This window comes from Psychrobacter sp. AOP22-C1-C5 (assembly GCF_052378885.1).
Lineage (GTDB): Bacteria > Pseudomonadota > Gammaproteobacteria > Pseudomonadales > Moraxellaceae > Psychrobacter.
The window spans coordinates 1-57,671 of record NZ_JBQSYC010000008.1 but is presented as its reverse complement, the minus strand read 5'-3'; the positions used below and the strand labels follow the sequence as shown (position 1 = coordinate 57,671).

48 protein-coding genes, 1 tRNA gene and 1 pseudogene (1 of these 50 running past the window's edge) are annotated in these 57,671 nt (G+C 43.5%); 21 read left to right on the top strand and 29 right to left on the bottom strand.

From position 1 onward, the window contains the following. The 3 genes from ACT3TH_RS10860 to ACT3TH_RS10850 form a co-directional block, all read left to right on the top strand. Window positions 1-786: the 3' portion of a TIGR01777 family oxidoreductase gene (locus tag ACT3TH_RS10860; protein ID WP_444755845.1), read on the top strand. The gene continues 195 nt to the left of window position 1, outside the view; the window shows 786 of its 981 coding nt (coding positions 196-981); its start codon lies off the left edge, out of view; it ends in the stop codon at window positions 784-786. A gap of 27 nt (window positions 787-813) precedes the next feature. Beyond that, entirely contained in the window at window positions 814-1,491 is a 678-nt protein-coding gene (locus ACT3TH_RS10855) for an NMCC_0638 family (lipo)protein (RefSeq protein WP_444755844.1), read from the top strand. Window positions 1,492-1,693: 202 nt separating this feature from the next. Next, the gene (locus ACT3TH_RS10850; protein ID WP_444755843.1) at window positions 1,694-2,839 is read left to right on the top strand and encodes a metallophosphoesterase; all 1,146 of its coding nucleotides are present in this window, start codon (window positions 1,694-1,696) and stop codon (window positions 2,837-2,839) included. Between the two features lie 18 nt (window positions 2,840-2,857). On the opposite strand, the gene ACT3TH_RS10845 is transcribed toward ACT3TH_RS10850, so the two are convergent. Next, entirely contained in the window at window positions 2,858-4,177 is a 1,320-nt protein-coding gene (locus ACT3TH_RS10845; protein WP_444755842.1) for an alpha/beta hydrolase, read from the bottom strand. A 460-nt stretch (window positions 4,178-4,637) separates the two neighbouring features. On the opposite strand from ACT3TH_RS10845, the gene grpE reads away from it, so the two are divergent. Further along, entirely contained in the window at window positions 4,638-5,237 is a 600-nt protein-coding gene (gene grpE, locus ACT3TH_RS10840; RefSeq protein WP_444755841.1) for a nucleotide exchange factor GrpE, read from the top strand. A gap of 180 nt (window positions 5,238-5,417) precedes the next feature. After that, window positions 5,418-7,361, top strand: coding sequence for a molecular chaperone DnaK (gene dnaK, locus ACT3TH_RS10835; protein WP_444755840.1), 1,944 nt, complete (start codon window positions 5,418-5,420; stop codon window positions 7,359-7,361). A 58-nt stretch (window positions 7,362-7,419) separates the two neighbouring features. Here dnaK and ACT3TH_RS10830 read toward each other — a convergent pair whose 3' ends face one another. Then, entirely contained in the window at window positions 7,420-8,241 is an 822-nt protein-coding gene (locus ACT3TH_RS10830; RefSeq protein ID WP_444755839.1) for a methyltransferase domain-containing protein, read from the bottom strand. A gap of 65 nt (window positions 8,242-8,306) precedes the next feature. Beyond that, window positions 8,307-9,536 carry an 8-amino-7-oxononanoate synthase gene (locus tag ACT3TH_RS10825; protein ID WP_444755838.1) on the bottom strand — a complete coding sequence of 410 codons (1,230 nt, stop codon included), beginning with the start codon at window positions 9,534-9,536 and terminating at the stop codon, window positions 8,307-8,309. A gap of 287 nt (window positions 9,537-9,823) precedes the next feature. Between ACT3TH_RS10825 and ACT3TH_RS10820 the strand changes: the two genes are divergently transcribed. From ACT3TH_RS10820 to ACT3TH_RS10800, 5 genes and pseudogenes are all read left to right on the top strand, one after another. Continuing rightward, window positions 9,824-10,366, top strand: a complete 543-nt coding sequence (locus ACT3TH_RS10820; protein WP_444755837.1) for a porin family protein — start codon at window positions 9,824-9,826, stop codon at window positions 10,364-10,366. A 199-nt stretch (window positions 10,367-10,565) separates the two neighbouring features. Continuing rightward, window positions 10,566-11,141 (top strand): porin family protein, encoded by a 576-nt coding sequence (locus tag ACT3TH_RS10815; RefSeq protein ID WP_444755836.1) that lies wholly within the window; start codon window positions 10,566-10,568, stop codon window positions 11,139-11,141. A 191-nt stretch (window positions 11,142-11,332) separates the two neighbouring features. Then, a pseudogene (locus ACT3TH_RS10810) lies at window positions 11,333-11,788 on the top strand (NfeD family protein); the annotation flags it as partial. Between the two features lie 368 nt (window positions 11,789-12,156). Next, window positions 12,157-13,017, top strand: coding sequence for an SPFH domain-containing protein (locus ACT3TH_RS10805; RefSeq protein WP_444755904.1), 861 nt, complete (start codon window positions 12,157-12,159; stop codon window positions 13,015-13,017). Window positions 13,018-13,218: 201 nt separating this feature from the next. Continuing rightward, window positions 13,219-14,595 carry an esterase-like activity of phytase family protein gene (locus ACT3TH_RS10800; RefSeq protein WP_444755835.1) on the top strand — a complete coding sequence of 459 codons (1,377 nt, stop codon included), beginning with the start codon at window positions 13,219-13,221 and terminating at the stop codon, window positions 14,593-14,595. A gap of 247 nt (window positions 14,596-14,842) precedes the next feature. Here ACT3TH_RS10800 and hemN read toward each other — a convergent pair whose 3' ends face one another. Both hemN and ACT3TH_RS10790 read right to left on the bottom strand, forming a co-directional pair. Beyond that, window positions 14,843-16,321 (bottom strand): oxygen-independent coproporphyrinogen III oxidase, encoded by a 1,479-nt coding sequence (gene hemN / locus ACT3TH_RS10795; RefSeq protein ID WP_444755903.1) that lies wholly within the window; start codon window positions 16,319-16,321, stop codon window positions 14,843-14,845. A 278-nt stretch (window positions 16,322-16,599) separates the two neighbouring features. Next, the gene (locus tag ACT3TH_RS10790; protein WP_444755834.1) at window positions 16,600-19,050 is read right to left on the bottom strand and encodes a penicillin acylase family protein; all 2,451 of its coding nucleotides are present in this window, start codon (window positions 19,048-19,050) and stop codon (window positions 16,600-16,602) included. A 216-nt stretch (window positions 19,051-19,266) separates the two neighbouring features. Between ACT3TH_RS10790 and ACT3TH_RS10785 the strand changes: the two genes are divergently transcribed. Both ACT3TH_RS10785 and ACT3TH_RS10780 read left to right on the top strand, forming a co-directional pair. After that, window positions 19,267-20,826 (top strand): YifB family Mg chelatase-like AAA ATPase, encoded by a 1,560-nt coding sequence (locus ACT3TH_RS10785; protein ID WP_444755833.1) that lies wholly within the window; start codon window positions 19,267-19,269, stop codon window positions 20,824-20,826. Window positions 20,827-21,024: 198 nt separating this feature from the next. Continuing rightward, entirely contained in the window at window positions 21,025-21,504 is a 480-nt protein-coding gene (locus tag ACT3TH_RS10780) for a hypothetical protein (protein ID WP_444755832.1), read from the top strand. A 207-nt stretch (window positions 21,505-21,711) separates the two neighbouring features. Here the strand turns inward: ACT3TH_RS10780 and ACT3TH_RS10775 are convergent, their stop codons facing one another. Both ACT3TH_RS10775 and ACT3TH_RS10770 read right to left on the bottom strand, forming a co-directional pair. Next, a complete protein-coding gene (locus tag ACT3TH_RS10775) occupies window positions 21,712-22,392 on the bottom strand; it encodes a phosphoglycolate phosphatase (RefSeq protein ID WP_444755831.1) in 681 nt (226 codons plus the stop codon). Between the two features lie 47 nt (window positions 22,393-22,439). Continuing rightward, complete coding sequence (locus ACT3TH_RS10770; RefSeq protein ID WP_444755830.1) at window positions 22,440-22,940, bottom strand: DUF4385 domain-containing protein; 501 nt, start codon at window positions 22,938-22,940, stop codon at window positions 22,440-22,442. Window positions 22,941-23,282: 342 nt separating this feature from the next. Between ACT3TH_RS10770 and ACT3TH_RS10765 the strand changes: the two genes are divergently transcribed. Then, a complete protein-coding gene (locus ACT3TH_RS10765) occupies window positions 23,283-23,567 on the top strand; it encodes a hypothetical protein (protein ID WP_444755829.1) in 285 nt (94 codons plus the stop codon). Between the two features lie 80 nt (window positions 23,568-23,647). Here ACT3TH_RS10765 and ACT3TH_RS10760 read toward each other — a convergent pair. Both ACT3TH_RS10760 and ACT3TH_RS10755 read right to left on the bottom strand, forming a co-directional pair. Continuing rightward, window positions 23,648-23,723 (bottom strand) — tRNA-Phe (locus ACT3TH_RS10760). A 123-nt stretch (window positions 23,724-23,846) separates the two neighbouring features. Continuing rightward, window positions 23,847-24,269 carry a hypothetical protein gene (locus tag ACT3TH_RS10755; RefSeq protein WP_444755828.1) on the bottom strand — a complete coding sequence of 141 codons (423 nt, stop codon included), beginning with the start codon at window positions 24,267-24,269 and terminating at the stop codon, window positions 23,847-23,849. 346 nt (window positions 24,270-24,615) lie between these two features. Between ACT3TH_RS10755 and hisB the strand changes: the two genes are divergently transcribed. From hisB to ACT3TH_RS10730, 5 genes are all read left to right on the top strand, one after another. Next, window positions 24,616-25,278, top strand: a complete 663-nt coding sequence (gene hisB, locus ACT3TH_RS10750; RefSeq protein WP_444755827.1) for an imidazoleglycerol-phosphate dehydratase HisB — start codon at window positions 24,616-24,618, stop codon at window positions 25,276-25,278. 47 nt (window positions 25,279-25,325) lie between these two features. Beyond that, window positions 25,326-25,892 carry a cysteine hydrolase family protein gene (locus ACT3TH_RS10745; RefSeq protein ID WP_444755902.1) on the top strand — a complete coding sequence of 189 codons (567 nt, stop codon included), beginning with the start codon at window positions 25,326-25,328 and terminating at the stop codon, window positions 25,890-25,892. 87 nt (window positions 25,893-25,979) lie between these two features. Continuing rightward, entirely contained in the window at window positions 25,980-26,615 is a 636-nt protein-coding gene (gene hisH, locus ACT3TH_RS10740; RefSeq protein WP_444755901.1) for an imidazole glycerol phosphate synthase subunit HisH, read from the top strand. Window positions 26,616-26,783: 168 nt separating this feature from the next. Continuing rightward, complete coding sequence (locus ACT3TH_RS10735) at window positions 26,784-27,173, top strand: hypothetical protein (RefSeq protein WP_444755826.1); 390 nt, start codon at window positions 26,784-26,786, stop codon at window positions 27,171-27,173. A gap of 211 nt (window positions 27,174-27,384) precedes the next feature. Beyond that, window positions 27,385-28,311 (top strand): DJ-1/PfpI family protein, encoded by a 927-nt coding sequence (locus ACT3TH_RS10730; protein ID WP_444755825.1) that lies wholly within the window; start codon window positions 27,385-27,387, stop codon window positions 28,309-28,311. Window positions 28,312-28,389: 78 nt separating this feature from the next. Here ACT3TH_RS10730 and ACT3TH_RS10725 read toward each other — a convergent pair whose 3' ends face one another. From ACT3TH_RS10725 to ACT3TH_RS10650, 16 genes are all read right to left on the bottom strand, one after another. Then, complete coding sequence (locus ACT3TH_RS10725) at window positions 28,390-29,709, bottom strand: valine--pyruvate transaminase (protein ID WP_444755824.1); 1,320 nt, start codon at window positions 29,707-29,709, stop codon at window positions 28,390-28,392. Between the two features lie 488 nt (window positions 29,710-30,197). Then, window positions 30,198-31,193: a hypothetical protein gene (locus ACT3TH_RS10720; protein WP_444755823.1), complete on the bottom strand. Its 996-nt coding sequence runs from the start codon at window positions 31,191-31,193 to the stop codon at window positions 30,198-30,200. 27 nt (window positions 31,194-31,220) lie between these two features. After that, window positions 31,221-31,730 (bottom strand): hypothetical protein, encoded by a 510-nt coding sequence (locus ACT3TH_RS10715; protein WP_444755822.1) that lies wholly within the window; start codon window positions 31,728-31,730, stop codon window positions 31,221-31,223. A gap of 243 nt (window positions 31,731-31,973) precedes the next feature. Further along, window positions 31,974-34,595 carry an ABC transporter permease gene (locus tag ACT3TH_RS10710; protein WP_444755821.1) on the bottom strand — a complete coding sequence of 874 codons (2,622 nt, stop codon included), beginning with the start codon at window positions 34,593-34,595 and terminating at the stop codon, window positions 31,974-31,976. Beyond that, window positions 34,595-35,302 (bottom strand): ABC transporter ATP-binding protein, encoded by a 708-nt coding sequence (locus ACT3TH_RS10705; protein ID WP_444755820.1) that lies wholly within the window; start codon window positions 35,300-35,302, stop codon window positions 34,595-34,597. The genes ACT3TH_RS10710 and ACT3TH_RS10705 overlap by 1 nt, the downstream gene beginning before the upstream one ends. Next, window positions 35,302-36,147, bottom strand: a complete 846-nt coding sequence (locus ACT3TH_RS10700; RefSeq protein WP_444755819.1) for an arylesterase — start codon at window positions 36,145-36,147, stop codon at window positions 35,302-35,304. Before ACT3TH_RS10700 ends, ACT3TH_RS10705 begins: the two co-directional genes overlap by 1 nt. A 69-nt stretch (window positions 36,148-36,216) precedes the next feature. Next, a complete protein-coding gene (locus ACT3TH_RS10695; protein WP_444755818.1) occupies window positions 36,217-37,518 on the bottom strand; it encodes an MFS transporter in 1,302 nt (433 codons plus the stop codon). Between the two features lie 322 nt (window positions 37,519-37,840). Continuing rightward, window positions 37,841-38,086, bottom strand: coding sequence for a (Na+)-NQR maturation NqrM (gene nqrM, locus ACT3TH_RS10690; protein ID WP_444755817.1), 246 nt, complete (start codon window positions 38,084-38,086; stop codon window positions 37,841-37,843). A gap of 164 nt (window positions 38,087-38,250) precedes the next feature. Continuing rightward, a complete protein-coding gene (locus ACT3TH_RS10685) occupies window positions 38,251-39,330 on the bottom strand; it encodes an FAD:protein FMN transferase (RefSeq protein ID WP_444755900.1) in 1,080 nt (359 codons plus the stop codon). Window positions 39,331-39,549: 219 nt separating this feature from the next. Continuing rightward, entirely contained in the window at window positions 39,550-40,350 is an 801-nt protein-coding gene (locus tag ACT3TH_RS10680; protein WP_444755816.1) for an SDR family NAD(P)-dependent oxidoreductase, read from the bottom strand. A 317-nt stretch (window positions 40,351-40,667) separates the two neighbouring features. Further along, window positions 40,668-41,903 (bottom strand): NADH:ubiquinone reductase (Na(+)-transporting) subunit F, encoded by a 1,236-nt coding sequence (gene nqrF, locus ACT3TH_RS10675; protein ID WP_444755815.1) that lies wholly within the window; start codon window positions 41,901-41,903, stop codon window positions 40,668-40,670. A gap of 124 nt (window positions 41,904-42,027) precedes the next feature. Beyond that, a complete protein-coding gene (gene nqrE, locus ACT3TH_RS10670) occupies window positions 42,028-42,636 on the bottom strand; it encodes an NADH:ubiquinone reductase (Na(+)-transporting) subunit E (RefSeq protein ID WP_444755814.1) in 609 nt (202 codons plus the stop codon). After that, window positions 42,636-43,307, bottom strand: a complete 672-nt coding sequence (locus tag ACT3TH_RS10665; protein WP_444755813.1) for an NADH:ubiquinone reductase (Na(+)-transporting) subunit D — start codon at window positions 43,305-43,307, stop codon at window positions 42,636-42,638. The genes nqrE and ACT3TH_RS10665 overlap by 1 nt, the downstream gene beginning before the upstream one ends. Window position 43,308: 1 nt before the next feature. Then, window positions 43,309-44,223 carry a Na(+)-translocating NADH-quinone reductase subunit C gene (locus ACT3TH_RS10660; RefSeq protein ID WP_444755812.1) on the bottom strand — a complete coding sequence of 305 codons (915 nt, stop codon included), beginning with the start codon at window positions 44,221-44,223 and terminating at the stop codon, window positions 43,309-43,311. Then, a complete protein-coding gene (locus ACT3TH_RS10655) occupies window positions 44,204-45,439 on the bottom strand; it encodes an NADH:ubiquinone reductase (Na(+)-transporting) subunit B (RefSeq protein WP_444755811.1) in 1,236 nt (411 codons plus the stop codon). Before ACT3TH_RS10655 ends, ACT3TH_RS10660 begins: the two co-directional genes overlap by 20 nt. Window positions 45,440-45,444: 5 nt before the next feature. Then, on the bottom strand, window positions 45,445-46,797 hold the full coding sequence (locus ACT3TH_RS10650) for a Na(+)-translocating NADH-quinone reductase subunit A (RefSeq protein WP_444755810.1): 1,353 nt from the start codon (window positions 46,795-46,797) through the stop codon (window positions 45,445-45,447). A 1,070-nt stretch (window positions 46,798-47,867) separates the two neighbouring features. Between ACT3TH_RS10650 and hisA the strand changes: the two genes are divergently transcribed. The 3 genes from hisA (at window position 47,868) to ACT3TH_RS10635 (ending at window position 50,678) form a co-directional block, all read left to right on the top strand. Further along, window positions 47,868-48,605, top strand: a complete 738-nt coding sequence (gene hisA / locus ACT3TH_RS10645; RefSeq protein WP_444755809.1) for a 1-(5-phosphoribosyl)-5-[(5-phosphoribosylamino)methylideneamino]imidazole-4-carboxamide isomerase — start codon at window positions 47,868-47,870, stop codon at window positions 48,603-48,605. Between the two features lie 59 nt (window positions 48,606-48,664). Continuing rightward, window positions 48,665-50,287, top strand: coding sequence for a mechanosensitive ion channel domain-containing protein (locus ACT3TH_RS10640; RefSeq protein WP_444755808.1), 1,623 nt, complete (start codon window positions 48,665-48,667; stop codon window positions 50,285-50,287). 82 nt (window positions 50,288-50,369) lie between these two features. Continuing rightward, window positions 50,370-50,678 (top strand): hypothetical protein, encoded by a 309-nt coding sequence (locus tag ACT3TH_RS10635; RefSeq protein ID WP_444755807.1) that lies wholly within the window; start codon window positions 50,370-50,372, stop codon window positions 50,676-50,678. Between the two features lie 87 nt (window positions 50,679-50,765). On the opposite strand, the gene rnr is transcribed toward ACT3TH_RS10635, so the two are convergent. The 4 genes from rnr to thrS form a co-directional block, all read right to left on the bottom strand. Beyond that, window positions 50,766-53,030, bottom strand: a complete 2,265-nt coding sequence (gene rnr / locus ACT3TH_RS10630) for a ribonuclease R (protein WP_444755806.1) — start codon at window positions 53,028-53,030, stop codon at window positions 50,766-50,768. A 141-nt stretch (window positions 53,031-53,171) separates the two neighbouring features. Next, entirely contained in the window at window positions 53,172-54,416 is a 1,245-nt protein-coding gene (locus tag ACT3TH_RS10625; protein ID WP_444755805.1) for a toxic anion resistance protein, read from the bottom strand. 352 nt (window positions 54,417-54,768) lie between these two features. Beyond that, a complete protein-coding gene (infC, locus tag ACT3TH_RS10620) occupies window positions 54,769-55,272 on the bottom strand; it encodes a translation initiation factor IF-3 (RefSeq protein ID WP_062845719.1) in 504 nt (167 codons plus the stop codon). Between the two features lie 23 nt (window positions 55,273-55,295). Further along, window positions 55,296-57,230 carry a threonine--tRNA ligase gene (gene thrS, locus ACT3TH_RS10615; RefSeq protein ID WP_444755804.1) on the bottom strand — a complete coding sequence of 645 codons (1,935 nt, stop codon included), beginning with the start codon at window positions 57,228-57,230 and terminating at the stop codon, window positions 55,296-55,298. Window positions 57,231-57,671 lie beyond the last annotated feature (441 nt).

The following is a 57,671-nucleotide window of genomic DNA, read 5'->3' as shown; positions in this document are numbered from 1 at the left end:
TTTGATGTCATAGTCAATTTAGCAGGGGCGGGTATTGCGGATCAGCGCTGGAGTGATGAGCGTAAAGAGAAACTGCTTGCCAGTCGTATCAAACCAACCGAAGCGTTATTGGCGTTTATAGAACGCACTACTAACAAACCCAAACTATTGATAAGTGGTTCAGCGATTGGCTGGTACGGCACTCAAGGCGACAAACCTTTGACGGAAAGCAGCGGTTTTGAGACCGATTTTGCGCACAAATTATGTCAAGATTGGGAAAATTTAGCGTTAAAAGCAACCGATCATGATGTGCCTGTGGCTATCGTTCGTACTGGTGTGGTCATGCATCCTGAAGGAGGCATGCTTGGTAAACTTCTTACACCATTTAAAATGGGCGTAGGCGGTCAACTGGGTGATGGCAAGCAAATCATGAGCTGGATTAGCCGAGAAGATTGGGTAGGAGCCACGATGTTTATTATGGAAAAGCATCTTGCTGACCAATCAGATGATCAGCAAAGGGTTTCACATGATGATAATGCGCTAAAAACTGGCAACAACACGCCAGCAGTTGTCTATAACCTTACTGCGCCAAATCCAGTGACTAATCATGTATTTACCGAAACACTAGGCACGCATTTACATCGTCCTACTTTTTTCACGTTACCGAAGGCACTACTCAAAGTGATGTTTGGTGAGATGTCGACATTGTTGATTGATGGGCAAAAAGTATTGCCACAAGCATTGCTTGAGTCGGGGTACGAGTTTAAACAACCAACGCTTGAGCAAGCACTGGTAGAGCAAAAGTAATTTTCCGAATGGACTTTAGGAATATTTATGAACAATAAAGCAGTCAGTTTAATTCTACTATCTACGTTTTCAGCTTTTATGTTATCAGCTTGTGATAGTGGTGCCAATGTACAAGCACAAACGCCACAATTAGAATCAACAGTAGAGGCAAAACCGAAAATAGAGGTTACTGATTCTAAAACAGAGAGTAAAAGAGGCGTAATGAGTAGCGACGATGAAAGTGCTTTAGGAGCGAAGCAAGCAGAGACTTTTAGAGCTATATACGCCTCAACCTGTATGCAGTATTTACCCAAGCTTGACGAGTTACGAAGTAACCTTAAAGCTCAACCCAAATTCCCTACCGCACAAGCCTCTCAAATTCTAGTAGGTGACACAGGCTCTGCTTGGCCAGTACCTTCTGATGAGGGTAGTTATATATTGGCAATGCCTGACAATAAGAATCTTTACGCTATTTATGCCAAAGAGTTAAATGCTCAGCTCGCTAATCAGCAATTTACAGAGGTTTATAGCAAGCCACCGTTACCTTTTACAGCTACTCAAATAGATAATACTATTGAGCAAAAGCAAGGAGGTACTAAAACAACTTTGTCCTACAGTTGGAGTGCACCTAATACACAGAGAAAAATGCTGTTTATGCTGACTACGGATGATTCTGCAACGACTGATATCAAAGCTATGTACACCGCTTCGATAATGCCTGAATAAATGTTTCATGTGAAACACGGTGTTTAATGGCCATGTGCTTTGTTTCACGTGAAACTTAAGGAAGAACCTTAAAAAACCTTTGCGATGACAAATAAGGATAGAGGAGGTCTCTTTATAGACATCAAATACAGTTGGTGTTTATTTTGGTTTTAGCCCCCACTATTTAGTAAGGCAGTTTGAATAGTAACAATCAAGGATACCCATGCGCTACGCATTTTTTATCACCATTTTTTTGCTATTGCAGCTCTTTAGTTTTGGCGCAGCTATGAGCTTACAATGGTGGCTACAGCCTTGGCAGACACCTACTTTACAAACTGCCATATGGATTATCGTATTTGTTTTTACCAATACCTTGCTCTTACTAAGCGTCAAACGAGTTTTTGCCAATAGCTATCGCTGGATAAGTGGGTGGATGTTGGTTATGCATTTTATGCTACTCACAGCTTTGATCACGAGCTTAGTCTATGGCGGATATTGGTTAATAACTTCGTTCACAGGCCTAGCAATCAATATAAATTTTTCAGGCGATCTTGGCTTACGAGTGCTGGCGTTGGTGATTTTTTTGGGATTGTTTATGTATGCACTATACAGTGCCTACGTCCCTGTCGTACGCAGATTGTCCATCCGTATCGACAAGCCTCTATCTAAGACATTAAAGATTGCGGTAGCCAGTGATTTACACATAGGGCGATTGTTTGGCAATAGCGCGATAGATAGGTTACAGCGATTGATGGTGCAAAACAAAGCAGGCATATTGCTTATGCCAGGCGACATCATGGATGACAATACAAAGGCATTTAATGACTATAATATGGCAGTTAATTTGACGAAGCTGGTTGATAGCGTACCGTACGGCGTTTATGCCACACTAGGCAACCATGATCTGTATGGTCACGAACAGCCGATTAGTACAGCACTACGCAGCACTGGTATGAAGTTATTAAACGATGAGGCGATATGTATAGAGCATGAGGGCGAACGTGTTTGGTTGGTTGGTCGTTTTGACAATCACAAGCATCAGCGTGTGGCGACCACTGAGCTATTGGTGCAAGTAGATACAAATCTGCCAGTTATCTTGCTCGATCATAGGCCGAGCGATATTACAGCACACAGCCAGTTACCCATTGATTTACAAGTATCAGGGCACACGCACAACGGACAGGTATTTCCGGCAAATTTTATCGTAAGTGCCATTAACCGTGTAGGATATGGCCATGAAGCCATTGGCAAAGGACACTTTGTGGTGTCCTCTGGCTATGGCTTTTGGGGAATTCCTTTTCGATTGGGATCACGCTCAGAGATTTGGTTGATTAGCTTGATTGGGAATACAGCTGGAAAATTGCACTGATAAGTTGATAAATAACAACTAGGCGGCTAATTGAGATTCAACACTCAGAAGATCGTGCACAAAGCGAGCAAAGCCGTCGATAATGTCATTGGTCTCTTGACCCAAACCCGGGTGAACGCTCATAAAATGAATAAAGCCGTGCGGCGCGCCAAGTACTGTATGTGTCTTGACCAAAACCCCATGGCTTTGTAATTGCTTGGCATAAGCAAATGCTTGATCACGCAATACATCCAGCTCAGCTGCAACGATATAAGTGGCACACACTTTACGGTTGTCACCAAGTATGGGAACATTAAGGATATGCTGGCGAGGCAATAGGCTGTCTTTGAAACAAGCATCTCCAAATACCGCTACATCGGCATGATCCAGTAGTAAGCCGTCGCCGTATAACTCCCAGCTTGGATAATCCGTTTCAACGTCCGTTAAAGGATAGATAGGCATTTGCGCTAGTGGCTTGGGTAAGCCTTCTAACAAGTTAAACATCGTTTGACCATCGACGCCCAAATTTAGCCAATCATGGACAGTTGGCGCAGTCAGCTGCTGAGCCAGCAAAGTAGACAATCCGCCACCCGCACTATCACCCGCTAAAACAATACGTGACGGTAGCGCATTTAGAGTATGGCAATGCTCAGCCAACCAAGCATAAGCAGCGATACAATCTCTTAAAGCCGTAGGCGTAGGGTTTTCTGGCGCTAAGCGGTAATCAACGCTGACAACCGCCCAACCCGTGCGTTCGCAAACGGTATGACAAAACTCATGATGGGTGTCGATATCGCCAATACAAAATCCACCACCATGAAAGAACAGCATCACGGTTTCATCGGGATTAGGAATACGGCGCTTTTTAAAACTCATCCTCTTAGAACCCACGCCCGCTTGATAACAGCGAACCGTCATATCACCGTCGTCAGCATCAGCAATCAAAATATCTTCCCAGTGAATAATTGTCTCGCCTTTTTTGGTAAAGCGTCTGATATTGCTGAGCTTAATATTGCCAAATATAGTGTCATTGGCTTTTTTCCATACCTTCGGCGCTTGCATGGCAACGGCATCGGCGGCAAACCTTTCACGCAGCTCATGCATGGGCGTAAGGTCTAATGGTACTTTAAGCTTTCGATTTACCGCGAGAATTAAACGCAGATGGGCATTGGCATGCGGATACTGTTCTGCCGTAGGCCCTTTTAAATGGGTAATCAAACGCTCTAACACAGGGGTGGGCAGATGACCCAAGCTTTTCATAGCATGATGCAGGGTATGGGGTTGATAGGAAAAAGGTTTCAACGTCATCAACGCTTTGTTCAATAAAGTATTAACGGATAATACAATTGATTTGGACATAATACTTCTCATAAATGATTGGCAGTATTCGCTGTCTTACAATAGCGTTTGCCTTAGGGTAAATCTTACTATTTGTGGCAATGATAATGATAAAGGAATCACCGATAGAGTTGGGTATACTTTGGTAATGACTTAGGATTGAATAGTAAAAAAATTGGAATAAATGACGGGTTTGTATGCAACCTACAGGCACATATTAGAATGCCTCGAAGGAATAGCAAGCCATCTTATAGGCACTTTTCACTTCATTTAAATAGTATTTGTTGCAAATGAGAAAAATTCCTGTGTTTTAGGCTTGAAATTTATACCTACCACCTTTATCAAGCAGCTAGTAAAGCGCATTTATAAGAACAATGAGTAACAACGGTTAAGTACCCAATAAAGGCACGATATAGCTAGCGTTTAGCAAGTTTATTATGCCTGACAACCATCGTCATTATTAACATTTTAAGGAGCCATCATGAGCGAGCAACAGACCAATCACGAATCCCCTGAGCAGAATGTGGTGCATGATAATATTGATCACAGTGACAGCATTTTAGAAGAAACCATGAAAGAGTTTAATCCTAAGAACAATTCAGGTGATGAGATGGTTATCGACAATGAAATCGATCTCGATACTTTTAAAACCCGTATTGCTGAATTAGAAGGCGAAGTTAAGCAAGCCAAAGAAGGCACTGCTCGTGCCAATGCAGAAGCTTACAACGCACAAAAGCGTATGGAACAAGAAGCAGACAAAAGCAAAAAATTCGCTTTGCAAAAATTTGCCAAAGAGTTATTAGAGATTGTTGATAACTTAGAGCGCGCGATGGAAAACGCTGACGCCAATGATCCAGTTACGGAAGGCGTGCAATTGACGCATAAAGCCCTTTTAGCAGTACTGAATAAAAACGGCGTAGAAGCGGTTGATCCACAAGGTGGAAAATTCAATGCAGACCTGCATGAAGCCGTTGGTATCGATGCAGACGCAGAGGCGGATACCGTCGGTACTGTCTTACAAAAGGGTTATAGCTTGAATGGACGTCTATTGCGCCCAGCAATGGTACGTGTTGGACAATAAGATTCAAAGTGATAAACCCTACTAATATTAGGGTTTATCACAAAAAGTCACAGGAAAGGCCACTTTTGCTGGCTTGTTGACTTGAAAAAATCAATGGATAAACCGATATATATTAACAGTGACCGATCACGGTCAGCACATAAAACTATTTATATTTAAAACAATTAGGAGCAATTGATTATGGGTAAAGTAATTGGTATTGATCTAGGTACGACTAACTCATGTGTCGCAGTGATGGAAGGTGACAAAGTTAAAGTCATTGAAAACGCCGAAGGTACTCGTACAACTCCATCGATCGTCGCATACAAAAATGATGAAACCTTGGTCGGACAGTCAGCCAAACGTCAAGCAGTCACCAACCCAAACAATACGTTGTTTGCGATTAAGCGCTTGATTGGTCGTCGTTTTGATGACAAAGTTGTGCAAAAAGACATCGGTATGGTGCCTTATAAAATCGCCAAAGCCGACAACGGTGATGCCTGGGTAGAAATCAACGGTAAAAAACTTGCACCACCACAGGTTTCTGCTGAAATCTTAAAGAAAATGAAAAAAACCGCAGAAGATTATCTTGGTGAAAGCGTAACTGAAGCGGTTGTAACTGTACCTGCTTACTTCAATGACTCACAGCGTCAAGCCACAAAAGATGCGGGTAAAATTGCAGGTCTTGATGTAAAACGTATCATCAACGAGCCAACTGCCGCCGCGCTTGCTTATGGTATGGACAAAAAGCAAGGCGATAGCACCGTTGCTGTTTATGACTTAGGTGGTGGTACTTTTGATATCTCAATCATTGAGATTGCAGACGTTGATGGCGAGCAACAGTTTGAAGTACTTGCAACCAACGGTGATACATTCCTTGGTGGTGAAGATTTCGATTCAGCTTTGATTGATTATCTGGTAGATGAGTTCAAAAAAGACCAAGATGTTAACCTAAAAGGTGACTCATTGGCGATGCAGCGTCTAAAAGAAGCCGCAGAAAAAGCGAAGATCGAGCTGTCAAGTGCACAAAGTACTGAAGTGAACTTGCCATACATCACCGCCGACAGCAGTGGTCCTAAGCATTTGGTTGTGACAATCAGTCGCTCAAAACTAGAAAGTCTCACTGAAGCGCTCGTACAACGTACTATGGGTCCTTGTAAGATTGCTCTAGAAGATGCTGGCCTAAAAATTGGTGATATCGATGACGTCATCTTAGTTGGTGGTCAGACGCGTATGCCACTTGTACAGCAAAAAGTACAAGATTTCTTCGGTCAAGAACCACGTAAAGATGTGAACCCTGATGAAGCAGTAGCAGCGGGTGCCGCAATCCAAGGCGCGGTATTGTCTGGTGAAAAAACTGACGTATTGCTACTTGATGTGACGCCACTTACTCTTGGTATCGAAACGATGGGCGGTGTCATGACGCCAATCATTGAGAAAAACACCATGATTCCTACTAAGAAGTCACAGGTATTCTCAACGGCTGAAGACAACCAGCCTGCTGTTACTATTCAGGTGTATCAAGGTGAACGTAAAATCGCGAATCAAAACAAACAGCTTGGCCGTTTTGATCTGACGGACATTCCACCAGCACCACGTGGTCTACCGCAAATCGAAGTTACTTTTGACATTAACGCTGATGGTATCATGAACATTTCGGCGAAAGACAAAGGTACTGGTAAAGCACAAAGCATCCAGATTAAAGCGGATTCTGGTTTGTCGGATGAAGAAGTTGAACAAATGGTGCGTGACGCTGAAGCCAACGCAGCTGAAGATGAGAAATTCGCAAACCTTGCGCAAGTACGTAACGAAGCTGACGGCCGTATCCATGCTGTACAAAAAGCATTGAAAGAAGCTGGTGACAAAGTGACTGATGAAGAAAAAGCAACCGTTGATACAGCGATTACTGATCTTGAAACAGCGGCTAAAGAAGATGATCATGATGACATCAAAGCCAAGCTTGAAGCGTTAGACAATGCTTTCTTGCCAATCAGCCAGAAGATTTATGCTGATAGCGGTGCAGGCGCAGAAGGTATGGATCCAAGCCAGTTCCAACAAGGCGCGGACAATGCAGCAGAGAGCAATCAGGCCAATGACGACGTCGTTGATGCTGAGTTCACTGAAGTTAATGATGATAAGAAATAATACTTCTTAAAATCATCTAGTATCAAAATAAAAAACGCACCTTTCGAGGTGCGTTTTTTTATGGCTGATAGGCTTCAATGATGAGTACGTCATAAGTTAGATATACACAGGGTTGTCCATTCTCATCCTGTCCTGAAAACTGTTGCCAATATTCACGTTCAAACTGCTGCAAACGTGTTTTCGTCCATCTAAAAGTCGCGACGCTTTGTTCGTCTACTGTGCTGGGCAATTGGGTCTGATTGGTCGATACACCAGTCATTTTCATATGTTTTAGCACATCGTATGGTCGGGCAAACGGTATATCGAAGCGCTGAATCGATAGCTGAATCTGACTAAGTTTGGCATCATCTAAGGCTGACCGCCACGCCTCAATGGTTGGATAATCTAGTCCTTGCCCGGTAAGCGTTCTAATTTGCAAAAAATTATCGGGCGTAAAAGTGCTTAGCAGTAGTTGTCCGCCAGCTTGTAGCCGCGCTGATGACTGCGGTATGAAACGTAATGGATCATCAAACCACTGTATGGCATTGGCACTGATAATTAAGCTGTGATTTGTTTCAAAATCCATTGTTTCTGCATCACCAATACGTAATTGTGCCGTGGGTAATATAGACTGTAAATGTGCTCTTTGCTGAGCGCACAGCTCATTGATGATCCAGCGTTTGCTTTGTAGCGTTGCTGCCAGTAACTGGGTCAACTGCCCAGTACCTGCACCCACTTCAAGCACACTATCTTGATATGGCTGCGCGACGCAAGTAAGCAGATATTGACAGATATGCTGCTGGATATGAGCATGCTGATCGTAGTCGTTAGCCTGTGCAAAATGACGAGCGATGTTCTGTTTTCGGGTGCTTAGGTCGTACAGTGGGTTAGAGTCTTTCATAACGTTTATGCAATCCAAAATGTCATGAGTGGTTGTTTGGAAAATTTTAAGGGACGTTTTTTCAATTATAAGTGTGCGATCAAACGCTGACAGTCTGCCGTGCTTATACTGGCATTCATTACCAATCGAATGCGTGCTGTATTGGCAGGCACTGTTGGCGGTCTGATGGGTAGGGCATAAAATCCAGCTGCCTGTAGCTGCGCTGCTTTGGCAATGGTTCGGGTATTATCACCCAATATGTAAGGCACAATCGGGGACTGATAAGTAGTCTCTTGCGGCGCTGATGATAAACGATGCAATGGGCTGATAGCTTGGCCGAGTTGTAAAGAGATTTGTGCCAAATGTTGTCTCCGCACGTGCAGTTGCGGCATTTTTGCCAAAATAAAACGTGTCCACGCATGATTGATCGGTGGTAACGCGGTACTAAAGACAAGCGGGCGCATGTGATTGATTAGCCACGATTTAACAGCGTCATCGCATAGGACATACGCACCGATTGACGCAAACGCTTTACCAAATGTACCTATCAAGTAATCAATATCAGCAAGGGTTCGTGTTTCTTCTGCCAGCCCGCAGCCTTGATTGCCAAAGACGCCGACCGCGTGCGCTTCATCTACGTATAACTCGATACGACTGTCTGATGCTTTTAAGCGTACCAAGGCCTGTAAGTCTGCACGGTCGCCATCCATACTAAAGATACTTTCGGTCATGATAATGATACGCTCAACATCATCTTCAACTTGTGCTAGTAGAGTTGCCAAGTGCTCATAATCATTATGGCGATAGCGCCGATAGGTACATAATTTATTTTGGCTCAAGCGAATACCGTCAATGATACTAGCGTGCACCAGTTTGTCAGCCAAAATAAGGGTTTTAACGGGCAAGGCCGTGAGGGCTGGTAAAATACCAATGTTGGCGTGATAGCCGCTGTTCAGTACCAAAGCTGACTTCGTAGCTGAACTATTTTGTCCATTTACTGCCATTCGATACCATTGCTGTAACTCGTTTTCCAGCATTTGCAATTGTGTGTCATTGCCCGTCAAAAGACGCGATGAGGTGGCACTCATCTTAGGTAAGTGCGCTGCGGACAGCTGCATGTACTCAAAGAATTCGCGTTGCAGCGTTATGTCACCGCTCAATCCAAGATAGTCGTTACTGGCAATATTTAATAAAGTTTTGCCATTATTGACGACATAACGTCCTTGATGCTTAAGATCAGGTAGCTGACGGTATTGCTGCTTTTCTTTTAACTGCAAAAGAGCGGCCTGTAAACGCTCGCGAATAGGAGCTGGCATACTGAGTTGTCCTGTATTTTATTTTGAATATACGGATGTTGGAGACTTAATAAGTAAGAAGTATTGCACAAAATCATGAGATGTAACAGAAAGTTTCATATCTACGGGTTTGTAACCAATGCACTGATAAATACTTTCAAATCTTAACTTCCATACTATCAAACACTGACAGAGTGCTTGAAATAGTTTGTTACTATGTACACATCGTTAGCAAACAAGGCGATGCGGTCAAAAGACCAATATAAATAAATAACTTGTTTGTAAAAATTTACTTGAAGGAGCTAACAATGAAAACTCTACAAAAAACTTTACTTGCACTAGCAGCTGGTTCTTTATTAAGCATGGGTGCTCAAGCAGCCGTATCATACGGTAACGGTTATACAGGTCAACCATACGCTGGTTTGAAAGTCGGTCAGTTTGACCTAGATGTCGACGGCGCTAGTGATCCAACTGCTTATGGCGTTTATGGTGGTTACAACTTTGATCCTAATTTCGGTATTGAAGCTGAATATGTAGGTTCAGATGACGCTAACTATTATAATGGCGACATCGATGCGAAAAGCTATGGTGCCTATGGTACTTACCGTTATGCTTTCCCAAACACTGCCTTATATGCAAAAGGTAAGTTGGGTGTAGCAAAGACCAAAATCGAGGGTAACTCTTTTTCTGAGAACTCTGACAGAAGAACAATTTCTAAGAGCGATACCAGTCTTGCTGGTGGTGTAGGTCTTGGTTATGCAGTTAACTCTGACTTCAGTGTCGAAGCTGAATATGACATGTTAGGTAGTGATGCAGACCTAATGACAGTTGGCGCACAATTGAAATTCTAGTCTTTTGATTGATAAAGCATAGAATATAAAAAACGATCGCTTCGGCGGTCGTTTTTTTATTGTACTAAATAAAAACAGTTGTGTGCTTTTAGAGATAATATTGTTAATATATCACTATCATCTACAGACAAGATGGTATTTTGACAGACAGCAGTTTATAAAAATATAACTGCTAATTGAAATATCTTTAAGGATTACAATGAAAATTTTACAGAAAACACTATTAGCTTTAGCAACGGGTACTTTATTGAGCGTTAGTGCTCAAGCTGCTATCAATTATACCGGTCAAACGTATGCTGGTGTGAAAGTTGGTCAGTATAGCCCAGATGACGCAAAAGATGACGCGCTATCATATGGTGTTTATGGTGGTTATAAATTTACACCAAATTTTGGTGTGGAAGCTGAGTATCTGACCACTAGCGATGCTGATGCTTTCGACGACAGCTCTGAGAAATCTGAGTATAGTGCAGACACTTATGGTGTGTATGCTACCTATGATTATACGTTTCCAAATACTGCTCTATATGCAAAAGGTCGTTTAGGTGTAGCAAAAAATAAAATCGATGTAGACTATACTGATAAATTTGATTCTAGCGAAAATGAAAGTTTTGGTTATTCTGACACAGGTGTGGCTGGTGGTTTAGGTCTTGGCTACAATATCACTCCTATGGCAAGTGTTGAAGCTATGTACAATTTTTATCCAACTATCGATTTTGACGGTGGAGACGATGTGGACTCTAATGGCATTACTTTAGGCGCACATTACAAATTCTAAGCCTAGAATCTTAATTATAAGAAGCGATCACTTTAAGTGGTCGCTTTTTTTATGCAGTTTTCTGTACCGATAACTTCTATGTCTTGAATGTCGATCAGTAATAAACAACAACATATGATTGATTTTTAAGACAATATTGGTTGTCAAATTGTGCTACATTGAAAGGTAGGAATGGACAGGAGTATACAGTAATGATTGAAACTATTTGGATGATTGAACCTTGGCATTGGTTGGTTTTAGGTTTTGTATTGATGATTGCTGAGATATTCATTCCGACCTTTGCAAGCCTTTGGTTTGGAGCAGCTGCTGTTATTGTCGCTGCTTTATCATGGTTATTACCTGTTCCTTTGATTGTGCAAGTTTTAATCTGGTTAGGATTATCGGTATTGTTTATGTTTGCTTGGGTCAAATACATCAAACCTCTATCCATAAATCGCACTAAGGCTGGATTGGATAGTCGTGTTATTGTCGGTGAAACTGGCATGATAGTACTGAAGCCGCAGAAAAACGTAGTGGGGCTGGTGCGTTTTAATGTACCGATTGTGGGTGCTGATGAGTGGCCTTGCCGTACAGGCAATAAGGTAGTCGAAGTTGGAGATCGAGTGGTAGTGACAGGCATTAGTGGCAACGAGCTGATAGTGGCGCCAACTAAACGAATTGCTGCTCCTATTGTGGCCAATCGTCCTGATATTAACCCTGTTGACAATCTTCCCATCGCCCATAAAGTGAAGTCTAGCAGACTGAACTTGAATAAGCCCAATTTAGATAGCGTCCGTCTAAAAAATAAGTTTATAGATAAGTGATTTTTAAAAATTATTCCTCATAAGTTTGATTTGACATATCGTCAGCGTACCATGAAGTCGCTACATTGATAATTATGGGCCACTGATATAGATTTTTTCAGAGATTAAATAATTAATTGACTAAATGAGTGAATAAATTCGACGTTACCGCATTGCTGCACCCTTGATAGCAATGGCTCAAGGAGAGCATTATGAATAATATTATAAGTAGCATGAATGGCATGAGCATCGTTCTACTGTTGTTGGTTGCCTTAGTTGCGTTCACTGTCTTTAAAAGCGTGCGTATCGTACCGCAGGGTTATAAGTGGATAGTGCAGCGTTTGGGTAAGTACAGCCAAACACTAGAGCCTGGTCTTACCTTAATCATCCCTTTTATTGATAGGATTGCGTATAAGGTCACTACAAAAGACATTGTGCTTGATATCCCATCACAAGAAGTCATTACTCGCGATAACGTAGTGATCATTGCCAACGCGGTCGCTTATATCAATATTGTGCGTCCAGACAAAGCGGTGTACGGTATCGAAGATTATGAATATGGTATTCGCAATTTAGTACAAACGTCATTGCGTTCAATCATTGGTGAGATGGATTTAGATAACGCCTTATCCAGTCGCGACGAGATCAAAGCATTGCTCAAACATGCTATCTCAGAAGACATTGCAGATTGGGGTATTACTCTAAAAACGGTTGAGATTCAGGATATTAATCCTTCATCGACTATGCAGATGGCGATGGAAGAGCAGGCCGCAGCAGAACGTCAGCGCCGTGCGACAGTGACTCGTGCTGATGGTCAAAAGCAGGCTGCTATCTTAGAAGCAGATGGTCGTTTGGAAGCCTCACGCCGCGATGCCGAAGCACAAGTCGTACTTGCAAAAGGCTCAGAAGAGTCCATTCGCCTCATTACCGGTGCGATGGGCACTGAAGAGATGCCGATTGTTTACTTACTGGGTGAGCAGTATATTAAAGCGATTCGCGATTTGGCTGAATCTGATAACTCAAAAATGGTGGTCTTACCTGCTGACATTTTAAGTACAGTGAAAGGTATGGTTGGTGATAAGTTAAAAGTCTAATAGATATAGTATCTGTACTTCACATCGGTACATTTAATATCTAAAGCCAATATTTAAAGTCAGCCACTAGAAATAGTCAGTAAGGGTGTTACGCGCTGGCTATTTTTTTGAGTTCGATTTGTTAGAGATTGCTTTTATGGCTTTTTAGTAGGCGTTATAATTTTACTCAATAATAAAAATATGGATGCAAGGAAGATAGAAATGACGCAGCAACCTGTAAATACGGACATGATTCATATAAAAGCGTTTTCTCAAGGCAGTCCACTACCTTATACCGTGCTTGATGCGACGCACAATAATGCTGCTTATCCTAACCAAAAGCTTGAGATTCGAGGTGGCGGCTATGGTTCAGATGCGGCAGCCCATCCTGCCAATGCCAATCAATTCTATGTGCTTACCGATCGTGGCCCTAATGCTGATTTTGAAGGGTATGCAGGTAAAGGTAAGCAGTTTTTAGTGCCAAATTATGTGCCATGTATCGGTCTGTTTGAGTTGCAAGCTGATGGACAAATCACCAAAATAAAAGACATTGCGCTAAAAGACAGACATGGCAAGCCTATCTCTGGATTGCCAAACCCAAAGGCCTTGGGCGGTACGCATGAGGTACCTTATAGTGTGAACGGGCAACCGATGACGATGAACCCAAATCTACCGTTTGATGAAGTGACGAACCCTATTAAAACCGATATCAATGGTTTGGATCCTGAAGGACTTGCGGCGCTTACCAATGGGAGTTTTTGGATCAGTGATGAATATGGTCCCCATCTCGTTCACTATAATGCTGAAGGGGTAGAGATTGCGCGTATCAATCCATTTCCCCATGATGAGCGTAATAATGTGATTATTAACGGTAAACAGGTTTTACTACCTACAGAGTTTACTAAGCGTCGCGCCAATAGAGGTATGGAGGCATTAACGATTACGCCAGACCAGACCACACTCGTGGCGATCATGGAATCTTCTATGGACAATCCTGATGAGTCAGGGCGTGTGTCTAGTTTGACGCGTATCGTTACGATTGACTTAAATTCTGGTCAAATAGCACAGTATTTGTATCGTCTTGATAAGGCACAACATGTGACCTCGGGTATCGTTGCACTTAGTAATTATGAATTTTACCTTATTGAGCATGACCGCAAATTTCCGCTACAAGATCAGGCGGCACAAAAGCTGATTTACAAAATAGATATTTCGCAAGCAACTGATATCGAAACCATTTTAAACTCCCAAAATAGCAAACAGGATGAAAATATCGGCCTCACTATCAACAGCCAAACACTAGAGCAAATGATTGCGGAAAATGAAAAAAATTGGCAAGTGCTCAAAGAGATGGACATCAAGCCCGTGAAAAAAACGCTGGTCGTCGATGTTCTTGCTACCTTAGATTATCCTCATGATAAGCTTGAAGGCTTATGGTTACGTCAAGATGGTTCACTGGGCTTACTCAATGATGACGATTTTGCGATGACCGATACGGAAATAACCAATTCAAAAAGTACCATTGAACAAAAATATTTGGATAAAGAAAAAACGATAGAAGATGCCAACAGACTGTATATTGTTATGCCTACTGAATAAGATGATTGGCCTAATGATAGATAATGATCATTATCGTAGAATAAAAAAAGATCTCATTTGAGGTTTTTTTTACTATTACGGATTAAGCTATCGTCAAGTCAATGTAACAGAGAGTCAGCGAGACTGGGATGAATCTTTTGCAGCCTCTGTCCGCGTAGGCACAGCAAGCAAGAAAAATTTGTACCAGTCTCGCCTTGTAACACCACGCATCTATTTTATTTGGTATCGACTCTATCCGACAAACCATTTAGATGGCTTTTGAAAAACGGTTCTTGTGTGTTTTATCAAGATATTCATCGAACACCATCGCGACGTTGCGACCAAGCAGACGACCTCTCGGTAAGACACGAATACCAGCTGCATCCATATCAATCAAGCGATCTGCTTGCATCTCGCCCAACTGCTGAATCTCATCGATAAAGTAGGTAATGGCATCAATCCCGAATTTTTGATTCACATCCTTAAAGTCAATATAGTCATGACAGAGCAAATTCATAATGACATATTCACGCAAGCGATCTTTGATAGACGTTTTGATGACCTTAACCGCAGGCATCAGCATAGGATTGTTTTGCGCTGCATTAATATTGGCCTGATAAGCCTCTAAATCCGTGTCGTTTTGTAGAATGTAGCGCGTATTGGCATTGGCGATTTGGCTGATAGAGGACACCCCAAACCCCAATAAATCACAGTCTCCCATGATGGTGTAACCTTGGAAGTTGCGATGTAACTTGCCTTCGCGCTGGGCGATGGACAGCTCGTCATCAGGCTTGGCAAAATGATCGATACCAATATATTGATAACCCGCTTCTGTCAAAGTATTGATGGTATGACCAAGTATCGCAAGCTTATCAGCTGGGCTTGGTAAATCCTCATCTTTGATTTGGCGCTGGGCTTTAAAGCGCTCAGGCAAATGCGCATAGTTAAAGACGGACAGACGATCGGGTGACATCTCAATAATGCGGCGCACGGTTTTATCCAAAGTCATTGGCGTTTGGTGCGGCAAACCATAAATCAAATCGATATTGATAGAGTGAAAGCCAAGATCGCGTGCCTCCTGTAGGACATTTTCAATCAGCTCGGCTGAATGGACACGATTGACAGCGATTTGTACCGTCTCGTCCAAATCTTGTACCCCTAAGCTGATGCGATTGAACCCAAGATTGCGCAATACTTTTAGTGTCTCGCCACTTAGCTCGCGCGGATCAATCTCAATAGAGTAGTCGCCTTGGTCTTCTGGCAAAAAATCAAACTGCGTCTGCAAAAACTCCCACAGCTGAACCATTTCTTCATCACGTAAAAACGTAGGCGTACCGCCGCCTAAGTGCAACTGCTTAACCACAGGATTGCTGCCATCTTCGGGTGTGGCTAGCAGACGTCGTTTGTGCTTAACTTCAGCGATAAGGTATTGTAAATAATCGCCTGAGTCGCTGTTCTTTTTAGTAATAATTTTATTACAGGCACAGTAGTAGCAAAGGTGACGACAAAATGGAATGTGAAAATATAGAGATAGCGGCGCACGGGCTTCACGATTCTGGAGGATTTTTGTCTCAAGACTCGTTATCCCAAGCTCATCAGGAATGGGCGTGAACTCTAGAGCGGTCGGGTATGAGGTATAGCGCGGCCCTGAACGATTGTATTTATGGATAATCGCTTCATCAAATGACGGCAGCTGCTTACTAGTGATACTACCGCGCGTGCTGGCATAAGGGCTTTCTGTCTGCATAACAGGGCGTGTGGTCGACGGTGGCGCTTCCGCATCGTTATAGGGCTGCGGGGCATTTTGTTCTAAATGGTCTGTCATGCGATGTTCCTTGTTTTGACCCTAGGATTGCGGCTTGTATGTTAGCTACACACATGACCACTAGTATAACAAATCCTTACTTGCAGTGGGGTGGTCTATGCGAGTTCTTCCTTCTTAAAAAAATATTATTGTGTATAACTCAAAAAGAACCCCAGCTTTAAGCTGAGGTCTTTGGTTCTGTATCTAAGTTTCTGCCGTCCCTATTCTCTTAATTGAATTGCATTACCAACGGCTTGCTCGTTGATTTCAGTCTTACTAAAAGGCAGACGAATCCAGTCTTTCGCTGAGTAGCGACGCGTTTGATCGCGGTGATAAGGTCGCGTGCTGTCTGCTGATTGTGAGTAAGCCAATAGTGCCTCTACGACAGGCCCTTTACTATCGAAGGTGACCGCCTGCATATACGTCGGCCCTGTATTAATGGGTTTGTAAGTACCATCATCATTTAAACCTGGTCCTTGGGCAACGTTGAATATGCCTTCACGTCCAAGTCCGCCATGCATCGCAATTTTTGTGTCGTTGTTACCCGCATCGATGACGTATTGTAGGTCGGCCAAAGAAGCATCAAGCGCTATGTTTTTGCTATTAAAAAAGGCAATTGCATCGCCCAATGCTGTACGTGTACTATCGTTAATAATCAAATCGCGAGGCGTGTTCACAGGGTCATTGACATCGAATTTTACGTTAAACGCAGTGTCTGTGGTGTCATCGAATTTGACCTTGCGCCAAAACTCTCTAAACACATGAGCGCCTTTACTATCAAGGTTATTACGGCGATCCCAGTTACTCAACACTGAACACGCTTGCGTGGCGTTAATTGTACCGCCATTGGTCAAGGGCATCACGGGGTTGGCAATACAATCTGCCAATACATCATCAAGTACCAGTTCTGCAACGTAGCTGCGGTTACCATAAACGACGTCTTGCATGTTATCTAAGTTAAAGGTGTTGCCGCCCAGCTGATCTCTATTGCTCAATCGATCTGCTATCTGCGTCAGTCCCATACGGGTACGCATTAACAATGGCACACCGTTGACAGGATTGGGTCCTAAGAACGGAACCAGATGACGACGTAACAGCGGTGAGAATCCAGTCAATGGCTGCTTGGGATTGCTGAGCCAATAGCTGTCATTTGAGTTGGCAACGTAGTCATCACGAATTAAGAAAGGCAAGTTTGAGCGTCCAAAGATACCTGCTTGCGGTGAGTCGGCATCATTGCCCCATTCACAGGCGGCCGTGCTACCATTAAGAGCTGGCAAGTCGGATGCAATCAATGCCCCAAGGAACGGCCCTGCATTGGCACTACAAGCCTCTAGCTGTTGTTTTGTGACGTGCGGTACGGTTGAGATATCGGCGTACAAGGCTTTGCCATAGCGATCCGTGGCGATGGTATTTACGAACCCAAGTCCAAGCGTGTCTTGCATTCTATCGACCAAGTCCTCTACGCTTTTTGCTTGGTTCATACTACGCCATTGATTGAGCGCACGCGGGTTTTCAGACGCGGCATCACGAATGGTAAAGGCCAAATTATTGGCGCCCCATGTCGGTAATTGAGGGTTGAGCAAGTTGGCTGCCAGCATAGGTCCATACTGTGACAGATAGATAGGACGAACCAGCGTCTGATTGTTCGGCAACTGAATGGTAACAGGCACTTTTTCGATATCACGCTGCTCAACCACGCCAGCACTGTTTTTGTAATTGTATTTCATGGGATTACCATTTACCAAACTGAGCTGATAAAGGGTAAAACGCTTGGCAGTAGAGACGGTATGGCTCCAAGCCACATCTTTGTTAAAACCAATATTGGGGAAGGGTTGACCTTGTTGAGCCACGCCCATCACATCAAGCTCACCTGGCATGGTCAAATGAAACTCATAAAAACGCTGTACACCGTCCCATGGCTCATGTGGATTGCCGTATAAGATACCGCTGTCGTTTCCAGTAACTTCGCTACCAAACGCATAAGCGTTACTACCGCCGTTCATCACGTTGATGGTAGACATATCGAACTTAACGTCTGGCTCTGGGCCAACAGTACGCATTCTGCTGCTGCTCATCACGGCATTTTGATCCGGCGGTGCTGCTGCTGCGATGGGACCGACAAAGTTAGACAGGCCACCACGTAGATTGGCTTTGCCATATAATGCCAGCAAATCATCGATTGTGATCTCGCGTACCCACTCTGCGCCCGCACAATCAGGGTCAATATTAGCAACGCCTTTATCACGTAGATAACGACTGTAGCCAGCGGCGTAACCAGTGACTGCATCGATGACTTCTTTATCTTGAGCCGCTAAAAACTCAGCGCGGCGCGCAGGCGAGTTGTACCACGTATAAAACACATCGTTTGCCACATTGCCTTCGTCGCCCAAATACAACATGCTTTGACCGCGGGCGACGACGATTTCACGTGCCAGCGAGCAGATATTGTCCTCGGCAAACGCATAACCCACGCCGTACCCCAGTCCTTTATAATCGCTAGCGGTGATGTGCGGTATGCCAAACTCAGTACGCTGTATGTCTGCTGAGTACGTCTGCTGCGGTGTGATCGAGCTGTTGTCGTCATTTCCAAAACAACCTGCCAGTCCAACTGATACCGCGATTGAAAGTAGCGCGAGTTTGGGTACGCGCCGATTAAGCACTTGAATGCTCATAAGCTTATCCATCCATGGTTTGTGAAGGTGTTATAAAGCGTCAAAAAACAGCAACCATCATGCTTTATATGATCAATAAAATCCTTTTATTGCCCATTTATCATATAACAATTTTTGATGTCCATACCACTAAATAAATAAGACAAGAAAACACGACATTTGCGCACTAGTTGATAATACTTTATCATCGCCTTTACTCTATTTTAGGAAGCCATAATGTCGTTCGCCCAAGTCTATACCCGTTCCGTCGTCGGTTTGCATGCACCCAAGGTTATTATTGAGGTGCATCTATCGCAAGGGCTGCCCGCATTGACCATTGTCGGGTTGCCTGAAGCTACCGTACGAGAAAGCAAAGATCGCGTGCGCTCCGCCATTCTAAATTCTGGCTTTCAATTTCCCAATCGGCGTCTGACGATTAATCTAGCACCCGCCGATTTGCCCAAAGATGGCGCTCGTCTCGATCTACCCATCGCCATCGGAATATTGGCAGCAAGTGGACAGTTGGCACCAGAAGTACTGTCAGGGTTTGAGTTTATCGGTGAATTGGCGCTCAATGGTGAGCTTAGGCAGGTGACCGGTAGTCTGGCCGTAGCACGAGCGATGAAAGCGGAGGTATTAGCGTCCAAAGCCTCAACGTCATCAGAGAAGGCGAGCCAAGAGCAAAATGAGCCGCCGCAACTGATTGTACCAATGCATAATAGCGCGGAAGCCAGCCGCGTCGATGGTGTGACGATACTGGCAGCGCCAAGTCTAAAAGCCGTCTGTGATCATTTGCAATCCTTAAGCGATCCTAGTGACCTCGATGCCCGTTTAGAGGTCGTACAGTCCAGTCCCACGCCGCAGCATGTGGGCTATAAAGTGGACTTGGCTGATGTTAAAGGACAGCATCATGCGAGGCGTGCGTTGGAGATTGCAGCGGCTGGTGGTCATTCCTTATTGTTTACTGGGCCGCCCGGTTCGGGCAAGACTTTGATGGCATCACGGTTACCCACGATTTTGCCAGATTTGAGTTCTGAGGATGCGTTAGAGGTGGCCAGCACCTATTCGGTCGCCGATAGCGATTATGAGTATGGCACAAGACCATTCAGACAAGTTCATCACACCATATCAGCAGTAGCGTTGGTTGGCGGTGGCTCACGCCCCAAACCTGGCGAGATTACCCTTGCCAATAAAGGTGTTTTGTTCCTTGACGAGTTGCCAGAGTTCGATCGTACGGTGCTAGAAGTTTTGCGTCAACCGCTAGAAGCCAAGCAAATCACCATCAGCCGCGCCAACTCACAAATGACGTTTCCTGCCAATTTTCAACTGGTTGCTGCTATGAATCCATGTCCGTGTGGCTACGATGGCGACACATCCGGTCGTTGCCGCTGCCGACCTGAACAGATCAAACGCTATCAAGATAAATTGTCAGGGCCGCTGCTTGATCGCATTGATTTGCATATTACCGTGCCAGCCTTACCGATTGCTGACTTGCAAAACGCTCAGGCTGGAGAAACCTCTGAGCAAGTGCGAATTCGAGTCGCGGCCGCTCATGAGCGTCAACTTAAGCGACAACAGAAAGTCAATAATGCGCTTAGTCCTAGCGAGATTGATCAATACATTCAGTTAGGTGAGAGTGAACAGCAATTATTGCAGCTCGCTCAGCAACGCTTAAATTTATCTGCTCGTGGCTATCATCGAGTGTTGCGAGTTGCGCGGACGATTGCCGATCTTGCCGCCAGTGTCGATATTACCAGCGCGCACGTGTCCGAAGCACTCAGCTACCGTGGTAAATAAAAGCGCTTAGATATAAGCAGTTTGAAATAAAATCGATATGTTAATGGTCACTGTGCGGCATTATCTTTTTAACCCATTTATTTTTCAGTATTTAGCTATAAGTTCAAGCTCAAAAAAGTATCTTAAGGGAATACAGTAGTGATAGTTAATAGATGTTTTCTAGTAGTAGCTCTAGTCATTTCAGGCCTGACTGCATGTGTGAATACACCACCAATAACTAATAACGTGTCAACAAAACCCATTTCAGATGATAAACAAAGTAAAGAGCCTTATTCTTATAATAAGCATTTTTTAAACAGTTCTATTAAGTATAAAAACTACGAAGAGCTAGACGGAAAAGGTAGAACACTACCAGTCGACGCAATCGGGGTAGTTGGAAGATTCTATATCAGTGAAGAAGATCATTGCCTTATATTTTTCAGTGAGGATAGTACCAAAGTAGTCACGCCTATCTTGAACTATAAATATACACAATGGGCTACTGAGACTCAGTCACTTACCATGGGTAATACTCATGTAGAGATGGGTCAACTGGTTTTAGTAGGAGGTGGTATTCAGAACACTCCTAAATCCTACCAAGGTTCCTGCTTGAACAGAGGGTATATTGTAGACATGGCATCGTTTGGAGTAAGATTATTACCTGAATCTGATCTCTATTTATATAAGCAGAAATTTTAGCTATATATATTGGAGGTTATTCAAACTAAGGCTAGTTAAAATATAGTATTAAGAGGCAGCATACCTATCAAGGTACGCTGTCTTCTTATTTTGAGTATTTGTACTTTATGAATTTGCTTAATATCAATACCAGCTATTTCTGCTAAATCGCTTGAGAGATTGCTTTAGGTACCATCAAGCTTTTAGTGCGGATAGGCAATAAAATCTTTATTTTAAAAGACAGTCGAGCAGTTCTTTAAAGTTATCAAAAGCATAATCGGGCTGACTATCGCGGATGTCTTTGCCGTAATTGTAGCCATAAGACAAGCCAATGGTGTCGATATTGGCGCGCTTGCCCGCTTGGATATCGTTGATCGAATCTCCAATCATAAACGCTTGCTTAGGATCAAATGCTAATGTCTCACAGACATGAAGTAGGGGCGCAGGATCAGGTTTTTTAACGGACAAGCTGTCACCGCCTAATACCATCGCGAAGTGAGAGGTCCAGCTCAAGCTCATTAGAATATCAGGCACAAAGCGTATTGGTTTATTGGTCACCAAGGCGAGGGTAAATCCCGCGTCTATTAATTGCTGTAAACCTAAGTCCACATCAGGATAGGCGGCAGTCTTACTGGTGTCATGCGTTGAATAAGCCTTAAAGAATAAATGTTCAGCGGCAATCACGTCTTTTTCTGATAAATTAGGATCGATTTCAACGCTCCCAGAGAGAGCGCGCTCGACTAACATACGGGCACCATTGCCCACCCACTCTTTGATAGTATCAATAGGATAGGTGGGTTTGCCCAGCTGACTAAGCATAATGTTGGCCGCGTCCGCCAAATCGGGTACGCTGTCGATCAAAGTGCCATCAAAATCAAAAATCAAAAGTTTTTTATTGTCTATTGTCATTATTGGTTATCCGTGTGATAAAAGTTTTGGAAGGTTGGTATTGGTGCTTACTCAACGTCTTTATAACGCTCGCGGTGCGCTTTTTTCATTTTCAGATAGTCTTTGTTCTCACGGCATTCGTCCCACTTAGCTTTAAAAATACGCGCGGATTCTGCCTTGATTGGATCTTCCTCTTGTCGTGGCAGCTCATCGCGTCCATGCGCGCCGCTTTGACCTTTTTTATCATCGGGCACAGGTCCATCGTACTTTTTGCCGCCTTTGTGATTGGCATAGCGACGCGCGCGAGTATAGCCCATCTGAATAAATTTACGCGCCATATCAGCGCCAACAAAATCATCGTCAGCCAAATAATCTAAAAACATCTGATAAATCTTCTCGCTGCTCTCGCGGGCGATATCGGGTGTGGCAAAGCGCCAATGTGGTAATATCTCAGACTTATAAGGCTCTACCAATAATACGCCTTGCTCACCGCGACCGACTCGGTACAATTCGGGCTGCGCACGCAAATCTAAATTCTTATAATCTAAATCGTAATCAAACTCTCTCATAACATAACCTGTCAGGGGGATTGAGATTTAGTATACTGAGCCGAGACGTTTAAAAAATAGCCCAAAAATGTTGTTGAGCTGTGAAGGTGGGAAGTTTACTGACGCAACGTAATGACTTATTGTAAACTACTGAAAATATAGTCAGGTCAATGTAAAAAAGAGCCAGCGTGAATAGGAAAAAATTTTACTAGTCACGCATTATAAGATGGTATAGCCATTTATTAAGTATTGACTATATGATCGTACCATCACTGATTAGAGACCCATGTTATGTATAAAATAACCAATACTTGCTCAACCGTTATAACGTCCTTTTCTATTAAGCAATTGAAAGGTACAGCCATGATTTCGGTGATGTTGATGAGTGGTTTGATGACCAATGTGGCTCACAGTGCATGGTTTGAAAAATTGGTGCCGCAAGGCGAGACTTACACGGTCAGAGAAATAGATCGGGACTTGGCGTTTGTCATCGATGGGTTTATTTATGATGCTCGCAATTCTTGCTTTTTAGCAGTGGGCGATCGAGTGGTGTTTTTTGAAGGGCGTCACGGTATTGATTACCGTGCGACGATTTACGATTTGGATTCGCGCGAACGCTGTGAGGTGTTGTTGCGAAGACGCTTATAAAAAGCTTGTCACAAAACCGTCTAGGCATAAAAAAACCCTCAAATATCGCTATTTGAGGGTTTTTTGAATCTAGTAACGAATGGTGGCTCGAGGCAGGATCGAACTGCCGACACACGGATTTTCAATCCGTTGCTCTACCTACTGAGCTATCGAGCCGTCTTCGTTGAGGTCGCTATTAAACTAAATATACGCCCTGCTGTCAAGCTATTTTCGCATTATATATAATAAAAGAGCAAAAATAAGCAAATTCCGATGAAATCACAGGCTTTTGAGCTGTGATCATCCTTTTACGCGCAGTAGCTCATATTCGCTCATGATACGATGAATATCAGCATCCGCAGGGACAAACTCACGCACGCCTTTTTTAACCTCGGCATCATAGACCAATTTAATAAACTTAGCGTCGATGGCGCGTTTGCGGTTTTCTGGATGTACGGTGAGATATTGCAGGCGCTTGGCATCGGCTTGTCCATCGTCGAAACAGGCCACCGCCGCGATGGGTTTGTCATTAAACATACCGACATAGAGACACTGGCCTCGTTTAAATCCTTTTTCCACGAGACTCAATACTTCTGCGCCATCAGGCTGCGTATCATCGTTATCATATAATGCCATTAGGCGCTCTGATAGCTCATTTTCACGGGTCGGCTTTTTGATAAGCGGGGTATCTAAGCGGTTGATGGCAAAGGCTTCTAAAGGCATGGTAAATCCTATAAATAGACGGGTTCTATATGATATGGAAGGTGATATGGTCGAGCTGTTTTAAAAAGAGTAAAGTTTTACTGGGATGAATTTTGCGAAACCTCTGTCACGCTTACAAACAGCCAGTAAGAAAAATTTATACCATTTTTATCTTAGATTGACTATATAGCGTGACATCAACGTATTGGCTATGATTGATTAAACTAAAGTCACTATTTTAGCAGAATACCATAAATATGTGCGCGGTTTGCGGCTTGGTCGTGGCAGTAAATGTTAGGGTTTGCTATGATGAGGACAGACAATAACGCCTATGCCAAATCCCCAATTTTATTGATAGAGAGTAGCCATGACCGCCAATTCGACGACCGCCAATGCCTCTGAGCAAATCCCCTCATCAAGTGCCAACCTATATGGTCGCGCTGCCCGCACAGCGACTGTTGAGCGCAATACGGCTGAGACGCAAATTACTTGTACCGTCAATCTCGATGGCACAGGTCAAGGCGTTGTGGATACAGGCGTCCCGTTTTTGGATCATATGATTGACCAGATTAAGCGTCATGGTTTGTTTGACTTAGACATCAAGTGTACTGGCGACACCTTTATCGACGATCATCACAGCGTTGAGGACACCGGAATCACGCTTGGACAAGCTTTTAATAAAGCGCTTGGTGACAAAAAAGGCATTCGTCGTTATGGGCATTTTTATGCGCCGCTTGATGAGTCGCTGACCCGTGCGGTCGTCGATCTCTCAGGACGTCCTGGCCTGCACATGGACATTCCTTTTACTCGCTCGCATGTGGGCAGCTTCGATGTCGATTTGTTCAGCGAATTCTTTTATGGCTTTGTCAATCACTCTTGGATGACGGTGCATTTGGACAATTTAAAAGGCAAAAACAGCCATCACCAAATCGAGTCGGCATTTAAAGCCTTTGCTCGCGCCCTGCGTATGGCGTGTGAATACGATGAGCGCGCACTAAACACCCTACCGTCAACGAAAGAAGCGTTTTAAATGTGATTAAGGTGTCTTGATAAATTCAACTGAGAGTGAGGGCTGTGATGCGTTTAAAAGATAAGAACCCAGCGTTGTTAATTATCGATGTCCAGCGAGGTTTTGAAGATGAAGCGTATTGGGGCGGAAATCGCAACAATCCCTCAGCAGAAAAGCTGTGCGGTGATATTTTACAAAAATGGCGCGAGCATGACCTTCCTATTTTTCATGTACGTCACAGCTCACTAACGCCTGATTCAAGACTACATTCAACGCATGCAGGTTTTGCTTTTAACGAAAATGTGATACCCAAATCGCATGAGACGGTGATCACAAAACAGGTAAACAGCGCCTTTATTGGCACTGATTTAAAGCAGCAACTTGATGCACAAGATATCTCGGTACTTGTGATTGTCGGACTGACGACCAACCATTGCGTATCGACAACGACTCGCATGGCAGGCAATTATGGCTATGAGACGTATCTGATATCAGATGCGACCGCTACTTTTGATAGAGTCGGCGTTAATGGCGAAAAATTCAATGCAGAGCTAATGCATCAGACGGCACTGGCGAGTTTAAACGAAGAGTTTGCAACGGTGCTAAATACCAATGCCCTCTTTGAGCGGCTGTAGTCGTCGTATAAGTGAGCAGTTCAGAGTCCGTTTTGATTGAGCATCAAGCGTATTTCCATTTTATTTTACTATGATAATAAAGACACCATTATGAAAGTAGCACTATTAGATTATGGCATGGGCAATCTACACTCGGTTGGCAAGGCGTTGTCCAACGTCGGGGCAGATGTGTCAATTACCAATGACCCAAAAGTGGTGGCAGCAGCCGACAAGATTGTCTTCCCAGGCGTCGGTGCCATGCGCGACTGTATCGCTGGCATGAAGGACGCAGGTATTGATGAGGTTGTACGTCAGGCGATATTTGACAAGCCAGTGATGGCCATCTGCGTCGGTATGCAGGCGTTGTTTGAGCAATCAACTGAGAATGGCGGTACAGATTGTCTGGGTATCTTAAAAGGTCAGGTAAAAGCGTTCGATCCGACGTGGACAGATCAGCAAGGCGCGACCATCAAAGTACCGCACATGGGCTGGAATACCATCAGCGGCATGAATCTTGAGCATCCATTGTGGCAGGGCATCGAAGACAACGCGTATTTTTATTTCGTGCATAGCTATTATTGCGAGCCTACCGATCACTCGCAAGTAGCTGCCGTTTGTGATTATGGTCAGCCATTTTGTGCCAGTATCATACAAGACAACTTGTTTGCTACCCAGTTTCATCCTGAAAAAAGTCATACGGCAGGCTTGCAGTTGTTAAAGAACTTTGTTGAATGGGATATCTAAACAAAGGTGAATGAAATTTTGATGCAGTGATGGGGTAGATTAGCTAATGCGTAATCTGAGTGAGGATGGAACGAAGCAGTGCTTTGTCCTCGCGCAAGAGAGTTTGCATTGTCGCAAACTCTTTTTTCTGTTTAGTAATGTCCTATTCTCTTATACATGGAAAACAACGTGGATTTTTATACCTTTAAGATAGGCGTGATGGAGGCCACAGGGTTAGACAGAGATGCCCTGCATATTTATGTTGGCATCAGTGTGTATCTGCTCAGCTTACTGCTGTTTCGCTCCATGATCAAAAACTACAGTTTTCGCTCGTTTATCGCGTTGGTTCTGGTGACGAGCGTTGCTTTACTTGGCGAATATTTGGACAATCGCCAGACCATTAACGAGTTGGGCGTCTCAGGACTAGGAAACGCCGAGCTAAAAGAAAGCATTCATGACATTGTGAATACTTGCTTGTGGCCGTATGTGATCTTTGCCTTAAGCAAATGGACGAAGATTTTTCATTCAACCACTAAAGCCAAACCTATGATCAAACGACAAAGAACCATGGATTATTAATCCGTGGTTTTATAGCATTAAAGATGCCCATCTTAGTAACCCGCACTTACAAAGCTTACGAAATATAAAACTTCCTGCCTATTTAACGCTCACTCAGTTTGCTATCTTAAAATCAAAGGCTAGTGATAGAAGCGTTTCTTTATACTTACCGCTTTTATTCACTAGTTAATCGACTTTTTTGGGATAGGTATAATAATAAATAGGAAGCACTATGAATATTCAAGACATGCTAGACAATGTAAAAGACACCTTGGGTTTAGAGCCACAAGAAACTGATAAAGGTATCTATATTCCGTCCAAGTCATCACTCAAACTGGCAGCGCCGAGTAAAACCAACTACGATAATACTGAGTACGACACGCCGTACACAGGCAATAAAAAAATCCTAATGGTCTGTACCGAGCAGCAATACATGACCATGGAAAACGGTAAAAAGTTCGATACGGGCAATCATCCTGTTGAGATGATGGTGCCTTTGTTGCATTTTAAAAAAGCGGGCTTCGATGTGGATGTCTTTACGCCAACAGGGCAGTCTGTCCAAGTCGAGCAATGGGCGATGCCAGAAGACGATGACGACGTCAAACAAATATACGCAGAATACCAATCAAAGCTTAAGAGTCCAAACAGTATCGCGGACTTTGTCAAAAACGATATGGCTGACAGCGATGACTATGCGGCAATATTTATCCCCGGTGGTCATGGCGCGATGCTTGGATTGCCTGAAGATAAGAATCTCGGCGAATTACTACGTTGGGGCTATGACAAAGACTTGTTTGTCTTAGCGATTTGCCACGGGCCTGCGGCTTTGTTAGCGGCTAACTTGGACGATCTTGATACGGCAAATCCTGATACGAAAAACAAAGACGGTAACTCTGAGCGCGACTTTATTTTCAAAGGTTGTGAGATAGTCGCGTTCCCAACTGCAATGGACAAGCAAATGCCAAAACTTGGCTATTTACCCGGTACAATGCCGTGGTACTTTGGTGACAAGTTAGAAAAGCTGGGCGTCACTATTGACAATAAATTGGCGTCAGGACAGACGCATCAAGATAGAAAGTTGATCTCAGGCGACGGCCCTTTGGCTGCCAATGAGTTTGGTAAGCTTAGTGCTAATGAATTACTAAAAGCGCTTAGTTAAAATAAAAACCATAGTTTCGAAGTATAAAAAAAACGGACTGTTAATGAGTCCGTTTTTTATGTTTATAGCTAATGATTTTTACTTGGCTTCATCATAAAGCGCGCGTACCACTTCTCCAATCACTTTAATACCATCAGTCAGCGTCTGCTCATCAGCGGCGATGCTCATACGAATGCACTCATGCGCGTGCTGGTAGTCTGTCACATCGACGCCAGGGAAGAAGTACTCACTCGGCACAATCAAGGTGCCTTTTTCTTTTAGACGCTCGTACAGCTCAAGCGTGTCAATTGGCAAGTCTTTAAACCATAACCACAAGAATATCGCGCCTTCTGGCTTGTGTATCATCAATGGATAATCGCCCAACGCTTCTTTCAACAAGCGCACGGCAAGGCTGGCTTGCTGCTGATAAAAGGGCTTGATGTCATTATCAGATAGCTGCTTGATGCGATCATTGGCAACGAGTGGCGTGGCAATCGCAGCACCAAAGCGTGTCGGTGCTAGATTTACGACCGCATTCATCGCGCTAACTGCTTCAATCACTTTCGCATCAGCAACGATAATGCCCGTACGCATACCGGGCAGGCCAATTTTGGACAAACTAAAGCAAAGAATCGTATTGTTATCCCACGTCAGATGCGCGTCAGAGTAAATAATATTAGGGAAGGGCATACCGTAGGCATTGTCGATAATAAGCGGTACGTCGTAGCGTTTGGCAATCTCAGCCAAACGCGCCATTTCGTCATCGGTTAACACGTTACCCGTTGGATTGGTCGGACGTGAGCAGCAAATCGCGCCGATACGACCTTCCTTTAACGCTGGCAAGTTCTCTAACGCTTCAAAATCCACGCGATACTTAAAGAAGCCTTCCTCGCCCTCATGCATCACTTCGTCGATATGCGGCAATACCGCTGCAAAGTGTTGTCCTTCCACATGCACATCACTATAGCCAATATATTCAGGCGTTAATGGCAACAAAATCGATTTATCGATAGATTGGTTCTTTTCATCAAGGAAAGCACCGCCAAACAGATTAAACAAATAGAAAAAGGCGTTTTGCGAGCCGTTGGTCAGCGCGATGTTTTCTGCCGTCAAGTTCCAATCATAATGGCGATTAAAGAAACCCACCAAGGCATTGATAAAGCCTGCATCCCCTTGCGGATTGGAGTAATTCGCCATGCTAATAATGGCGCTACTGTTGGCTTCGCCCGTATCGTTATCAACGCCCAACGCCTTATATGTCTCTAAAAACAGCTCATTGACGGCTTCAATTTTGGCAGGGTTACCGCCACCCAGCATGTTGACAGGCTGATCGCTTTTTAGCGCATCGCCCAGATCATCCATCAATTGTGAGATGCCAGTGGGCTGGGTAAATTTTTGACCGAACTTTGAGAATTTCATAAGGCTACCATGCTGTTTGGGAGGGTTTTATAAGTGGGTATTTAACCGATAAAGTTGGGCTAGTATAGCAAATGAGGGCTATAAAATAAGTAAAGAGTGGGGCCGGTATTGACTTATATGTCTATATACTTTATGAAGCAAAAAACGCCTTCTAGGTGAATAGAAGGCGTTTTGATTTTTGGATATTAAGATGCTGTAGTCAATCCTGCTTTATGTTTGCAATTGGAAGTCTGCGGCGCACAGAACCTGAACACAGTAACTTTCCAATGCTCGAGCGACCACTCCTTCGCAAGGTACTGTAAGTACCATAATCTAGAAGCTATCGCTTCAATGAGGGCTAAACCGCTCTCCAAGATAACTATTCTTAATCAAACAGAATCCTTCTAATAATCAAGCTTAGTGTAGCGTGGTTTGAACCTTTCAAACTTTCTAGAGAATAAAGTAAAGGCATAACTTACCTTAAACGTTGATTTCCGTTGTCATACTCATTAAATTTTAATCCAAATTAGATTACTTAAGTTTATTAAATTATTTGCTGTACGGTTGTGAATAAATTCGTTAAATAACTTTGGAATAATCATAAGGTTTTCTTCATACGTTTCTGTATTTCTAAAGTCTGTAGCTAATGTTTGTTTTAATGAAGTAGAGACTATCATGGGATGAAATATCAGTTTAGTAGTAGAATGAATTACAGTAATAACTATTGGACTTACTTTCTTGTGTGTCTTGAATAAATCATTCAACTCACTTTCCCATTCATTTAAAATATTGTCATAAATATGCTTAATGCTATTACGTAAAATTATAGTAGGGTCTTTTATATCTGTAAATATATTATCTTCAATATCGCTATGTTCTTCTTCAATGATGTTCATTACATTAAGAAGTATGTAGCCAAAATCGCAATCTGATTCAGATATCTGTTTTGCTCCAGATCGAATATTCCCAAATATCGAACTAGATTTTTTACTCCTTGGCGTTTTACATGCAATTGAGATACGTTGATGTTCGAAAGTAAAAATAATATCTGGATTACTACCATTTGAAGATTTAACTGGATCATCTAAGTCGACATCTGACCCGTAAGCAATAGCGAAAAAACCTACTATAGCTTCAATAAATTTATTAGTTTTGTCATCTTGTTTGTTAGTAACAGGATTTATCATTGGTACAAATGAATTTATACGAGGTGAGGCCTGTATCAAAAGGTTCAAATGAGGCCTAATTTTCTCAAACTCTTTAGAATCTTTCACCGCCCAAATCCATTTATATAATTCGTATAAACCCATGAAAGCAGAGCGCCCTTCACTGTGATCTTGGAGGTTGGATGGATTAGCTTTATAGGCTGAATAAAAATCACAAGCAATTAAGTAATCATTTTCCAAGTGAGACTTGATTTCAGCTTCTATACTTATAGAGTTTAAAAATCGAATTAAATCTTCTATACTTCTATTGATTGTATCGTAATGTTCAAATTCACTCATATCTACTTTTCCATGTAATTATAATTCTTATTTACTGTATTCAAGCATATAGATGTCAGAATACTTTCTCCATATTATCGCAAGTTCATCAAGATCAAGCTTATTGTTTCCTTTCTCAATGGTTAGGCTTCCATGCTTTTCTTTGTCATACGCAACTTTATTTTCATGCTTCCAATGGTTTTCTAAATGAGTTTTTTTATGAGGAACAGGATATTTACCATCCCAAAGTATGTATTCAGTTAGTATTTTTAATATTTCTTTTTCATCATTCGTTAGTTTAAGTTGTGCCGAATTAGCGAGGTTAACTAGCTGGTGTGTAGCAGAAAATGTAAGCTTTCGTTGAATAGCAATTGCTTTAAATAGCAACTCGAAAGATAAGCCCATAAGCATCTTATAAGTCGACCAACATTCTATGGCATGACCATTATCCATCGCCTTCCACAAAACCCTAGCAGATGTAAATAAGTCGCTGGCCTTATTATGCCAGTGTAATGAGTTTCTACTTAAGTTTTCAAACTGATACTCATAAGGATCCATATAGTTTTATCCGATAGGTTTTCGTTAAAATTTAAATATAGGTTCTAAAATTAAAGCTGGAGTTTAAACCTGACGCAGATTGGAAGAGCGGAGTAGCCCTGATTGTTGCGGATATACTCAGTGCAGTACAGGATTGCAGATGCTAGGTTAGAGGTGTTATCGCTGAGTCAGGAACGACTCTAACCTTAGCGAATGCCCCTGTGTCAGCCGAGATAGCAGCAAAAGCAGGATTAGCTACAATCTCTAAATCATCGCCCTAACCCGTGCCATAATCCCGCGCCCAATCACCAATCTTACATAAATCACGGCAATGGCAAGTAATAAGCCAATCAATGCTGCACCACCAATACCCAAGCTCAGCCACGGCACACTAAAGCGCAGACTAAACCACTGGGTAATTGCTGCCCACGCGCCCACGTTTGCGATAATAACCGCAAACACAGCCGCACTGATACCCAGTACACTTAGCTCTAAAATATTAAGCAGATACAAGTCGCGTTTTTGCATCCCAAGTAATCGGAACGAGGCGCTTTCTTTCATGCGATCTTGTGAGGTCGAGAGTAACGAGCTAATTAATACCATCACACCTGTCAGTAGGGCAAGTAGGGTAAACACATAGACCAAGCGGCTCATTTGTACCACAAGCTCTTGGATTTGTTGCGCGATTGCTGTGCCATCAATGGTCGTAACAGCTGGGAACTGGCGTACGAGTTTGCCTTGTATCTCTGGAATCTGCTCGTCCGGTACGTGCGCGGTGGCAAATTGAATTTGCGGTGCTGCTGCCAAGACCGACGGCTCAAACAAGAAGTAGAAAAAAGGACTCGGGCCTTGCTCAAAACGCGAGCGAATACTGGTAATCTGCCCGACGATTTCAATGCCTTGAATATTAAAACGAACCTGATCGCCCATACCAACATTGAGCAAGTCAGCTGCCGTGTCTAAAACAGACATAGGTACGACGCCCTGATCAGGATTTTGCTCGTTCTGAGTGTCCACAGGCGCATACAGTTGTTTGTCTTCTACCGCGTCAACGATGAATTCGGTATCCATGATCGTATCAGCGTAGCTTAGATTAAAGACACGCGTGGGATCATCGAAACCATCCGCAGGCTCGATGTCTTGTACAGGCACATCATTCGCAGTAACCACGCGCGAGCGAATCACTGGATAGTAGCTCACAGGTGCGCCGATTAGACTATTGATTGCCTCATGTTGATCGCTTTGAATGTCTAAAAGGAACAGATTAGGCGCATCCTCAGGATAGGCGTTAATAAACTGCGCATTGATACTGTGGTTAAGCGTGGTAATCAGGGTTAAGACGGCGACCGATAGGGATAAGGTCACAAAAAACAGCGCGGACTGATTGCCTTTACGCGCAAGGTTGTGAATCGCAATGCGGGGCATCCAGCCAATCGAAGAGCGTTTAGCAAGTTTGGCCAGTAGCCATAACCAACCTCGCGCTAATGCCCAAAATATCGCTACAAAGCTGATTAATCCGAGGAGTATCTGTCCGCCTAATATCCATGAGCCAACTTCATAAGCAAAAAACGCATACAGTCCTAGTAACATCAGGCCATACCACAATACGGGCATACGTCGATACCAAGGTAGGTTTTGGGTTTGCGTGCTTGCGCCTTGGTTGAGCAAGGTCGCAGGCTTGGTAGTATTAAGCGAGCTTAAACCGCGCTGGGTAATAAGTAAGGTCAGCACTAAGGCGATAATGCTGGTTTTAATCGCACTGATAGGATTGATGGCTAACCCCACATCCGGCGGCAAGATCGCCATCAGATACGGCTGACCTACTTTTAGTAAACCAAAACTCAGGACAATTGCTGCGACACAGGCGATGACAGCAGTGGCAACCAGTAATTGATAGTAGCTGCGTTTGAGTGAGCCAAGCCGCTCACCTAACGCCAAGCGAATGGCATTGTTGGACTGCTGCTTGGTCACAAACGCGGTGATAACGCCATACATCGCAACCGCCGATAATAAAAGTACGGCAATGACGAGCAATTTTAAAAACATCAAGACATTGTCAGAGATACGCGAGACAGAAGTATCTGCTGACTCAGCGTCGGACAGTTCAATGTCAGGATAGTTGGTCAGTATTTGTGTGAGCTGATCGCGCTGCTGTTCGATCAATTCAGGCTCACCTGCCAACTCAATACGATAGTTGACGCGGCTACGCTGACCCAATAGATTGGTGGCGGCTAGCGCGTCCTGTTGCATCAAGACACGACCACCAAAACCAAACGCGGTCAACGGACGATCAGGCTCTTTAGTCAGTACATCACTGATGGTGAATTGGGCGTCACCAATGGTAATACGATCACCGACGCTAGCATTTAAGCTGTTAAGGACCTCTGGCGCGACGACCACATTATCAGAGGTAAGCTGTTGCCAAAGCGGTTTGCCTGAGGCCAGTTCAGCTTCTCCATAAAGCGGGTAGTTGGGGGACACTACTTTGACGCGGGCAAGTAAGGTTTGCTCATCAGTCACGACCATCGCACTAAACTGATAGTCGAATACGGTTTGCGTATCAGCAACTGTGTCTACCTGCGCCAACACTTCACTTGGCCAGTCCTGCTGACTGTTTAATATCAAGTCACCACCCACGAGCGCCCGCTGATTGTCATTGACATAGCTATCAACCGACTGCTGAATAGAGTCAAGCGTCAGATAAGTGGCAAGCGATAGCGTCAGCGTTAATAAAAACAACACCGGATATATCCAGCGTTGCCACCAGCTGCGGCTTAAAGCTTGTGCGCCCAAGTTACGAGCGAACACTTGGCTAATGATAGAGTTAGAGCGATTGTCCGTGGAGCTGTTGTCTATGGACATATTATCAATTGAATTATTGGTCATTAAGATACAATCCGTCCATCATGCATGGTGATGACACGGTCTGCCATGTCAGCCAGCGCGGGATCATGGGTGACGACGACCAATGCTGAGCCGACTTGCTGCCTAAGATCGAGCAATAATTGCATAACCTGATTGGCATTTTGCTCATCTAAGTTGCCCGTTGGTTCATCAGCAAAGACAATCTTTGGGTGCGATACCAATGCGCGGGCGACAGCCGTACGCTGCTGCTCACCGCCTGACAATTGATTAGGCAAACTATCACGTCTGTGACCCAAATCGACGGCCTTAATCAGCTCATCCACTCGTGCTTTATTGGGACGCCTTGCGATATCAAGCGGGAAGGCAATGTTTTCCGCCACCGTCAATGTCGGCAGCAAGTGAAACGATTGAAACACAAATCCCATGTCGCGCTGACGAATGACGGCAAGCGCGTCTTCATCAAGTTGGCTTAAGATTTGGTCTGCCAATTCAACTGAACCGCTATCAGGATAATCTAGCGCTGCTAATAGTCCTAATAGAGTCGACTTACCAGAGCCAGACTTACCCATGATGACGACAAACTCGCCAGCATTCACATGGATGTCCACATTTTTAATAATAGACAGTGATTGCTCACCGACTTGCACAGTTTTGTTTAACTGTGAGGCGGTAAGCAATACTTTTGAATGAGAAGATGGCACAGTTGGAGCTGAATTTGATGATGTCATTACAGAGTCTCAGTGATCGTGTTTTCTGGTGCAGGCTCGTTAGGCGTTGTTGACGTACTTGCACTTGTATTGGCGGCTTTAAATTTCTCTAGCCTAGGCGTCAAGGTGGGCAAAATATTGTCATCAACAATGATGGTGTAACCCTCTTTGGTCGGATGAATGGCATCGGCTTGGTTCAGTTCAGGGTCACCGCCTACCCCTTCTAAGAAGAAAGGAATGAGTGGCACATTCATGTCTTTGGCGACGCGAGGATAAATCGCTGCAAAAGACTTCACATACTCAGAGCCCATATTGTCATAAATTTGCATACCGCCCAAGATGACTTCACTGCCATTGTCTTGCAAGCGTTTAACCGCGGTACGGATGTTTGCTTCAACGGTCGCAACATCGATACCGCGAATGGCATCATTGGCGCCAATGGTCAAAATCGTGATATCGGGTTTGGTCTGGAGCACCCAGTCTAGGCGATTGACCAAACCAGTGCTGGTTTCTCCGCTCAAACCAGAGTTAATGACTTTGGCGTTTTTATAGCCCTGTTCATGTAGGCGTGCTTCTAACTGAGCTGGATAGTTGGCATCATTGGCGACGCCCAGTCCTTCAGTTAAGGAATCACCAAGTGCCAATATGGTCAAGTGTGCCTCTTGCTGCTCAGTAGAAGAAGAGGCTTGCTTGGTGTCAGGCGCAGTTTCAGTCATTTGTGTACTGGCAGTCTGATTGGTCGTATTTTGACTGTCGTCCGCCATGTCCGTGTCAGGTTCTTTTTGACAACCGCTAAGGGCCATGACCACGGCCAAAATAGCCACTGCTGGTAAACGTCGAGCGAAATAAGAGGGTACATTTTTCATGGGTATTCTGTCCTATATGCAATCAAACCAGTGTAGCAAAATAAGACAGACACCAATATTATCCTAAGGTTACTTTGCCTGCTTTTGAGATAGGCTTTTTTTACCATCGACCATTACTGGACGACTGACCATCCAAGCAATTACCACGTTCACAATCATCAAAACCAGCATGATGAAAAGCGGTAAATCCCAGCTTCCTGTTTCTTCATGGAGCCAGCCTGTTCCTAACGGACCGAAGAACGCAATCAGATAGCCGACCGCTTGCGCCATCCCAGACAGCTCGCTCGATTGATTGGTCGTATAAGTCCGCAAAGAAAACAACATCATACTTAAGGTAAAAATAGCAGAGCAGCCTATACCCATCAGGGCTGACCACAACCATGCCAGATCGGTAGACAAATAACTGAGTCCCAAAATACCTATTACGTTTAAAACCGCCGCAAAGACCGCCAATGCTTGAATCGGCCGACCACGGTTGATAAGCCACGTTAAGCTTAAAATCGATATCGGTGCCATAAACTGAAATACCGAATTTATTTGTCCTGCTTGTACGGCGGACAGCCCTTTACTGACCCAAATAGACGGCAAAAAACTGGCGACCGTATAAAACAGCAAAGATTGTAGACCCATAAAAACAGCAATTTGCCACGCAAAAGGCGTACGCCACATGGAGATCTCTGAAGATCCGAGTGTCGGTAAGTCGACTGCTTGATGACTGGAGGAGCCAAGACGTAAACGCAAAAATATCCAAATTACCATGGCGAAGATGCCTAACAGTGACCAGCCACCTAGCGCCCATTGCCAGCCTACTTGCTCAGACAATGGTAATACAACCCCTGCGACGACGCCGGCTGTAACGGTCATAGTCAGACTAAACAGACCCGTTATCAATGGAATGTGTTTGGGTGTACGCTGTTTAATAACGGGTGCAGCCAAGGTATTAGCAAAGCCAATCGCTAACGTTAGCACCAATGTCCCGACCAAAAATCCGGACCAAGTAGGAATAACAGTACGAAGAATCATGCCCGCTGTTAATAAAGCAATCATCACAATGAGCGTATTTTCAAGCCCGAATCGCTTGCCAATGGCTGGGGCAATAAGCGCACCAATCGCAAAGGTTAGCATCGGTACCGCACCCAACCAGCCAATTTGAATCTCAGAAATATTAAGGGCTTCTTTTACCACGGGCGCAATAGAGCCAAGTGCAACGATGGGAGAGCGCATATTGGAGGCGAGTAAAATCATGGCACACAATATGAGCCAAAACGTGAAACGTGAGGAGGGCAGCTTGGATGGCAAGTCATTAGGTGAGTTGGGTAAAATAGACATAGCAGCACAACTGTTATTAGATTCAGAAAAAGGACACGTCATTACGTAGCGCCGAAGCATCGTCGCTTGTAAATAACACCAAAGAAAACGCACCTAGACGGTGATCGATATCGCAAATCAGAACGAGAAGTTACTGCCAGTATGTAAGGCAGACAAGCCTGTTGTTTTATAGAATTGGAGAAACATCCTATATGCATCGTGACTTTTATAAGCAGAAGCTTTTATAAGCAATAATTTAAAAAGATTACTTATAAATAACTGATAACACAAATAAAAATAGCGTCAGCCCTTTTCAAAGGACCAGACGCTATTATAGGAACAAATGTAAGGGAAAAGCCACTCATGTCTGGGAATAAATCAGCGTTTATACAGATTTACCCAACTGCGCCGCTCTAAGAGCGTTTTCTTGCTGTTCAGCGATGAGCGAATCACATTTATTGGGATCATTGCCACAGAACGAGCAGTTTTCATCCCCCATCAATTTAGCTACGCCCCCACACGATCCTCTGAGCGGCTTTTTTTTGACCATATAGCCGATACCCATAAATACAAAGAATAGGATAAATACGGTAAAGGTAATGGCGAGCATGGGCAGCAGTTGACTAAGCATGGGAAACCTCATTTTTTTAGATAGGGCGATTGTCTTTCATGGTAACTGCTTAATAGTATAGCAAATTTTTGCACGATTCGCTGATGCTTATCTTGGGTTTTCCAGTAGCACATAACTATCAACGTATCGATTTGATTTTGATCTGACGATATCGTTGCGAAAATCTAAGATTTTTTATCAGCGCGTAATACTTGCATTGCTGGGGTTTGTACCACTTGCCAATCGTCAATGCTGTCATGAGAGCCGTCCATTTTTACGCCATCTGCCAATGTGATAAACATCACGGCCAAGTCTTGTTCTTTAGCGACTTGTAAGGCTTTTTTATAAGGCATAGCAGTAAGCGCCGTTGCCCAAGCATCTGCCAGCGCGACCGATTCGGCGGCAACAGTTACCGAGGGCGCTCCGCCAACAATCGGGGAACCAGTAGTGGGGTCGATGGTATGGCTATAGCTTTTACTATCGAACACGACAGAATTACGGTAATTGCCCGACGTTGCCAAATGCATTTGATTGCCCGTATTGATAGGTTGGCGAATGGCTGACATTGTCTGACGCTCGCTCACCGTACTTTCTTTGATAGGCGCATCAATAGCAATTTGCCACGGCTGCTGCTGATTGTTGACACCAGAGGTGGCAATTTCGCCACCGATTTCTACCATATAATTGCGGATCTGGTACTTGTCTTCGAGAACATCAGCGATGACATCAACGCCATACCCTTTAGCGACTGCTGAAAAATCCAGACCGATACCGTCTTTGGTCTTATAGATCGTCTGATCTTTTTGTACGATGCCCTCGAAATCTACCAAGGCTTTTGCTTGAGCAATCTCGAGGGCAGTTGGTGGACTTTGCAGGCGCTCAACGGTCATGGTACTGCCAAAGCCCCAAGTCTCTACCAATGGCATAACAGTAGGATCAAATGCGCCGCCAGATTGCTTATAGACTGTGCGAGAAACATCAAGTACCTGAGCAAAGTCCGCATCGATAATGATTGGGGTGTCTTTGCCCAATCGATTGAATTTCGAAATCGTAGCGTCTGCTTGATAAGTAGACATGCTGTCATTTATTTGTCGCAAACGCTCGTCAATCGCAGCCTGTATAGCAGCTTCATCGGCATCTTCTGGCAGTTGATAACTGATGTGGTAGCTGGTACCCATCGTCTCACCGCTCAGATAATTATAGTCTGGTGTCTGCTGGCAAGCACTGAGACTCAAGGCGCTGGCAAGACCGATGACGCTGTACATGCCAGCGCGAACCGTTTTGGTTGTAGATAAAGAAGACAGGGATGAAATCGAGAGTATAGTGTTCATAAGTTCGTTGCTATAACAAAAAGTGAATGTGGCTTTGGAGAATAAGCGGTACCTATTTTACACCTCGTACCGCCTATAAGGCCAATTCTGACAAAATTAAACGACGCTTATTAAACAAACCTTAGATTAAGCCGCGTTATTTATATGGTTGCTTTATCTTACTTGCGACTCACGAATGAGTTTATAGAGCTTAGGCGGTGACAATTGATTCACCCTTGTGGCAAGCTTTTCTTTGGTGCCAGCGATGATGATATATTCTTCACCTTTTGTAAGCGCTTTAACAGCTTGCTTGGCAAAAGCAGTAGCAGTCAGGCCTTTATTGGTCGCCTCATCCATCGTGCCTTGTGCACTGCCATCGCCAGTCAAGGCGTTGACAGAGACGTTGGTTTGGATAAATCCTGGGAATATCGTCGCGACCTCTATTCCCTGCTCATGCAACTCAGCCCGTAAACTGTTTGCCCACATATGAATGGCGGCTTTGGCTGCACCGTAAGCACCGCGATATTGCGTACCCAACAAACCTGCCACACTTGATATCATCACGATTTTACCGCCGCCTGCTTCAATCATGTCGGGCAACACCAGTCTGGTCAGACGTGTTTGCGCAAAGTAGTCAGTTTCCATAATTTGCCGTTCGACCGCTTCATCAGTTTCCATGATGAGAGAGCGTTGACTGATACCAGCATTGTTAATGAGCCAATCAATTTGCCCTGCTTGTACTTTAGCAGAGTTGTAGGCTTCTTTCGCTTGACTGACATCATTAATATCAAAAGGCACAACGATATGCTTATTGGCATGTTTACAGCGTTTTTTGACGGCTTCTAGCTTTTCGTTATCACGGCCACTCAAGATAATCCTAGCGCCTTGTTTGGCGAAAGCAATGGCTAACGCTTCACCGATACCGCTAGAGGCACCCGTTATCCAAATGGTTAACGCTTTATATTTCGTTTTCATAAGAATCCTTTCTTATTGGTTAAACCATCAATAATATAGGACAGTCAAGGCGAGCTGCCATTTAAATTTGTAGTACTAACGGTCAAGAAATTTTTTATAGTCCATTTATTCTAAAAACAATAAGATGCTATTGGTATAAATTGTTTGTAGCCTCTGTCACGCTTGCGAACAGCAAGCAAAAAGAATTTATACCAGTAGTACGCAGCTATTCATGTAACAATTTTATTTTGAACTGGCTATCCAAATAAAAAAAAGAGCCTCAATTGAGACTCTTTTTTATAGATCATTCGATGTGCTTTGGTACTTAATAACGCGATCTAGCCACCAAAGTCATCAAGCAAGATGTTTTCATCTTCAACACCCAAGCTGTGTAGCATGTCGATTACCGCCGCGTTCATCATCGGTGGCCCGCACATATAAAATTCACAGTCTTCAGGATTTGGATGGTCTTTTAGATATTCTTCTAGTAAGACATTATGGATAAAGCCGGTGTAGCCATCCCAATTGTCTTCAGGAAGTGGATCAGACAACGCCACATGCCATTCAAAGTTATCAAACTCTTCGGCCAATTGATCGTAATCTTCAACATAGAACATCTCACGAATAGAGCGCGCACCGTACCAGAAACTGATCTTACGATTAGAATTCAGACGTTTTAGCTGATCAAAGATGTGCGAGCGCATCGGCGCCATACCAGCACCACCACCAACGAAGATCATCTCAGCTTCAGTATCTTTGGCAAAGAATTCCCCATAAGGGCCTGATACCGTGACTTTGTCGCCAGGTTTTAAGCTAAATGTCCAAGAAGACATTTTACCTGGTGGAATGTTGTCAGGACCACGGGGCGGTGGACTTGCGATACGAATGTTAAACTTAATCAAGCCTTTTTCTTCTGGGTAGTTCGCCATTGAGTAAGCACGAATTACTGGCTCATCAACTTTTGAGACATATTTGAAAATGCCAAACTTTTCCCAATCTTCTCTATATTCTTCAGCAACATCAAAATCTTTGTAATGAACTTCATGCGGTGGCGCTTCTAATTGCACATAACCACCAGCGCGGAAGTTCACTTCTTCGCCTTCTGGAATTTTTAGTACCAATTCTTTAATGAAAGTTGCGACGTTATCATTAGAGATAACTTCACATTCCCATTTTTGTACATCAAAAAACTCAGGGTCAATCTCGATTTTCATGTCTTGCTTAACTGCTACCTGACAAGCCAAGCGCATATGTTCACGAATTTCGCCTTGAGTAAAATAGCCTTCTTCGGTGGGCAAGATAGAACCGCCACCTTCAATAACGCGGCAGCGACACTGCGCACAGGTACCACCGCCACCACATGCTGAAGATAAAAAGATACCTTCACTTGCAAGTGTTTGCAGTAGTTTTCCGCCTGCTGGTGTCACGACGTCATTATCGGGATTATCATTGATATGGATGGTAACGTCACCTGAACTGACCAGTCTTGAGCGTGCCGCCAAAATAATGGCAACAAGGCCCATGATGATCAAGGTAAACATAGCCACGCCACCAATCGCCGTAGCATAATCCATGATATGTATCCTTAATCTATGGGGTAGGGGTGCGGGAGCATGAATGTAATGCTGTGCCCGAACCGCTACCGAATAAATGAATTAAATAGGTCAAATAGCTAAATAGGTTTTTAAGTTAAGCGGTTTAAATGGACATACCACCGAACGACATAAAGCCAAGCGACATAAGACCAACCGTAATAAAGGTAATACCAAGACCACGCAGCGGTGCTGGGATGTCTGAGTATTTGAGCTTTTCACGGATACCAGCCAATGCAGTAATAGCAAGTGCCCAACCAAAACCTGCACCCACGCCATAAACCATAGATTCACCAAAGTTGTAATCACGCTCAACCATGAACAGTACTCCGCCTAGGATCGCACAGTTTACCGTGATCAAAGGCAAGAACACACCAAGTGCGTTATACAAGCTTGGTACGAATTTATCCAAGAACATCTCAAGGATCTGTACAGTCGCTGCGATCAAACCAATATAACTGAGCAAACCTAAGAAGCTCAAATCGATATCAGGGAAACCTGCCCATGCCAGCGCACCATTTTTTAGGATGAACTGGAAGAGTAAGTTGTTAAGTGGAACGGTAATGGCCATGACGACGATTACTGCAACCCCAAGACCAATAGCAGTTGATACCTTCTTTGATACTGCCAAGAAAGTACACATACCTAAGAAGTAGGCAAGCGCCATATTCTCAATAAAGACTGAGGTTATAAATAAACTAACATAATGTCCCATTAGTGACCGCCTCCATGTGCCATGCCTTTAGACTGCGGCTTCATTACAAACTCAGCTTCTTCAACCTGCTCTGGTTTCCAGATACGGACAATGGCAATAAATAAACCAATGATAAAGAATGCTGATGGTGGCAATAACAATAGACCGTTTGGTAGATACCAACCGCCGTCAGTCACTGGTTGTAGGATAGTAATACCGAACCAAGTACCTGAGCCTAATAGCTCACGGATAGTTGCTACGAATAATAGTACCGCTGAGTAGCCAAGACCGTTACCGATACCGTCTAAAAAGCTTGGTACAGGCGGATTGCTCATCGCAAACGCTTCAGCACGGCCCATCACGATACAGTTGGTAATGATCAAACCGATGAATACCGATAGACCTCTACTTACATCGTAAGCCACCGCTTTTAGTATCTGATCGACCAAAATTACCAATGATGCAATAATGGTCATCTGTACAATAATACGAATACTTGATGGAATCTGCTTACGAATGATAGAGATAAAGAAGCTCGAAAACGCTGTCACCAGTGTCAATGCCACACACATAACCATGGCATTGGCCATGCTTGTTGTGACCGCCAGCGCCGAACAGATACCTAGGATCTGTAGGGCAATGGGGTTATTATCAAAAATAGGCGAGGTTAAAATAGTTCTCGTGTCAGCCATGTTATACCTCCTTGCCGTTTGCTGCTGGTAGCTTGGCTGCCAGTTCGGTGTTAGGTTGAGCTGTCTGAGTAGCTGGTTTGGTTGACTGAGCCGCTTGCCCGTCAGTATTATCAACCGTCTGACCGCTTTCTTTACGGAGCGCGTCTAGATAAGGTTTATAACCTTGGTCACCTAACCAAAACTGAATCATGTTGCTTACGCCGCGACCAGTAAGTGTCGCACCACTGATACCGTCGACCCAATTCTCTTTTGGCGTACCTGCTTTAGTCACACCTGTAGCCACATTGCCGTCTTCATCGTATGACTGGATGCCAGTCCACTTTGCACGCCACTCTGGCTCTTCGATACGAGCGCCGAGACCTGGGGTCTCTTTATGCTCATAAAAGCTGATACCTTTAATGGTATTCATATCACTTTCTAGTGTTAAGAAACCATAAATAGTACCCCACAGACCGTAGCCTTGGATTGGCAATACGACCAATTCAGGTTTACCCGCTTCATCTCTTTTGAGATAAACTTTGGCATATTTTGGCTTACGGCCAATACCAGCAGGGTCATTTTCGCCTAAGTCTTCACTCAGCGCTGCATTCTTAGTCGCTTGGCTCGCGTCATAATCATTACGATCAGGGATACCAGCATCTACTAAAGCATTATCATCTAGATAAGTGCCTTTGTTTAAATCAATGATCTCGACATCAAAGTCTTTGAAACGCTCAGCCACATCTTCAGGCGTATCAGATTCAGCATTGTACATATCTGCTGCTACCAAGATGTTTTTGTTACGATCTAAGCGTGCGTTTTCGACTTGAGCTGGTTTTAACCCAACCGCAACGGCTGAGACCAGTACTGAACACACCAAGCATAGCGTCAATGCCACACTGATGGTTTTCGCATTGTTACTTTTGGGCTTGGACATAGCGAACCCTCCGAGCGGTTTGGCGTTTGATATTTGCTTGGGTCACAAAGTAATCAAACAATGGAGCAAATAAGTTGGCAAATAGAATGGCCAGCATGATGCCTTCTGGGAAAGCTGGGTTGATGACTCGAATCAATACAGTCATAAAACCAATCAAAATACCATAAGCCCAGCGGCCTTTATTGGTATGCGCAGCTGAAACTGGATCGGTTGCCATAAAGACAGCACCAAATGCAAAGCCACCGATAACCAAGTGCCAGTAGAACGGCAATTTCATCATCATGTTATCTTCAGAACCAACCATATTGAAGACAAGAGAGGTTGCAATAAGACCGACCACACAACCTGCCATGATGCGCCATGAAGCAATGCGCGTCCATAATAGGACGGCAGCACCCATCAAGATGGCGAGTGTCGATACTTCACCGATACTACCTTGCATGTTGCCTAAGAATGCATCGCTCCATGTGATGGCATTACCATACACATCAACGAAATCTTGAGGAACCACGCCAAGTGCGGCAAGACCAAGAGGCGTCGCCCCTGAGAAACCATCTACCGCTGTCCATACTGAGTCACCAGACATATAAGCTGGATAAGCAAAGTACAAGAACGCACGACCTGATAGGGCAGGGTTAAGGAAGTTTTTACCTGTACCACCGAAGACTTCTTTGGCCACGACCACACCGAAGATGATACCTAGGGCAACTTGCCACAATGGGATATCTGGCGGTAGACATAATGCAAATAAGATAGAAGTCACAAAGAAACCTTCGTTGACTTCATGTCCACGCACGACGGCAAAGATAATCTCACAAAGAATACCGACCGCAAAGGTGACGATATAAATAGGTAAGAATTGCATGGCTCCGTAGACAAAACTTGCCCAGATACTGTCTGGATTATAACCGACCATGTTCGTGATCACAGTACGCCAGCCTTCAGGTTGCAAGCCAAGCTGAGTAATCGCAGTTAATGCTTGATGCCCGATATTGTACATACCCCAAAACATCGCTGGGAACGTACAAAGCCACACAGTAATCATAATACGCTTAAGGTCGATACCGTCGCGTACGTGTGATGATGCATAAGTCGTTGAGCTTGGTTGACGCAAAAACGTATCAAACATCTCAAAGATGGCATAGTACTTTTCGTGTTTACCACCTTTAGTGAAAGACGGCTCCATACGATCGAACATATTGTGTAAAAATTTCATCGTGGTTAGCCCTCCAGCTCAATGCGCGTTAAGTTATCACGCAAAATATCACCGAATTCATATTTGCCAGGAGATACGAAGGTGCATAATGCTAAATCTTCTTCGTCCAATTCAAGTACGCCCAAATCAACGGCACTAATGATGTCTTCAACAATCAAGGCACGTAACAATTGTGTTGGCAGATAGTCTTGAGGCATGACTTCTTCGTATACCCCGATAGGTACCATCGCTCTTGGTGAGCCATTACTCGTCGTAGTAAAGTTGTACTTTTTACCACCAAAGAAATGAGAGATATAAATAGGCAATTTAGAGAAACGGTTTGCACCTGCGCTAAAGAAGTGAAACGCAGGACGCTCACGACCTTCAGACAGCACACTGACTTGATCATGGAAGCGGCCAAGATAGGCGATATTGCTAAACAATTTGCGACCTGACAATACTGAACCTGAAATGATACGGTTCTCGCCAGAAGCCAGTTGACCTTTTGTGAGAGCAGTGATATCAGCTCCGCGCTCAGTGACCACCAAATGTGGGTTACTAACAGCAGGGCCTGCTAGGCTAATCATACGACGCGTGTACAAACGACCAGTGGTAAATAGCTTACCAATCGCAATCACATCTTGATAGCCAATCGTCCATACGGTCACGCCGCGCATGATTGGATGCAAAAAGTGAATGTGCGTACCTGCCAATCCTGCAGGATGTTTACCAGCAAAGCTATGATACTCAGTGACATTATTAGCAGCAGTTCTTGCAACTGGCGTCAATTGAGTATCACCATGATGGCAGACAAAGGTTTTGGGACTGAGGGTCGATAATACAGCAAGTCCGTCATTGAATGCTTGCAGCTGCTCATTGATCAGCAGCATCGGATCAAAAGCCAATGGATTGGTATCCATCGCTGTGACGAAGATGGCATGCGGACGGGCACCGATTTCTGGTGCACGGCTATAAGGACGCGTGCGAAACGCAGTCCATTCGCCCGAAGCAAGTAGCTGGGTTTCAACGACTTCAGAATCTAGGTCAGCAAGTTGCTGGGAGTCATAGCGCTCAAATTCTACTTCTTCACCGTTTGGGTCAACCGCAATCACAAGACTCTCAAACACACGACGTTCACCGCGTTTAATCGCGATAACTTTGCCAGCAGCAGGTGCAGTGTAGATCACGCCAACCCGTTTCTTGTCTTCAAAAACGGGTTGGCCTTTGGCTACAATGTCACCTTCTTTGACATTCATGGTGGGTTTCATACCCACATAATCATAGCCAATAACGGCTACATGTGCGGGTCGGTGCTCAGATATCTCGCGGGAGGGTTCACCGGTGATGGGCAAATCCAAACCTTTTTTGATGGTAATCATAAGCGAAAACTTAGTCCATAGTCTAAAACGATACCAGACGTCCTGTTTGGTATATCGGTAGCATGAACATCTGCGTCATCAAATAAAGCCCACAAACCTCTATTCCTATAGTAGGATAGTGGTAAAGGGTTTTTGAAAATAACGCCTGATCATAACTACTAGTAAGAGTATTAACGCTGACCTCAGACTCCTTAACAACACGTTAATGTCTTATTCGAATTACCAAAGTGGCGACTGGCTACCAAGGTGTATGTTAAAACCGTTCCTTCAAAATTAATCGCTAAAGCCATGGGCTACAAGAGACCAGTTTTAAAATAAACAGTCCTATCACACGTTTCATTGAAAATTAAAACTTGTAAAGCCAGTATGATTGACTTCCCTGATTGCTTCAATATCTCCAAACGAGATACTGGGTTAATGATAGAGTAGCCAACCAATGATCTATTTAAATAGATGATAAACTGGTTAAAAGACAAACCAGCTAAGCAGCCGATAAGCAGACGTCACTTATTATAATCAGCTGATATAGCGCCAGTAATGACTGTTTTAAATAGTTAACTAGTGATAAAGACGTTATAGAAGGTATCTAATTAGAGTTTAGTACTGCAGAGTAGGCCATGTAGAGGCTACCAATGAAATTTCTAATATAACCCTTCTTAGCAAGCTACCAGCTAACGTTGTATTGATACCGTTGGCCATTGCTCGATTCATCCTGACCGCTATGTAATTTCAAGTCAAAAATGACTCAATAAAAAGCGTAGCGTATGGTTACTATCACATAGAAACAAATAAAAATTTACCTAGGATTATACGCTAAATTGACCTAAAATTGCCAGTCAGTAATTGAATTTACTGAATGTTTACAATAATTCGATAGTTTAAAACTTGCAGTTATTAAGAATTGCCTTTTGCAATTACCCATGTCACTTTTGATCAATCTTAGGTTTGTTGTTGATTTTAATCTGTCTGCACTTCAAGTCACTCATTGAGTGATTTTTTTCTATCAGCGTTTGATTTTTAACAGTCTATCTTCAAAATTTATTTAATATTGTGCTTATAAGGAATGCTATATGTGTGCTGTACCTGTCATTATTCCCGCTATTGATTTAAAAGATGGTAAATGTGTGCGTTTAAAGCAAGGTCGTATGGAAGATGATACGGTATTTTCTGACGATCCAGTAGCTATGGCCGCTCGCTGGGTAAATGAAGGCGCTCGCCGTCTCCATTTGATTGATTTGAATGGTGCGTTTGATGGTGTACCTGTACACAGACAAGTGGTTCAAGATATTGCTAAGACATATCCGAATTTGCCCATTCAGTTGGGCGGCGGTGTGCGAAACATGAACACCATTGAGCAATACATTACTGCCGGGCTGACTTACATCATCATTGGTACCAAAGCGGTTGAAGATCCTGGTTTTGTCGCTGAAGCTTGCCGCGAATTTGCAGGACACATTATCGTTGGTATCGATGCCAAAGATGGCATGGTAGCTACTCATGGTTGGGCAAACGTTACTGATACCAAGGCCACAGAACTTGCCAAGCGGTTTGCTGATGTGGGCGTCTCGTCTATTGTTTATACTGATATCGCCCGTGATGGCATGATGCAGGGCGTTAACGTTGAGCAAACGGTCAACTTGGCTCGTGAAGGCGGCTTGCCTGTGATTGCGTCAGGCGGCGTGACAGATATGAAAGATATTGAGTTGCTAAAACCTTATGGCGACTGTATTGAAGGTATTATTACTGGTCGCGCCATCTACGAAGGTACGCTAGACTTGGGCGCGGCGCAGGTTTATTTAGACCGTTAGTCATTCACGCAAAGCTTGGCAATAAGAAATTCGCAATAAAAACTCAGCAGAGGATGCTTATGGCCGCTTATTTTGACCGCTCAGTGATACGCCGTTGTTTAAAAGCGTGGGGTCAAATATGGTTATTACTAAGTATCATTTGCTGGTTGCCAGCGTATGCTGCTAATGAAGAAGTGGGCAGCATAACTGCAGCGCTAGGGATAGAAAGCACAGAGGAAGTTGTACCAGAAGATCCTGCTGCATCAGAAAACGAAGTAGCAGAATCATCCACACCATTGCCTGCCCCGCCAGTAATCAGTGGACAGAGCACCAATAATGCCCAAATCGAAACCACACCCACCCCGCAAAAAGATAATGACATCCGTCAGCGTATCAAAGGTATTTTTTCTGAAATCGAAGGCTTGCAAGCTGTTGATGTGAATGTCACCCAAGGTGTGGTCACTTTAACGGGGGAGACGCCCAACGAGAAAAAAGCGCAACAAGCCATTAATTTAACCAATCGTTTAACCGATGTCGTCACCGTTGAAGACCGAATTGATCGCACTTTGGATGTGCAAGACAATGTCACGACTGTTTATCAAGGGTTGATGGCACAAGGTAAAACGCTTGTCAAAGCTTTGCCCTTATTGTTGGTCGGTTTGGTAATATTCGTACTGGTGACATGGCTGGGTAGTTGGTTGTCCAACCGCAAGAGAATGTGGCAACGCTTAACGCCTAACCCATTCGTCGCTGAGCTGTTGGCACAAACCGTAAAAGTCATTTTTATCGTTTTTGGTCTTATCCTAGCGCTGAGCTTAATCGGTGCAGAGACCATTTTAGGCACGTTGCTTGGCGGTGCTGGTGTCATTGGTATCGCTGTTGGTTTTGCGGTCAAAGATACCATCGAAAATTATATTGCCTCCTTGATGCTCAGTATTCGCCAGCCATTTCGTGCGCGTGACCATATCGTGATCAATGGGCAAGAAGGCATCGTAGTGCGACTGACGTCACGTGCGACAATATTAATGACGTTGGACGGCAATCAGCTTCGTATTCCTAACGCGGAGGTCTTTAAAGGCACCATTTTAAATTACACCAAAAATCCCGAACGCCGTTTTACCTTTGAGTTGGGCGTGGATGCCAATGATGACCCATTAGCCGCCATCAAAGTCGGCATCGATGCGATACACACTTTAGATTTTGTTTTAGAGGAGCCCAAAGCGATTGCCGTCATTACCAATGTTGGCGACTCTAATATCGTTCTAGAGTTTCAAGTTTGGGTGGATCAATCTGAAACGGATTTTGCTAAAGCTCGCAGTATTGCCATTCGCGAGACCAAACATGCACTAGAAAACGCAGGCTTTACGTTGCCAGAACCCATTTATCGATTGCGCTTCAACAAAAAACTAGAAAAGGCTTTTGAGCATATGCAGGGTAGTGACGCTGGTCGTGCTACTACCAATAAAAAGACTGAGCCGACTTTCTCTGGGGCTATTTACCATACTCAAGATGATGAACGCAGTATTGATGATAAAGACAAACAGCAAGCAAAGGCTCGTGCCAAGCAGGTTTTGCAAGGGCAAAATGCTGAAGAGGTCTTGAACGCACGACCTGATGAAAAGCTGATGGCAAAAGTAGAACAAGAAATCGCGGAAAGCTCGGACGAAACTGATTTATTAAACAGTAATAGCCCGCAAGAGTAGAGCGCACCAATAGTATAAAACTGGGCATAAAAAATGCAGTAAAACGTCTATCTGACTTTTACTTAAATACGAGACATTTTTTATGCAAATAAAACATTTGATTATATTCTCATTGGTTGGGATAGTTGCGTTACTGGGTTTTAATCTCATTAACGGTAATCAACATGAAGAAAATAGAGAAATGATTGCGAGCGACAGTACTTCTCAGCAAGAAACAGCAGGTACAGAAGTGTCTGGCATAGACAATGCGAACAGTAGCTCAACCAGTATTGCGAGTAAACCTCTTGGCGAACAACCTAAAGCTATTCTAGACGATGCCACTGTAAAGATTGACCAAGCTCAACAGGCAGATCAAGCGCGATTGGTACAAATGGAAAGCGAAACACAATAATAAGTGATAAAGCGAAATAAAACATCGCTCATAAAAAAGGCTAACGATAACGTTAGCCTTTTTATTGTTTTGAGAGTTCAGCTAACATTAGCCTTTCTTATTAGCGCCTTTACTACGGCTATTGCCTTTTTTAGCTGGGCTTCTTTTAGACTGACCTTTTTTCGTCTGATTCATCTCGCTTGATTGCAGCTTTTCTTTCAAGTCAAAGTCAATTTGTAGTAGATCCATATTCACGCCAGCGACTTTTACTTTGACCAAATCACCAAGGCCAAATAACGTGCCTTTGTCTTTACCAATAAGCTGCTGTTGCTGCTCATCATAAACAAAGAAGTCATCACCGACATTTGAGATGTGTACCAAGCCATCAATATATAAGTCAGTCAATGTGACAAACAAACCGAAGTTAGTGACGGTAGTCACAACGCCTTCGAATTCTTCGCCAACATGATCTGTCATATAGTGACACTTGAGCCAAGACTCTACATAACGCGATGCTTTTTCTGCGCGGCGCTCTGTGTCTGAGGTCTGCGTGCCTGCACCTTCTAAAGAGAAGTCCATGACAGGTTGTTGGCTATTTGTCACTTTTGCTTTAATAGCGCGATGCAACATCAAATCAGGGTAACGGCGAATAGGCGACGTAAAGTGGCTATATTCGTCGTATGCCAAACCGAAGTGACCGATATTGTCAGGTGCATAGTTGGCTTGCATCATTGAGCGAAGCAGCATGCTATGAATACTGATAGCATCTGGTCTATCTTTTGTGGCTTCAATAATACGCTGATAATCTGCTTGCGTTGGGTTCTCTTCTGGGAAGCTCAAACCAAAATTCTTTGCATATTCGTGAACACGCATCGATTTTTCGCCATCAGGCTTGTCGTGGTTACGATATAAGACTGGTAGCTCATGTTTAAGTGCAAAATTCGCAGCACAGGTGTTAGCAAGTAGCATACATTCTTCAATAAGCTTCTGAGAATCGCCGCGTGTGCGTGGTAAGATGGCGTCAATGCCTCCTTTTTCATTGAACTTAATGTACGTCTCAACGGTCTCAAACTCCATTGCATGACGCTCTTCACGTTTTGTAAGCAACAGCTCATACAACTGGTATAGCGTATCAACAGATTTTCTAACGTCTTTATTACCAGTCAATGAGGTTGGCACACTCTTATCTTGTGGATTATCAAGATAAGCATTCACTTGATTGTATGTCAAACGTGCCTTTGAGTGCATAACAGCTGGATAAAACTCATAACCTGTGACCTTGCCTGCCCGTGATATCTTGATATCAGCAACCATACATAGACGATCACGATCAGGGTTCAATGAACACAAACCGTTCGAAAGCACTTCAGGCAGCATTGGAATCACGCGATGCGGGAAATAGACTGAAGTACCACGCTCAAAGGCATCATGATCAAGTGGTGAGTTTGGCGTGACATAATGACTCACATCAGCAATCGCCACTAAGACTCGATAGTTACCGCCAGAGCGTTTTTCGGCATATACGGCATCGTCAAAATCGCGTGCATCTTCACCATCGATAGTGACAAGTGGCAAATCACGCAAATCTGTACGACCTTTCAAATCTTGCTCTGTCGGTTCTTGATAGCCATTGGCTTGCTTGAGTGCCGCTTCGCTAAATTCTGAAGGAATATCATAGTTAAGCAGCGTGGTCTCAATGATTAGTTCACGATCATTATCATTTGACAAAACTTCAGTGATCTTACCTGTTGCAAACTCATGCTGGTTTGGCCAATCAATAATATCGACCTTAACAGGAGAACCTTGCTTAGCATTGAGCGCTTGTACGTTGTCTTCTGTGACTGTGATTGGCTGATGGTTATTTGGACTACCAAGCTCAACGCAGTAGCCATCCTCATCGTGAGCAAGTGTACCAATGAAGTTGTTTTGACGACGTTCAACCACATCGACAATACGCCCCTCAGTACGACCACGGTTGTCTGTTGACGTCCCGACGGCATCTACTGTATCGCCATTGAATACCCAGCGCATCTGTTTTTCATGCAAGAATAGATCTGGCATATCACTTAACAGTACAAAACCAAAGCCCTTAGGGTGAGCGGACACAGTACCTGTAACGACATCTTGCTGTGTCACAGTGCGATAACGATAAGGACGACCATCACGGTTCACTTGTCCATCGCGTGCCATTGCTTTTAGTCGATTGCCTAAAGCATCAAACTGGTCCGGGTCATCAATATTGAAGGCTTTTGCCAACTGTTGATGTGTGACTTCACCATGCTCAGTAATCGTGCTTAATATAAGTTCACGACTAGGGATAGGATTGTCATATCTTTTTGCCTCACTTGAGGCGTTTGGATCATTCCAACTCATAAATTACCGTATCTATTTTTAAAATTATTAATAGGGGCTATCTTAACACGAACGACGTTGCAATATCTTGCGTCAATTGCCTTATGTGTATTCAATAGCAGGGGGTTATCACCTTTATTGGGTAAAAACAGTTCGAATAAATCAGATGTCGATATCGACCGTATTTGATTTATTGGTTATCTTTTTACTGTCTATTTCTTTGGATACTTCTAATACCGTGGTTTGATTAGATTTGTCCAAATATTTCTGTGCCTTATCGACCTCAGTGGTCAACGTATTGACCGTCTGCTTCATATTTTCTAATGCTTCAATTTTATAATTACTAATCATATCCATCGTATCATAAACATTATTGAAGGCATTTTGGAGTTTATCAAGCTCAATACTACTACTGGTTGCTTGTTCATGAATCTCACCCGATTGACGCTTGAGCATCGCTGAGGTTGATTCAATCAAGCTGCTAGTCGTTTTATTCAAGGCTGTAATCTGATCAAGTACTAGTTTTTGATTGGTCATGGCTTGCGCAACGACAACGGCTGTTCGTAGCGCAGAGACTGTGGTCGTAGTCGCACGATCCACACCTTTGATTAACTCTAAGTTATTACGGCGTATAGTGTCTAATGCCAAATACCCTTGCACGTTAACGGCCAATTGCGTCAAAAAGTCTGTGTTCTTTTGACGAACATAAAACAGCATCTCTTCTTTAATAATACGGGCTTTTTCAGGATCGCTCGCTTCTATAGCATAGACTTTTTGTTCTAGTTGCTCATCAATCTTTTTACCGACATAGACATATTGACGGAGTGACTGCATCAGTTCCCACATATTAACTTTTTCTTGCTCAATCATGGCATTGTCTTTGAGCAGCTCATCTTTACCATTATAGAGGCTGGTGACAACGGCATTGATATGCGATTGAGCCGATTCGTATTGACGGAAATAATCCTGCACCTTGTTGCCAAATGGAATGAGACCAAACAGCTTACGAGAGTTGGTTAGCTCTTTTTTACTCGGGTCCAAATCTTCGACAATACTACGCAACTCAGTTAATGACTTAGCGATAGGGGAATTGTCAAACAAGCTGTCATTCAAACTTTTCGCTGGCAAATCGAGCATTCGATTAGACACCTGAGCCGATTCGCGAATCTCTTTAGTGCCCAAATTATGAATAGACTGTACGTTTTGCTGAAATTCAGGGCTATGCACAGAGTTAGTAATCACATGATCGACGAAAGCATCAACTTTGGCATCAAGTTCTGGGATTTGGCTTTCATCCAACTTGACCATCTGATCTGCTTCACTTTTCTGTATCTCTTTTACCGGTTCAGGCGCAGTTAAAGAAATACTTGGAGTTGTCGCGTTTTCTGGTGGGGTCAATTCTTGCATGAAGTTTCCTATAATATCTAAAATGGACAGTATTTTAAGCCAATGACTACATAAGGCATCAATCGTAAAACACGAATAATCAATGTAGTTTTTCTATGCACCTATTTGTTTTTATTTGAATAATATTCATAGAATGCAGCAGACCTTTAGACTAACTGGTAATGAAAAGGTTGAGAAGATAGATTTTGTAAAGTAGCGTCAGCTTATTATATTTTACAACAATTAGTCATAGTGCCAGATATGAAAAAACCATCAATATCGCGCCGTATATTGATGGTTAGAATGACAGGTGTTGATATCGACTCAAAACATCGACTAATAGCTACAACTAATGAACAATCAATTAAACAGATTATTTCTTTTTAGTTGGACCAAGCAACATACCCATTTGACGACCTTCCATCTTAGGATACTGTTCGACATTTGAGATATCAGCGGTATCTTCAATGATACGATCAAGTTGTTTGCGACCGATGTCTTGATGCGCCATTTCACGTCCGCGGAAACGAATGCTAATTTTAACCTTGTCTTGATCTTCCAAGAAACTGACGATCTTTCTCAGTTTAACCTGATAATCGGCTTCTTCAGTACTAGGACGGAGCTTCATCTCTTTAAGCTGAGTCTGCTTCTGGTTCTTCTTAGCTTCTTTTGCCTTCTGCTTTTGATCATAAAGGAAATGCTTATAATCCATGATCTTGCATACTGGCGGCTTGGCTTCAGGAACTAATTCGACCAAATCTAGGTTTTCATCACGTGCCGCTTTCATCGCGGTTTCGATATCGACCACGCCCATTTGTTCGCCGTCTTCTTTAACAAGACGGACTTCTTTGACATTGATATCTTCGTTGATGTTCAAACGGTTTGACTGTTTAATAGGTATTACTCCTCATCTGTTTTTGGGGTCTGTCGGCCTTTCTTACCAACAGCGATCTGTACTAATGTAATAAATTCAGAAATACTCATTACGCCAAGGTTTTCACCTTCGCGTGTTCGGACATTGACACTGCCCGATTCAACTTCTTTATCCCCTAATACTAGCATATAGGGAATACGTTCTAATGTTTTCTCTCGTATCTTAAATCCTATCTTTTCGTTACGCAAGTCACTGACAGCACGAATGCCTGCATTTTTCAGTTCGTTAGTGACATTTTTACAAGCGTCCGCTTGCTTATCAGTAATGTTCATAACTACCACTTGCTGAGGCGCTAACCATACTGGCATCCAACCAGCGTAGTTTTCGATCAAGATACCGATGAATCGCTCAAATGAACCTAAGATAGCACGGTGCAACATAATTGGGACTTCGCGCTCATTTTGCTCATTCACAAATTCAGCATCAAGGCGTTCAGGCATGTTGGGGTCAACTTGAATGGTACCGCACTGCCAAACGCGTCCTAAAGAATCTTTGAGACTAAACTCGATTTTGGGGCCATAAAATGCGCCTTCACCTGGTAAGTAGTCCCAATCAAGACCTGAGCTATCAAGAGCATCAGACAATGCTTTTTCAGCAAAATCCCAAGACTCATCACTGCCCACGCGCTTTTCAGGACGTGTTGACAGCTTCATAATGATGTTATCGAAACCAAAGTCTTCGTATACTGCAAGGGTAAGCTTAATAAAGTCTGCGACTTCTTGCTGAATTTGCGCTTGAGTACAAAAAATATGCGCATCATCTTGAGTAAAACCGCGAACACGCATCAATCCATGCAATGAGCCTGACGGTTCATTGCGATGACATGAACCAAACTCTGCCATACGCAATGGCAAATCACGGTAAGATTTTAGGCCTTGGTTAAAAACCTGTACATGACAAGGGCAGTTCATTGGCTTTACCGCATAATCACGGTTTTCGCTGGCAGTGGTGAACATATTGGTCGCATAGTTGCCCCAATGTCCAGAACGCTCCCACAAGCTGCGATCCACGATTTGTGGCGTTTTGATTTCTTCGTAGCCATTATCGTATTGTACTTTACGCATATATTGCTCAAGCACTTGATAAATGGTCCAACCATTGGCATGCCAAAACACCATACCTGGCGCTTGCTCTTGCATATGAAACAGATTAAGCGCTTTACCAATCTTACGATGGTCACGTTTTTCTGCTTCTTCAATACGCTGAATATAAGCTTTTAGATCTTTTTTATCTGCCCAAGCTGTACCATAGATACGTTGTAGTTGCTCGTTTTTGGCATCACCGCGCCAATAAGCGCCAGACATCTTGGTCAATTTAAATACTTTTAAGAAGCGTGTATTTGGCACGTGTGGGCCACGGCACATATCGACGTATTCTTGATGATGATAAAGACCAAACGCTTCTTCACCTGGCATATCGTTGATCAATTTGAGCTTATAATCTTCACCACGTGATTGAAATATCTCAATGGCTTCATCGCGCGGGGTTATTTTCTTAATCACATCATAATCTTGCTTGATCAGCTCCATCATGCGTTTTTCGATCTTTTCCATGTGCTCAGGTGTGAAAGGCGTTTCACTAAAAATATCGTAATAGAAGCCATCATCGATAACAGGGCCAATGACCATTTTTACATCAGGATACAGCTGCTTGACCGCATGACCCAATAAATGAGCACAAGAGTGGCGAATAATATCAACACCATCAGCGTCTTTTGGCGTCACGATTTCAACATTGGCATCAGCAACGATAGGATCATGTGCATCCACCAAATGTCCATTCACACGCCCAGCGACTGTTGCTTTAGCAAGTCCTGTCCCAATACTTTGCGCCACTTCCATGACTGTCGTATTGCCTTCGAAGTTTTTTACGCTACCATCGGGTAAAGTAATCGCTACCATAATCTATTCACCTGTTTTTGGGTCCGTTGGCAGTGATGATTGTAACCATCAATCATATAACCGTAAGACCACATCAATTGTATTCAATCATTGTGATATGTTTTGAGACCATATAGAGGGTTTTCTCGCATTAATATTGTCCGCATGCATCCTTATTAAACAGTCATTAAACAATATATGATTGAATTGCTATAAGAAGCAGTATTCTACCTTTATAAGAAGAATAAAATAGAAGGGCAAGGAAATCACACTATATAAACGGCTATTATAGCAAAAACTGTCTGTGAACACTAGATAACAGGGGATTCACCTTATTATAAATAAAGCAAGAATCTCAAAAACGAAGATGGATTTATCGGAGTACCTATTATAGTATTGTTAAGTCTTGTCGCACCTATATAAGGTCAGTAAATATAAAATCAATAATAAATCTGTAAAAGC

Coding starts and splice junctions, on each gene's coding strand:
- ACT3TH_RS10855 (WP_444755844.1), top strand. CDS start 814: ATGAACAATAAAGCAGTCAGTTTAATTCTACTATCTACGTTTTCAGCT.
- ACT3TH_RS10850 (WP_444755843.1), top strand. CDS start 1,694: ATGCGCTACGCATTTTTTATCACCATTTTTTTGCTATTGCAGCTCTTT.
- ACT3TH_RS10845 (WP_444755842.1), bottom strand. CDS start 4,177: ATGTCCAAATCAATTGTATTATCCGTTAATACTTTATTGAACAAAGCG.
- grpE (WP_444755841.1), top strand. CDS start 4,638: ATGAGCGAGCAACAGACCAATCACGAATCCCCTGAGCAGAATGTGGTG.
- dnaK (WP_444755840.1), top strand. CDS start 5,418: ATGGGTAAAGTAATTGGTATTGATCTAGGTACGACTAACTCATGTGTC.
- ACT3TH_RS10830 (WP_444755839.1), bottom strand. CDS start 8,241: ATGAAAGACTCTAACCCACTGTACGACCTAAGCACCCGAAAACAGAAC.
- ACT3TH_RS10825 (WP_444755838.1), bottom strand. CDS start 9,536: ATGCCAGCTCCTATTCGCGAGCGTTTACAGGCCGCTCTTTTGCAGTTA.
- ACT3TH_RS10820 (WP_444755837.1), top strand. CDS start 9,824: ATGAAAACTCTACAAAAAACTTTACTTGCACTAGCAGCTGGTTCTTTA.
- ACT3TH_RS10815 (WP_444755836.1), top strand. CDS start 10,566: ATGAAAATTTTACAGAAAACACTATTAGCTTTAGCAACGGGTACTTTA.
- ACT3TH_RS10805 (WP_444755904.1), top strand. CDS start 12,157: ATGAATGGCATGAGCATCGTTCTACTGTTGTTGGTTGCCTTAGTTGCG.
- ACT3TH_RS10800 (WP_444755835.1), top strand. CDS start 13,219: ATGACGCAGCAACCTGTAAATACGGACATGATTCATATAAAAGCGTTT.
- hemN (WP_444755903.1), bottom strand. CDS start 16,321: ATGCAGACAGAAAGCCCTTATGCCAGCACGCGCGGTAGTATCACTAGT.
- ACT3TH_RS10790 (WP_444755834.1), bottom strand. CDS start 19,050: ATGAGCATTCAAGTGCTTAATCGGCGCGTACCCAAACTCGCGCTACTT.
- ACT3TH_RS10785 (WP_444755833.1), top strand. CDS start 19,267: ATGTCGTTCGCCCAAGTCTATACCCGTTCCGTCGTCGGTTTGCATGCA.
- ACT3TH_RS10775 (WP_444755831.1), bottom strand. CDS start 22,392: ATGACAATAGACAATAAAAAACTTTTGATTTTTGATTTTGATGGCACT.
- ACT3TH_RS10770 (WP_444755830.1), bottom strand. CDS start 22,940: ATGAGAGAGTTTGATTACGATTTAGATTATAAGAATTTAGATTTGCGT.
- ACT3TH_RS10765 (WP_444755829.1), top strand. CDS start 23,283: ATGATTTCGGTGATGTTGATGAGTGGTTTGATGACCAATGTGGCTCAC.
- ACT3TH_RS10755 (WP_444755828.1), bottom strand. CDS start 24,269: ATGCCTTTAGAAGCCTTTGCCATCAACCGCTTAGATACCCCGCTTATC.
- hisB (WP_444755827.1), top strand. CDS start 24,616: ATGACCGCCAATTCGACGACCGCCAATGCCTCTGAGCAAATCCCCTCA.
- ACT3TH_RS10745 (WP_444755902.1), top strand. CDS start 25,326: ATGCGTTTAAAAGATAAGAACCCAGCGTTGTTAATTATCGATGTCCAG.
- ACT3TH_RS10730 (WP_444755825.1), top strand. CDS start 27,385: ATGAATATTCAAGACATGCTAGACAATGTAAAAGACACCTTGGGTTTA.
- ACT3TH_RS10725 (WP_444755824.1), bottom strand. CDS start 29,709: ATGAAATTCTCAAAGTTCGGTCAAAAATTTACCCAGCCCACTGGCATC.
- ACT3TH_RS10720 (WP_444755823.1), bottom strand. CDS start 31,193: ATGAGTGAATTTGAACATTACGATACAATCAATAGAAGTATAGAAGAT.
- ACT3TH_RS10715 (WP_444755822.1), bottom strand. CDS start 31,730: ATGGATCCTTATGAGTATCAGTTTGAAAACTTAAGTAGAAACTCATTA.
- ACT3TH_RS10710 (WP_444755821.1), bottom strand. CDS start 34,595: ATGACCAATAATTCAATTGATAATATGTCCATAGACAACAGCTCCACG.
- ACT3TH_RS10705 (WP_444755820.1), bottom strand. CDS start 35,302: ATGACATCATCAAATTCAGCTCCAACTGTGCCATCTTCTCATTCAAAA.
- ACT3TH_RS10700 (WP_444755819.1), bottom strand. CDS start 36,147: ATGAAAAATGTACCCTCTTATTTCGCTCGACGTTTACCAGCAGTGGCT.
- ACT3TH_RS10695 (WP_444755818.1), bottom strand. CDS start 37,518: ATGACGTGTCCTTTTTCTGAATCTAATAACAGTTGTGCTGCTATGTCT.
- nqrM (WP_444755817.1), bottom strand. CDS start 38,086: ATGCTTAGTCAACTGCTGCCCATGCTCGCCATTACCTTTACCGTATTT.
- ACT3TH_RS10685 (WP_444755900.1), bottom strand. CDS start 39,330: ATGTACAGCGTCATCGGTCTTGCCAGCGCCTTGAGTCTCAGTGCTTGC.
- ACT3TH_RS10680 (WP_444755816.1), bottom strand. CDS start 40,350: ATGAAAACGAAATATAAAGCGTTAACCATTTGGATAACGGGTGCCTCT.
- nqrF (WP_444755815.1), bottom strand. CDS start 41,903: ATGGATTATGCTACGGCGATTGGTGGCGTGGCTATGTTTACCTTGATC.
- nqrE (WP_444755814.1), bottom strand. CDS start 42,636: ATGGGACATTATGTTAGTTTATTTATAACCTCAGTCTTTATTGAGAAT.
- ACT3TH_RS10665 (WP_444755813.1), bottom strand. CDS start 43,307: ATGGCTGACACGAGAACTATTTTAACCTCGCCTATTTTTGATAATAAC.
- ACT3TH_RS10660 (WP_444755812.1), bottom strand. CDS start 44,223: ATGTCCAAGCCCAAAAGTAACAATGCGAAAACCATCAGTGTGGCATTG.
- ACT3TH_RS10655 (WP_444755811.1), bottom strand. CDS start 45,439: ATGAAATTTTTACACAATATGTTCGATCGTATGGAGCCGTCTTTCACT.
- ACT3TH_RS10650 (WP_444755810.1), bottom strand. CDS start 46,797: ATGATTACCATCAAAAAAGGTTTGGATTTGCCCATCACCGGTGAACCC.
- hisA (WP_444755809.1), top strand. CDS start 47,868: ATGTGTGCTGTACCTGTCATTATTCCCGCTATTGATTTAAAAGATGGT.
- ACT3TH_RS10640 (WP_444755808.1), top strand. CDS start 48,665: ATGGCCGCTTATTTTGACCGCTCAGTGATACGCCGTTGTTTAAAAGCG.
- ACT3TH_RS10635 (WP_444755807.1), top strand. CDS start 50,370: ATGCAAATAAAACATTTGATTATATTCTCATTGGTTGGGATAGTTGCG.
- rnr (WP_444755806.1), bottom strand. CDS start 53,030: ATGAGTTGGAATGATCCAAACGCCTCAAGTGAGGCAAAAAGATATGAC.
- ACT3TH_RS10625 (WP_444755805.1), bottom strand. CDS start 54,416: ATGCAAGAATTGACCCCACCAGAAAACGCGACAACTCCAAGTATTTCT.
- thrS (WP_444755804.1), bottom strand. CDS start 57,230: ATGGTAGCGATTACTTTACCCGATGGTAGCGTAAAAAACTTCGAAGGC.